General features: G+C 61.1%; 42 protein-coding genes, 2 tRNA genes and 1 pseudogene (2 of these 45 cut by a window edge). 35 read left to right on the top strand and 10 right to left on the bottom strand.

The annotated features are described in order from the left end of the window. The 9 genes and pseudogenes from AAAX36_RS03980 to AAAX36_RS03940 all read left to right on the top strand — a co-directional run. Positions 1–1,836: the 3' portion of an RNB domain-containing ribonuclease gene (locus AAAX36_RS03980; RefSeq protein ID WP_349074092.1), read on the top strand. 300 nt of this gene lie to the left of the window's left edge; 1,836 of the gene's 2,136 nt are visible here — the last part of the coding sequence; its start codon lies beyond the left edge, outside the window; its stop codon occupies positions 1,834–1,836. A 177-nt stretch (positions 1,837–2,013) separates the two neighbouring features. Then, complete coding sequence (locus AAAX36_RS03975; RefSeq protein WP_138340470.1) at positions 2,014–2,619, top strand: recombinase family protein; 606 nt, start codon at positions 2,014–2,016, stop codon at positions 2,617–2,619. A 115-nt stretch (positions 2,620–2,734) separates the two neighbouring features. Next, positions 2,735–3,307, top strand: coding sequence for a VanZ family protein (locus tag AAAX36_RS03970; protein WP_349074089.1), 573 nt, complete (start codon positions 2,735–2,737; stop codon positions 3,305–3,307). A gap of 240 nt (positions 3,308–3,547) precedes the next feature. Continuing rightward, positions 3,548–3,730, top strand: a pseudogene (locus tag AAAX36_RS03965) (MurR/RpiR family transcriptional regulator); the annotation flags it as partial. 54 nt (positions 3,731–3,784) lie between these two features. After that, entirely contained in the window at positions 3,785–4,363 is a 579-nt protein-coding gene (locus AAAX36_RS03960; protein ID WP_349074109.1) for an SIS domain-containing protein, read from the top strand. A 10-nt stretch (positions 4,364–4,373) separates the two neighbouring features. Continuing rightward, on the top strand, positions 4,374–5,297 hold the full coding sequence (gene murQ, locus AAAX36_RS03955) for an N-acetylmuramic acid 6-phosphate etherase (protein ID WP_349074088.1): 924 nt from the start codon (positions 4,374–4,376) through the stop codon (positions 5,295–5,297). A gap of 57 nt (positions 5,298–5,354) precedes the next feature. Further along, complete coding sequence (locus AAAX36_RS03950) at positions 5,355–6,785, top strand: PTS transporter subunit EIIC (RefSeq protein ID WP_117757888.1); 1,431 nt, start codon at positions 5,355–5,357, stop codon at positions 6,783–6,785. A 117-nt stretch (positions 6,786–6,902) separates the two neighbouring features. Next, positions 6,903–7,955 carry a MupG family TIM beta-alpha barrel fold protein gene (locus AAAX36_RS03945; RefSeq protein ID WP_161115426.1) on the top strand — a complete coding sequence of 351 codons (1,053 nt, stop codon included), beginning with the start codon at positions 6,903–6,905 and terminating at the stop codon, positions 7,953–7,955. Positions 7,956–8,047: 92 nt separating this feature from the next. Continuing rightward, positions 8,048–8,407 carry an arsenate reductase family protein gene (locus tag AAAX36_RS03940; RefSeq protein ID WP_148332038.1) on the top strand — a complete coding sequence of 120 codons (360 nt, stop codon included), beginning with the start codon at positions 8,048–8,050 and terminating at the stop codon, positions 8,405–8,407. 196 nt (positions 8,408–8,603) lie between these two features. Here the strand turns inward: AAAX36_RS03940 and AAAX36_RS03935 are convergent, their stop codons facing one another. Then, positions 8,604–9,014 carry a hypothetical protein gene (locus tag AAAX36_RS03935; protein ID WP_006235322.1) on the bottom strand — a complete coding sequence of 137 codons (411 nt, stop codon included), beginning with the start codon at positions 9,012–9,014 and terminating at the stop codon, positions 8,604–8,606. Positions 9,015–9,290: 276 nt separating this feature from the next. Between AAAX36_RS03935 and AAAX36_RS03930 the strand changes: the two genes are divergently transcribed. The 6 genes from AAAX36_RS03930 to AAAX36_RS03905 all read left to right on the top strand — a co-directional run bounded on the left by AAAX36_RS03930 (position 9,291) and on the right by AAAX36_RS03905 (position 11,872). Further along, positions 9,291–9,364: transfer RNA gene (locus AAAX36_RS03930), tRNA-Gln, on the top strand. A gap of 17 nt (positions 9,365–9,381) precedes the next feature. Further along, positions 9,382–9,458, top strand: a tRNA-Glu gene (locus AAAX36_RS03925). 94 nt (positions 9,459–9,552) lie between these two features. Next, complete coding sequence (locus AAAX36_RS03920; protein WP_271759129.1) at positions 9,553–10,470, top strand: hypothetical protein; 918 nt, start codon at positions 9,553–9,555, stop codon at positions 10,468–10,470. Next, positions 10,460–10,930: an SsrA-binding protein SmpB gene (gene smpB, locus AAAX36_RS03915; protein WP_006235325.1), complete on the top strand. Its 471-nt coding sequence runs from the start codon at positions 10,460–10,462 to the stop codon at positions 10,928–10,930. The genes AAAX36_RS03920 and smpB overlap by 11 nt, the downstream gene beginning before the upstream one ends. A gap of 206 nt (positions 10,931–11,136) precedes the next feature. Beyond that, on the top strand, positions 11,137–11,640 hold the full coding sequence (locus tag AAAX36_RS03910; protein ID WP_349074083.1) for a flavin reductase family protein: 504 nt from the start codon (positions 11,137–11,139) through the stop codon (positions 11,638–11,640). A gap of 88 nt (positions 11,641–11,728) precedes the next feature. Next, positions 11,729–11,872, top strand: a complete 144-nt coding sequence (locus AAAX36_RS03905) for a rubredoxin-like domain-containing protein (protein WP_349074081.1) — start codon at positions 11,729–11,731, stop codon at positions 11,870–11,872. Between the two features lie 152 nt (positions 11,873–12,024). Here the strand turns inward: AAAX36_RS03905 and AAAX36_RS03900 are convergent, their stop codons facing one another. Next, positions 12,025–13,281, bottom strand: coding sequence for an Nramp family divalent metal transporter (locus AAAX36_RS03900; RefSeq protein WP_349074079.1), 1,257 nt, complete (start codon positions 13,279–13,281; stop codon positions 12,025–12,027). Positions 13,282–13,642: 361 nt separating this feature from the next. Here AAAX36_RS03900 and gltB point away from each other — a divergent pair, with 361 nt between their 5' ends. The 5 genes from gltB to AAAX36_RS03875 all read left to right on the top strand — a co-directional run bounded on the left by gltB (position 13,643) and on the right by AAAX36_RS03875 (position 23,825). After that, complete coding sequence (gltB, locus tag AAAX36_RS03895; RefSeq protein WP_349074077.1) at positions 13,643–18,340, top strand: glutamate synthase large subunit; 4,698 nt, start codon at positions 13,643–13,645, stop codon at positions 18,338–18,340. A 5-nt stretch (positions 18,341–18,345) separates the two neighbouring features. Beyond that, positions 18,346–19,827 (top strand): glutamate synthase subunit beta, encoded by a 1,482-nt coding sequence (locus tag AAAX36_RS03890; protein ID WP_260699769.1) that lies wholly within the window; start codon positions 18,346–18,348, stop codon positions 19,825–19,827. A gap of 353 nt (positions 19,828–20,180) precedes the next feature. Further along, the gene (locus AAAX36_RS03885) at positions 20,181–20,888 is read left to right on the top strand and encodes a hypothetical protein (RefSeq protein WP_349074075.1); all 708 of its coding nucleotides are present in this window, start codon (positions 20,181–20,183) and stop codon (positions 20,886–20,888) included. Between the two features lie 193 nt (positions 20,889–21,081). After that, positions 21,082–22,158, top strand: a complete 1,077-nt coding sequence (locus tag AAAX36_RS03880; RefSeq protein WP_349074073.1) for a hypothetical protein — start codon at positions 21,082–21,084, stop codon at positions 22,156–22,158. 296 nt (positions 22,159–22,454) lie between these two features. After that, a complete protein-coding gene (locus tag AAAX36_RS03875; protein ID WP_349074071.1) occupies positions 22,455–23,825 on the top strand; it encodes an amidohydrolase family protein in 1,371 nt (456 codons plus the stop codon). Positions 23,826–23,932: 107 nt separating this feature from the next. On the opposite strand, the gene AAAX36_RS03870 is transcribed toward AAAX36_RS03875, so the two are convergent. The 7 genes from AAAX36_RS03870 to AAAX36_RS03840 all read right to left on the bottom strand — a co-directional run bounded on the left by AAAX36_RS03870 (position 23,933) and on the right by AAAX36_RS03840 (position 34,964). Then, positions 23,933–24,406: a hypothetical protein gene (locus tag AAAX36_RS03870; RefSeq protein WP_055310332.1), complete on the bottom strand. Its 474-nt coding sequence runs from the start codon at positions 24,404–24,406 to the stop codon at positions 23,933–23,935. A 146-nt stretch (positions 24,407–24,552) separates the two neighbouring features. Beyond that, positions 24,553–24,825: a metal-sensing transcriptional repressor gene (locus tag AAAX36_RS03865; RefSeq protein ID WP_022094020.1), complete on the bottom strand. Its 273-nt coding sequence runs from the start codon at positions 24,823–24,825 to the stop codon at positions 24,553–24,555. Positions 24,826–24,960: 135 nt separating this feature from the next. After that, positions 24,961–25,182 (bottom strand): heavy metal-associated domain-containing protein, encoded by a 222-nt coding sequence (locus AAAX36_RS03860; RefSeq protein WP_260699774.1) that lies wholly within the window; start codon positions 25,180–25,182, stop codon positions 24,961–24,963. A gap of 147 nt (positions 25,183–25,329) precedes the next feature. Continuing rightward, on the bottom strand, positions 25,330–27,669 hold the full coding sequence (locus AAAX36_RS03855; RefSeq protein ID WP_349074069.1) for a heavy metal translocating P-type ATPase: 2,340 nt from the start codon (positions 27,667–27,669) through the stop codon (positions 25,330–25,332). Between the two features lie 500 nt (positions 27,670–28,169). Beyond that, the gene (locus tag AAAX36_RS03850) at positions 28,170–31,505 is read right to left on the bottom strand and encodes a CAP domain-containing protein (RefSeq protein WP_349074067.1); all 3,336 of its coding nucleotides are present in this window, start codon (positions 31,503–31,505) and stop codon (positions 28,170–28,172) included. Positions 31,506–31,745: 240 nt separating this feature from the next. Next, positions 31,746–33,830, bottom strand: a complete 2,085-nt coding sequence (locus AAAX36_RS03845; RefSeq protein WP_349074064.1) for a DUF6273 domain-containing protein — start codon at positions 33,828–33,830, stop codon at positions 31,746–31,748. 171 nt (positions 33,831–34,001) lie between these two features. Continuing rightward, positions 34,002–34,964 carry an FHA domain-containing protein gene (locus AAAX36_RS03840; RefSeq protein ID WP_349074061.1) on the bottom strand — a complete coding sequence of 321 codons (963 nt, stop codon included), beginning with the start codon at positions 34,962–34,964 and terminating at the stop codon, positions 34,002–34,004. A 507-nt stretch (positions 34,965–35,471) separates the two neighbouring features. Here AAAX36_RS03840 and AAAX36_RS03835 point away from each other — a divergent pair. From AAAX36_RS03835 to AAAX36_RS03780, 12 genes are all read left to right on the top strand, one after another. After that, entirely contained in the window at positions 35,472–37,721 is a 2,250-nt protein-coding gene (locus AAAX36_RS03835; RefSeq protein WP_349074058.1) for a DEAD/DEAH box helicase, read from the top strand. A gap of 682 nt (positions 37,722–38,403) precedes the next feature. Then, a complete protein-coding gene (locus AAAX36_RS03830) occupies positions 38,404–39,105 on the top strand; it encodes a 4Fe-4S dicluster domain-containing protein (RefSeq protein ID WP_349074055.1) in 702 nt (233 codons plus the stop codon). 342 nt (positions 39,106–39,447) lie between these two features. Next, positions 39,448–39,960, top strand: a complete 513-nt coding sequence (locus AAAX36_RS03825; protein ID WP_349074053.1) for a PTS glucose transporter subunit IIA — start codon at positions 39,448–39,450, stop codon at positions 39,958–39,960. A gap of 18 nt (positions 39,961–39,978) precedes the next feature. Beyond that, the gene (locus AAAX36_RS03820) at positions 39,979–40,833 is read left to right on the top strand and encodes a PRD domain-containing protein (RefSeq protein WP_271736594.1); all 855 of its coding nucleotides are present in this window, start codon (positions 39,979–39,981) and stop codon (positions 40,831–40,833) included. Between the two features lie 99 nt (positions 40,834–40,932). Next, complete coding sequence (locus AAAX36_RS03815) at positions 40,933–42,546, top strand: PTS transporter subunit EIIC (RefSeq protein ID WP_349074050.1); 1,614 nt, start codon at positions 40,933–40,935, stop codon at positions 42,544–42,546. Between the two features lie 3 nt (positions 42,547–42,549). Beyond that, positions 42,550–43,932, top strand: a complete 1,383-nt coding sequence (locus AAAX36_RS03810) for a 6-phospho-alpha-glucosidase (protein WP_117769499.1) — start codon at positions 42,550–42,552, stop codon at positions 43,930–43,932. Positions 43,933–44,188: 256 nt separating this feature from the next. Next, on the top strand, positions 44,189–46,021 hold the full coding sequence (locus AAAX36_RS03805) for an NAD(P)-binding protein (protein WP_349074048.1): 1,833 nt from the start codon (positions 44,189–44,191) through the stop codon (positions 46,019–46,021). Between the two features lie 50 nt (positions 46,022–46,071). After that, complete coding sequence (locus tag AAAX36_RS03800; RefSeq protein ID WP_349074108.1) at positions 46,072–47,826, top strand: [FeFe] hydrogenase, group A; 1,755 nt, start codon at positions 46,072–46,074, stop codon at positions 47,824–47,826. Positions 47,827–47,828: 2 nt separating this feature from the next. After that, positions 47,829–48,884 carry an ABC transporter substrate-binding protein gene (locus tag AAAX36_RS03795; protein ID WP_349074047.1) on the top strand — a complete coding sequence of 352 codons (1,056 nt, stop codon included), beginning with the start codon at positions 47,829–47,831 and terminating at the stop codon, positions 48,882–48,884. A 3-nt stretch (positions 48,885–48,887) separates the two neighbouring features. Continuing rightward, positions 48,888–50,264, top strand: coding sequence for an ATP-binding cassette domain-containing protein (locus tag AAAX36_RS03790; RefSeq protein ID WP_349074045.1), 1,377 nt, complete (start codon positions 48,888–48,890; stop codon positions 50,262–50,264). 215 nt (positions 50,265–50,479) lie between these two features. Next, positions 50,480–50,701, top strand: a complete 222-nt coding sequence (locus AAAX36_RS03785) for a type II toxin-antitoxin system RelB/DinJ family antitoxin (protein WP_161144799.1) — start codon at positions 50,480–50,482, stop codon at positions 50,699–50,701. Positions 50,702–50,724: 23 nt separating this feature from the next. Further along, positions 50,725–51,636 (top strand): type II CAAX endopeptidase family protein, encoded by a 912-nt coding sequence (locus AAAX36_RS03780; RefSeq protein ID WP_349074043.1) that lies wholly within the window; start codon positions 50,725–50,727, stop codon positions 51,634–51,636. Here AAAX36_RS03780 and AAAX36_RS03775 read toward each other — a convergent pair. Then, complete coding sequence (locus tag AAAX36_RS03775; protein ID WP_271755786.1) at positions 51,633–53,768, bottom strand: YgiQ family radical SAM protein; 2,136 nt, start codon at positions 53,766–53,768, stop codon at positions 51,633–51,635. The two genes, AAAX36_RS03780 and AAAX36_RS03775, sit on opposite strands and share 4 nt — an antisense overlap. Before the next feature lie 253 nt (positions 53,769–54,021). Between AAAX36_RS03775 and AAAX36_RS03770 the strand changes: the two genes are divergently transcribed. The 3 genes from AAAX36_RS03770 to AAAX36_RS03760 all read left to right on the top strand — a co-directional run. Beyond that, entirely contained in the window at positions 54,022–54,738 is a 717-nt protein-coding gene (locus AAAX36_RS03770) for a YoaK family protein (RefSeq protein WP_118377270.1), read from the top strand. 165 nt (positions 54,739–54,903) lie between these two features. Continuing rightward, the gene (gene fucO / locus AAAX36_RS03765; protein ID WP_022094861.1) at positions 54,904–56,070 is read left to right on the top strand and encodes a lactaldehyde reductase; all 1,167 of its coding nucleotides are present in this window, start codon (positions 54,904–54,906) and stop codon (positions 56,068–56,070) included. A 607-nt stretch (positions 56,071–56,677) separates the two neighbouring features. Then, a protein-coding gene (locus AAAX36_RS03760) for a M42 family metallopeptidase (RefSeq protein WP_349074039.1) crosses the window boundary here: on the top strand, positions 56,678–57,671 show its 5' portion. 50 nt of this gene lie beyond the right edge of the window; the window shows 994 of its 1,044 coding nt (coding positions 1–994); it begins with the start codon at positions 56,678–56,680; its stop codon lies off the right edge, out of view.

Below are 57,671 nucleotides of genomic sequence, written 5' to 3'. Positions count from 1 at the left end.
GTGATTGAGCCGCTCGATTCGCGCCTGAAGGCCGACTTCTTCATTTTGCCCGAGGATACCTCGGCGGATCGTCTGGGTGTCCACCCGGGTGATGCCGTTGTCGCGCGCATTTTGACCTACCCGACGCGCCTGGAATCGGGCACCGTGACGATCGAACGCCGCATTGGCGGAGATGACGCGCCCGATTTGGGCGTTCAATATGTGATGGCGCGTTACGGCTATACCGATAGCTATCCCGAGGCCGCGCTAGACGAGGCCGAGGGGCTTTCGCTCGATGTGTCCGCGGCGCTTAGGGACCCGCTCCGCCGCGATCTGCGCGACCGCTTTGTCATCACGATCGACCCGGTCGACGCGCGCGACTTTGACGATGCCATTTCGCTGGAGCGCACGCCCGTGGGTGGCTACAAGCTGGGTGTGCATATCGCCGACGTTTCACACTATGTGGCTTGGGACGGGCATATCGATCTTGAGGCTCGCCATCGTACGACATCGGTGTATCTGGCCGATCGTGTGCTTCCCATGCTGCCCGAACGCCTGTCCTGTGACCTGTGCTCGCTTCGCCCTGACGAGGACCGTCTTGCGTTTACCGTCGATATCGAGCTCGATGCACAGGGTCGCGTGCGGCATTACGATCCATACCCCAGTGTGATTCGCTCGCGTGTGCGTATGGACTATGACGGCGCCGAGGCGCTGCTGGTGCGTGCCGGCGCGGTTGAGTATTCGGTGCTGGAGGGTGCAGCCGAGGATGTTGCGGCTGCCGAGACCTCGCGCGAGGAAGCGCTTGAGCGCGGCCTTGCGTGCGAGGAGGCCGCCCGCGGCTACAACATCGACCTCGGCGATTTTCTTGTCGCCGCTAACGAACTCGCCGAACTTCGCCGTCGTATTCGTCGCGCCCGCGGCTCAGTCGATTTTGACACGGCCGAGATTCGCGCTCTATTGGATGAGGACGGAGTGCCCGTGCAGATTGTGGCGCGTGAGCGTTCGTGTACCACGTCGCTTATCGAGGAAGCCATGCTGCTCGCCAACGAGTGCGTTGCAGAGTGGCTGGCAGACCGTGATATCGAGGCCTGCTATCGCGTGCATGAGGATCCGAGCCCCGATAGCCTGCACGGTGCTGCCGTTGCGCTGGCGCAGCTAGGCATCATCGACGATCGCCGTGCTGCCGGTATTGCCCTGGGGAGCCCCGATGAGCTGCAGGCTGCAGTTGATGCTGCCGCCGGTACGGCCAACGCACCGCTCGTTAACACGCTGCTTCTGCGCAGCATGCAGCGCGCGCTGTACAAGCCGCGCAACGAGGGCCACTTTGCGCTCGCCGCGCCGTGCTACTGCCACTTTACGAGTCCCATCCGTCGCTACCCCGATCTGGTGGTGCACCGCGTGCTCAAACTGCAGTTGGCCTATGAGCAGCTCGGCGGCAAGGACGCCTTGGTCCGTACGCCGTGGCTGATCGGCAAGGGGCGCGAGTCGCTGCCGCGCATTCTGCCGCAGATCTGCCGCGCATGTAGCGATGCCGAGCGCGCGGCAGATGCCGCCAGCCATGCGACGCAAAAGATCAAGATTGCCCAGTACTATGAGGATCGCCTGGGCGAGCGCTATGCCGGAACCGTCTCGTGGGTTAGCAGCATGGGCCTCTTTGTGCGCTTGGACCTGACGCAGGTCGAAGGCTTGGTTTCGATTAAGAGCCTGGGCAACGAGTGGTTCGAGTTCGACGAGGACGCGCTTACTCTGACGGGCGCCGACACAGGCACCCGTTACGAGCTGGGGCAGCGCGTGATTATCGAGGTCTCACGTGTCAATACCACGCGTGGGCACTTGGACTTCAAGCTTATCCATTAGCCAAATCCCGACCGATGGTGGGGGAGCGGAGGGCGGCCTTTCGGGACCGCCCTCCGCATTTGAATCGTGGCTACCTTGCCGTCTGCTCGGCCGCCCGCTTACCTGCTATTTGAGAGGTAGAACCTACCAAAATAAACCTGTCCCTTTTTGGCAGGTTTACAAGAAAGCGGGGATGAGATGGCGACGGTGTACGGTTATGCGCGGGTGAGTTCGCGCGATCAGAACCTTAATCGGCAGCTGGATGCGCTGGGCGCCTATGGCGTGGGCTCGGCGAATATTTATGCCGACCATGCGAGCGGCAAGGACTTCGATCGGCCGCATTATCGCGAGCTGTTGCACGTCCTGGGAGACGGGGACGTGCTGGTGGTGCTTTCTATCGACCGACTTGGTCGTAATTACTCCGAGATTCTTGAGGAATGGCGACGCATTACCAAGGAGCTCGGGGTTGCCATTGTGGTGTTGGACATGCCATTGCTTGACACGCGCGCCAGGGCCAGCGGCGCGCCGGATGTGACCAACACCCTGATTGCCGATATTGTGCTGCAACTGCTGAGCTACGTGGCGCAGGTGGAGCGCGAGAATATCCATCGGCGCCAGGCGGAGGGAATTGCAGCGGCGCGGGCGCGAGGGGTCCGTTTCGGTCGACCTCGCAAGCCATGCCCTCCTCAGTTTGAGCTGGTGCGCGATAGCTATGAGGCGGGCGATATTACCCGCAGCCAGGCAGCAAAGTGCCTGGGCGTGTGCGTGGGGACGTTCGATCGCTGGATGCGCGAGGCGGGGTAGGGGTTTGCGTCGCTTCGTCGCTTCCTGTTGCGATTCAAATTTTGATACGGTGACGATGTCATTTGGGGCTACACTCGCTCATATTTAAAAAGACGGAGGTTGGCCTTTGGCGCACATGAAGAAAATAATCGGGTGGACCGCGATCGCTCTGTTCGCCGCAACGCTGGCGGGCATCTGGGTGCTGACGGAGCAAAACGCAGTGCAGACGTCGTTGCTGAGCGAGTCCACCGCGCGCGTGGTGGAGGGTCAGGCTGCGAGCGTTCAGGCTACCGGCATCACGGGTGAAACTCAGGCGGGGGACGGCATGACTGAGAGTACCAATCCGGCTGCCTCGACGGTCCAGCCTGGTCGACTTGCTTCCATTCGCATGTGGGTAGGCGCAAACGTCCGTCGCGTCGCCCATACCGTAGAGTTTTTCTTCGTCGGATTGTTCGCCTCGGTGATCGTGGTCTGCTTTTCCAGGCGTCCATGGAGTGTGTGTTCCCGTTGCGTGCCTGTGTTTCTCTTTTGCGCTGCCTGCTCCGTTGGCGACCAGGTGCATAAGATCTTTGTTCCCGGCAGGCATTTCGACGTTATCGATTTAGGATTCGATGCTGCGGGCTATGTCACCGCCATGCTGTTGGTATTGCTGGCAGCGGCGTTGGTGCGCCATGCGACTCGGCCGATCGGCGCCCATGCGAGGCGCTAGCCGGTAACAAACCCGTTTCTGATAATGCGACCTCGTTGAATTATTTTGTGTCGCGCGTATTTCCGAGCGGTCGGATTTGAGGGGCGAGCGGTAGAACGCTCGCCCTTTGTGCGCCACGATGCGGCACAATGTACCGCAAAAGCTGTTTGTATCCGGTACGAATCGTTCGTTGGTCTTTAATTCTACTCAACGGAGGTGTTTGAGATGGCAAACGGATTGCTTTAGCGGCTTCGCGAGCGTGAGCTCAGCGCGAGCCCGGCGGAACGCAACGTCATCGCATATGTAAGCGCTCATCCGCACGAGGTGGTCGGGCTGTCCGTCCGCGGTCTTGCCGATGTCACGTTCTCCTCGCCCTCGAGCATTTTGCGCTTTTGCAAGCGTTTGGGTTTTGCGGGCTACAAGGAGTTCCAGCGCGAACTGATTGCCGAGCTGGCGCTCTTAGGTGACAAGAAAGACGTAGCTCTCGAGGACATCTCCATGGATGACAGCGTCGAACGTATCGTGGGGAAGGTGATGAAAAGCAACGTGCGCACGATCGAGGCGACGGCACGAACGCTCGATTACACCGTCTTGGAGCGATGCGCGGCCCGTCTTAAGCGGGCACGCGCGGTCAATCTGTTCGGTATTGGTGCTTCTCGTTTGGTCGCGCATGACCTGGCGCAAAAGCTCATGCGTGTCGACAAAGAGTGCCATCTGTACGACGACTGGCATGATCAGCTCTTATGTGCCAAGAACATGCATGAGGGCGATATGGCAATCGCCTTTAGTTACTCGGGCTTGACGCAAGAGGTGCTGGACTGCACCGCCGAGGCTCAACGCCACAACTGTCCCGTTGTGGCCGTTACCAAAGTAGATGGATCATCCAAGCTTGCCACCATGGCCGATGCCGTGCTCGGCGTCGCTGCGAGTGAACCCTTGGTCCGCAGCGGTGCCATGGCTTCGCGTATGGCCCAGCTTATGGTTGTCGATGCCCTGTACGCTGCTTACGTTGCCAGCGACTACGAACGGGCGACGCATGTCATTAAACAAAACTACATCGAGAAACAGGAAAGATGAGGTGAATGAAATGCTCGATTTAACAAAATTCACGACCGAACAGTGTAATCAAAGGTCAATGGACCTCGATACGATGACATCGCTGCAAATCGTCACGACGATGAACGATGAGGATCTTCGTGCCGTCCAGTCGGTCACGAAAGTGTTGCCCCAGGTTGCCATGGCAATCGACTGGGCTGCTGAGGCACTCGAGCGCGGCGGGCGCGTCTTTTACATGGGCGCAGGCACCAGCGGTCGTCTGGGCGTACTCGACGCTTCGGAGTGTCCGCCTACGTTTGGCGTGTCACCCGATCTGATTGTCGGGCTCATTGCCGGAGGCGAGACGGCGTTTATCAAGGCTGTCGAAGGTGCCGAAGACAGCGAGGCGCTTGGCGCGAACGACCTGCGGGAGCGTGGACTCTCGGACAAGGATCTTGTCGTTGGCCTGGCGGCAAGCGGCCGTACTCCTTATGTGGTGGGCGGCCTTGCGTACGCCAAGGCAACTGGGTGCAAGACCATTGCAATTGCCTGCAACCAAGGGTCGAAGATCGGGGAGAGCGCAGATCTTGCCATTGAGCCCGTGCCCGGTCCCGAGGTGCTGACCGGCTCAACGAGGCTCAAGGCGGGAACGGTTCAAAAGCTCATTCTCAACATGATTTCGACCGGTGCCATGGTCAAGATCGGCAAGGTATACCAAAACCTGATGGTCGATGTGCAGCAGACGAACGAGAAGTTGGTGGTGCGCGGCCAGAACATCGTGATGGAGGCGACCGGCTGCACGCGCGAGCGCGCTGTTCAGGCGCTTGCAGATGCCGGCGGCCACGTAAAAACCGCTATTGTCTCGGTACTGCTGGACTGCGATGCCGAGCAGGCTGTGGTAGCTCTTGAGCGGGCGCGAGGCCATGTTCGTGCTGCGGTGAGTGGCCATGAGAAGAGCAATGCCGATGCCCAATAGGTGCGCGGCGTGAGCTGATATGACATCCAGACGAGATACCCAATACAAGGAGGAGTTATGACGAACAAAGAGCTGGCTCAAAAGCTGCTGGACCTTTTGGGCGGTAAAGACAACGTGCTCGCAAACGCGGCGTGCATGACGCGCCTGCGCGTGACCGTCAAAGACACGGGCAACGTCGACACGGAGGGTATTAAGGCACTCGACGGCGTGATGGGCCTGGTCGAGGACGACACGATGCAGATTGTGCTGGGTCCGGGCAAGGTGAATAAGGTGCTCGAGGAGTTCTCCAAGCTCACCGGCCTTGCGAAAGGCGTTGCTGACGAGAGCGTGGTTGACGCTGCGGCCACAAACAAGGCCGCGCAGAAGGCCAAGTACGAGTCCAAGCCGGTTCAGGCCTTCCTCAAGAAGATTTCCAATGTCTTCGTCGCCCTGCTTCCCGGCATCATTGCGGCTGGCCTCATCAACGGTATCTGCAACGTCATTAACGTCTCGACGGCAGGCGCGCTTGCAGGCGAGTGGTGGTACCAGGGCATTCGTTCCATGGGCTGGGCCCTGTTTGCCTATCTGCCCATCTTGGTGGGCTATAACGCGGCACGTGAGTTTGGTGGCTCCGCTGCGCTGGGTGGCATCGCCGGCATGATGTGTATCGCCAACAGCGCCATGCCCCTGCTTGCGCCTGGCGCGGCTGATCCTGCCACTGCCATTCTGCTGCCGCTCACCAGTGCGCAGTACAACCCTGCAGCGGGCGGCATGATCGCGGCTCTCATCGCTGGCGCATTTTTTGCCTGGATGGAGCGTCAGATTCGCAAGGTTATGCCCAACGCACTCGACACGTTCTTGTCCCCGCTGCTGGTGCTCATCATCGGCGCCTTTGCTCTGATGCTCGTCATCCAGCCGGTTGGCGCATGGCTGACGACTGCCATCTTTAGCGTTTTGACCTTTATCTTCGAGAAGCTGGGCGTCCTGGGCGGCTATATCCTGTCGGCAGGCTTCTTGCCGCTGGTTTCCGTCGGCCTGCATCAGGCGCTCACGCCGATCCACGCTATGCTCAACGATCCCGACGGCGCTACCAAGGGTATCAATTACCTGCTTCCCATCCTTATGATGGCTGGTGGCGGCCAGGTCGGTGCCGGTTTGGCGCTGTACTTTAAGACCAAGAACGCCAAGCTCAAGAAGTACGTCGCAGAGTCCATTCCCGTTGGAATCCTGGGTGTGGGCGAGCCTCTGATGTATGCTGTTACGCTGCCGCTCGTTCGTCCGTTTGTGACGGCCTGCCTGGGTGCCGGATTTGGCGGCGCGCTCGCGGCGCTGCTTCACATCGGCACGGTTTCTCAGGGCGTTTCCGGTCTGTTTGGCCTGCTGATCGTCGTTCCTGGCCAGCAACTCGGCTACGTTGCCGCTATGCTGCTTGCCTATGCCGCCGGCTTTGTCCTGACGTGGTTCTTTGGCGTCGACGAGCAGAAGATCAACGAGTTCTTTGGCGAGTAGTTTGATATCGCGAGCCGTGTTGCTCGGGGTTCGCGGCGCGCAGCAGATTTCTTGATGTTATGGTTGTGCCGGCGGGGCCAGCTGCTCCGCCGGCCTTTTTTAAAGGAGCGTTGAAGCGTGAAGACGGGTATTTCGATTTATCTTTCCAGCCCTCTGCAGGATATTGAGCGGACGATTGAGCGCGGTGCCGCGGCGGGTGCGCGCTATGCGTTCACCTCGCTGCATATTCCCGAGGATGGGGGAGCGGCGTATGCAGATAAAGTCCGTCATGTTCTGTCGCTGCTTTCCGCCCGCGGCATTGCGCTCATTGCCGATGTGGGGCCTCGCACGTGCGATTTGCTCGGGCTTGAGCGCATCGAGGACCTGCGCGATTTGGGGTTGGAATACCTTCGTTTGGACTATGGTTTTAGCGCCCAGCGGGTCGCGGAGCTGTCCGGTGTATTTCGCATTGTGGTCAATGCATCGACGGTGAGTTCTGATGAAATCGCATCGTGGCGTGAAGCCGGCGCCGATGTGACTCGTTTTGCCGCCTGCCACAATTTTTACCCCAAGCCTTATACCGGTTTAGCTCTTGAAGATGTTGCTCGGACGAATCTTCGTCTTGCGGCGCTTGGATTCGAAATCATGGCTTTTGTGCCGGGTGATGCTAACGTTCGCGGGCCGGTATTCGAGGGACTGCCGACGGTCGAGGCGCAGCGCGGTCGCGCGTCAAAGGTTGCTCTCAATATGCTTGAGCTTGCACATGGCGCCGATTGCGACATTGTGTTGGTCGGCGACCCCGATCTTTCCGATGCGGGCTGGGCGCAGTTTGCTCAAGTTTCCGCCGGATACGTGGACCTGCAATGCGAGCTTGAGCCCGGTTATGCCTATGTGCGCGGGCAGATTCATCACGATCGGCCCGACTCGAGTGTCCTCATCTTTAGGTCTCAGGAGTCACGTACGAAGCTTAAGCCGGATTCCGTGCCGACGGATGCCGGAGCCGGCCTGCCGCGAAAGGCGGGGTCGATCGCTGTGAGCAATAGCGGATATGGGCGCTACGAAGGCGAGCTTGAGATTGCGCGGGTCGATCTTCCCGGTGACGAGCGCATGAACGTTGCGGGCCATATCACGCCCGAGGCAATGGAACTGCTGCCGTTTATCAAGCGCGGATTCGGGGTACGGTTCGTTTAAAGTGTGACCCGCGGGCTACTATTGGCCCATCATACGAAGGCGCCTCGTGTGGCGTGTGCCTGCGTTGGCCGATCTATATTCGGAGGATTCCCATGACTGTACTGTTTGTTGGATATCCCAAGTGCTCGACCTGTAAGAAGGCCAAGGCATGGCTGGACGAACATGGGGTAGAGTATATCGATCGCGATATCGTTTTGGACAATCCCACGGCTGATGAGCTTGCGACCTGGATTGCTCGTTCGGGGCTGCCGGTGCGGCGCTTCTTTAATTCGTCGGGCATGAAATATCGAGAGCTGGGCCTGAAGGCGCGTCTGGATGCGGGCATGACGGATCGGGAGTGCTACGAGCTGCTGGCGACCGACGGCATGCTGGTCAAGCGTCCGCTGCTGGTGGGTGACGACTTTGCGATTCCCGGCTTTAGGGAAGCGGCTTGGGCCGAGGCGTTGCTGTAGCGGCTGCGGAAAGTGCATCCCGGAATTCGCTTCCAGAATGGGATGCACTTTCCCAAAGTGGCCGGTTGCGGAAAGCACGTCCCATTCTGAGCTTCGATTGCGGGACACGGTTTCCGGTTGAGGGCTCAACGGGAAAGTGGGGACCAGTTTGAGCTTGAAATCTGGGACGCACTTTCCGCCGGCGGGCCTGCCCCAGTCAGTCCGCCAGCTGTGCCCATTCGTGCGGATCGTAGACCTTTACGTGCTTGTTGGGCTTGCCGCTCCAGTACTCCTCGTCCATAAAGGGCAGATATGCCTGAACGCCAGGGCAGATAAAGGGAATCCGCTGCTGTTGCAGTCGCTCGCGCTGACGCTGCTCCAGGTGCGCCTCGGATATGACGGTCGGCATGCCGGACAGCTCGACGAGGCTTGCCTGGATTCGCTTAAGGTCGGGGAGTCCCGCGTGCCATGACATCCGCATGATCAAAAAGGATGCACGGCGGTATTTTGCCTGCACCACAGTAATGGCGGGGCGCAGTGTGGGATGGATTTTGTCCCGTTCGGGCCAAAGGTCAGCAGTGATCTCGAGGCCCAGGGTCTCCCATAGGTAATCAAGCTCTTCGTCCATGGCGCCTCGATATCTACGCGATCATTGATACTTCGATTGTGTTGCCTGGTGCTATCGTTTTCGCGGTAGAATCTGCCAACGGTTGACGGCTACCGCTCGCGGCGTTTTGCCCCTCGTGTACAGCGGTCGGCTTCACAGGTCCTTCACGGGTTGGACTAAATAAGGCCAATTTGACTGAATTTCAAAAAAGTCAAAATTGGGGCTTGCGTCACGGCGAGACTTCCCGTATATTTCTTTCTTGCGCAAAGGCACAGCCGAGCGCAGCGATGCAGTCATTGGGATGTCGTCTAATGGCAGGACAGCGGATTCTGGTTCCGTCAATGGGGGTTCGACTCCCTCCATCCCAGCCATTGCATTTGCTACATATGGCCCGTTCGTCTAGCGGTTTAGGACGCCGCCCTCTCAAGGCGGAGATCACCAGTTCGAATCTGGTACGGGCTACCAAAATTGAACGCCCGGGCCTCGTAAGAGACCCGGGTTTTGTGTATTGACCGTATATACGGCGCCTGCCGTATTTCGCTCAGATCGAGGAGTAGCCATGGATCTGCCCATCAGCTTGCAAGACATCACGTATGCCGAGAACTATCTGGCGCAGGGCGACCTGGCTACGGCGACGCCGCTGCTGGAGCGTCTGGTGGAGCTCGCCGAGGAGTATATCGACGCCGAGTGCAAGACGGAGGAGAAGCGCCAATACTTTAGCTTCGATAGCAAGTTTGAGCGCTTGGCCTATCGCCGCGTGGAGAAGGATCCGCGCGAGCTCGTGCAGGTCGAGGTGCCTTTTGACCGCCTGTACTCTGACATGGCGTTTGCCTACATTCGCCAGCAGGATTATGTGAGCGCTCGCAATGCCCTGATGCAGGCCGTGCGTTGGGACCCCATGAACTGCAACTATCGCTTGGATTTGGCCGAGCTGTTCCGCGCACTCGAAGACAAGCAGGAATGGGCATCGCTCTCGTTCTCGGTGCTGGAGCGTGCAAGCGATGGCAAGTGCGCCGCCCGCGCTTACGCCAATCTAGGTCAGTACTTCTTGGAGCCCGAGACCGAGAACGTTTCGGCTGCCGTGGGCTGCGCGCGTCTGGCGCTGCGCCTGGCGCCCAACGATGCGCATACGACGCGCCTGCTCAACAAGATCCATACCACCTATCCGGATGCCGCCGATGAGAGCGACGACCACGTGATGGGTGAGCTCGCCCTGCAGGGCGTGCCGACCTCACCTTCGGCCGAGATCGCCATCTGCCTGATCATGTGTGCGACCGATGCTGCAAGCGACGGCGACAAGCAGGAGGCGACGCGCCTGACGGTGCGTGCTCGCGACTTGGTGGGCGAGGAGGCCTGCGCGGCGATTATCAAACTGGTGCGCGAGAGCGATGCCGAGCTCAATGCCGAGCGCAAGGCAAAGCGCGCAGGTGCCGACAAGGGAACCGATGGCGCCAAGGAGGCCGGCGATGCCCAGTAAGCGTGAACGCAAGCTCATTTCTAAGAATCGCTCGGCGCATCACGAGTACTTTATCGATGAGACGTTCGAATGCGGTATTGAACTGAGTGGCACCGAGGTCAAGTCGATTCGCGAGCGCGCCTGTCAGATCACTGACACTTTTGCGTTGATCCGTGGCGGCGAGTGCTGGCTCGTCGGACTGCATATCCACCCTTATAGCCATGGTGGTGTGTGGAATCGCGATCCCGACCGTCGGCGTCGTCTGCTGCTGCACCGCAAGGAGATCGACTTTCTTGACGGCAAACTTCGCAACCGTGGTTATGCGCTGGTTCCGTTGGAGCTCTACTTTAATACCGACGGCCGCGTAAAGCTGCTGCTGGGTCTGGGTCGCGGCAAGAAGCTCTACGACAAGCGCGAGGACATGGCCAAGCGTGATGTCCAACGCGAGATCGACCGCGCCCTTAAGGAACGCAACCGCTAGGCACTCTGTATAAGTCGCGGTGGAATACGGACTGTTTTGCCTGTTTGAGGGGCTATTCAGTCCCTATTTCACCGCAACTGCGGGCGTCTCATCTTTCTTACTGTTCTGACACATATGTCTCAAAGGCGGCGTCCGTTATGGGTGCCGCCTTTTTTGTGGGTACATACATTCATGAGGTTCCAACCCGAGCTAGGGGAGTGATCGTTATGGACAAAACTGCGTTCTTTACCATGCCGAGCGGTCTGTACGTGGTGAGTGCCGCGGCCGACGGGCTGCGTGCCGGCTGCGTTATCAACACAGCGGTGCAGGTGACGTCCGCCCCGCCGCGCATCTCGATTGCCGTGAACAAGGACAATGTCACCTCGGGCGTCATCGCATCGGCCAAAGCGTTCGCGCTGACCGTGATCGATCAGACCGCCGACATGCTCTACATCGGTAACTTTGGGTTCCGCACCAGCAGCGATTATGACAAGTTTGCCAAATACGAGACCCGCGAGACGGCTCTGGGCATGCCCTATGTGCCCGAGCATGCGGCGGCCCTGTTTAGCTGCCGTTTGATCGACACTGTGGATGTGGGCACGCATCTGCTGTTTATTGGCGAGGTCGAGGATGCCGAGCGCCTGAGCGACGAGACGCCGCTGACGTACGACTACTATCACAAGGTGCTAAAGGGCAAGACGCCGCCCAAAGCCTCGTCGTATCAAGGCTAGAAATGTTCTAAAAATACTTGCATTATACTATTGAGAATATATACTAATAAGTAAGTACACCAGCAGTCACGTTCGAGAGGAGAACATCATGGCTGAGGAGAAGAAGACGTATAAGTTTGTGTGCACCGTTTGCGGTTACGAGGTTGAGGTCGACATGCCCGAGCTGCCCGAGGACTACGTGTGCCCGGTCTGCGGCGTCGGCCCCGATGAGTTTGAGCTTGTCGAGGAGTAGCTCGTAGACACACGACTTGCAACAACATATAGCTCTGTCCAAGGGTCCCGGTCGAATTCTCGGCCGGGACCCTTTTGATTTATCTGACGGTTTAAAACGGTCTCACGTGTTACAGATTGAGACGTTATATCTGGACAGTCACGCCATCCCAATTACATCCCCGTTAGCAGCACGATGTCGAGAATCGTCACGATGACGCCGATCCCTACGAGCAGCGCGTTGAGCGGGCGCGAGTTGGCGTATTTGCCCATAACGCGGGGCGAACTGGTGAGTCGTATGAGCACAAAGACCGTAATCGGCAACTGAAGCGACAGCAGCGCCTGACTCCAGATGAGACCCTCAAAAGGATTCGGGACGACCAAGCACGCCGCCGCTGCGCCGACGAAACAAGCCGCCACCCCGATCGAGGAATGTCGGTCGTGGATGTCGTATTCCTCGTCGAACATGCCTGCGGTGATGGTGCCCGCCGCCATGCCCGCCGTCACACTACTCGATATACCCGCAAACAGCAGTGCCACCGCAAAGATGGCCGAGCTTGCCGGGCCCAGAATGGGGGAGAGCATGGCCGCTGCGACGGCGAGGTCGTCTACGACCATGCCGTGCGCAAAGAAGGTCGTTGCGGCCAGGATGACCATGGCCGAGTTGATCGCCCAGCCCACGCCCATCGAAAAGAGCGTGTCGAAGAGCTCGTAGCGCAGACGTTCCTCGATAACCTGCTTGCCTTGGCCTTCGAAGTGCATGGATTGGATGACCTCGGAGTGCAGGAAGAGGTTGTGGGGCATAACGACCGCTCCTAGGACGCTTACGATAATCGCGGCCGAGCCGGTGGGCATACTGGGCGTGATCCAGCTTGCGGCGGCCATCGGCCAGTCGACCTTGAGCAGCGTAAGCTCAGCCAAAAGCGAGAGTCCTACCACGCCTACGAAGGCGATGATCCATCGCTCGGCGCGCTTGTAGGAGCTCGTCATGAGCATCGCCATCGATACTGCCGCCACGATGACGCAGCCCGCGCGCACGGGCAGCCCAAAGAGCATTTGAAGGGCAATCGCGCCACCCAGGACTTCGGCCATGGCGGTGGCGATGGTCGCGAGATAGGCGCTGGCGAGTACTGCGCGTCCCACGATGCGGGGGAGGTAGCGTGTCGTGGCCTCGGCAAGACAGGTGCCCGTGGCGATGCCCAAGTGCGCCGCGTTGTGCTGCAGCACGATGAGCATGATCGTGGACAGCGTGACGATCCACAGCAGCGCGTAGCCAAACTGCGAGCCGGCGGCCATGTTGGAGGCCCAGTTGCCCGGGTCGATAAAGCCGACGGTCACGAGCAACCCGGGGCCGATATGCCGCGCAATGTCTAGGCCTCCGTGACCACCGGTGCGCCGGGAACCAAAGTGTTGTTTGAGATGGTTGAGCATGGTGCACTCCTGCGTGCCGTTTGTTTGACGCCGTAAAGGGTACCCGTTTTAGGCTTAAAGGTTAACCGAGACTAACAAAATTGTTGTATTTGAATAGGATGGGGAAAGGAGTTGCCGAAATGTCTTGATCTGTAACAACTAGGGATGGAAATTGGGTCTTACTGTTACAGATTGAGATGTTTGAAGCGGTGAGCTTACAGGTCGAACTTGGGGCCCTTGTTGCCGTCCTTGAGGTCGGCGGTGTCCACTCGTAGGGTGTGCGTTACGCGATTGTTTCGAAACGGGCGGGAAACACAACGGGCCGGCGATGCACCTAGTATGCCTAGTCAACTGACTGTCTAACACCTAGGGGAGGATCGCGATGCAGGCAGATTCCGCTCAGCAGCAGGGCCTTTATCGCCCCGAATTCGACCGCGATGCATGCGGCATCGGCGCGCTTGCCGATGTCAACGGTGAGCGCCATCACCAGATTCTGGACGACGCGCTGTCCATTCTGGTCAACTTGGAGCACCGCGGCGGTACGGGACTCGAGAAGAACACCGGCGACGGCGCCGGCATCCTGTTCCAGGTTCCGCATCATTTTTTCCGCAAAGAGGCTCAAAAGTGCGGCCAGATTCTGCCGGCAGAGGGCGACTATGGCGTGGCCATGCTGTTCTTCCCGCAGGACGACAAGGGCGTAGAGGATGCCCACCGCGTGTTTGAGGAGGGCTGCGCCGAGGCCGGCGTGCCGCTGCTTTTTTGGCGCGAGGTGCCGGTCGACCCGCACGATTTGGGCGAGACGGTCCGCGCCTGCATGCCCACCATCTTGCAGGCCTTCCTGGGCCGTCCGGACGACACGCCCGCCGGCGATGCCTTCGAGCGTCGTCTGTACGTGTGCCGCCGCACCATCGAGAAGAAGGCCGACGTCGAGTTTGCCCTGCGCGACAAGATCTTCTATGTGTGCTCCATGAGCTCGCGCACCATCGTGTACAAGGGTATGCTGGTCGCCACGCAGATGCGCCGCTTCTTCATCGATCTCAACGACGCCGCCGTCAAGACGGCCGTGGCGCTCGTCCACTCGCGCTACTCCACCAACACCACGCCCAGCTGGGAACGCGCGCACCCCAACCGTTTTATCATCCATAACGGCGAGATCAACACCCTCAAGGGCAACGTCAACTGGATCCGCGCCCGCGAGCCCAACCTGTACAGTCCCGTGCTGCAGCATGATCTTGAGCGCGTGATGCCCATCATCAACCGCGAGGGCTCCGATTCCGCGATTCTGGACAACGTGCTTGAGTTTTTGGTCATGAACGGTCGCCCGCTTACGCGTGCCGCGTCCATGCTGCTGCCTGAGCCGTGGGACCACAACGACAGCCTGAGTGAGGAGCGCCGCGCCTACGACGCTTACCAGTCCATGCTCATGGAGCCGTGGGATGGCCCGGCGGCCATCGCCTTTACCGACGGTCGCACGCTGGGTGCCGCCCTCGACCGTAACGGCCTGCGTCCCGCCCGCTACCATGTGACGCGCGACGGTCGCTTTATGCTGGCAAGCGAGGTGGGCACCATCGAGGTGAGCCCCGAGAACATCCTGACGAGCGGCTGCCTGGGACCGGGCCAGATGCTCGAGGTCGATTTTGCCCGCGGCCGCGTCATCTACAACGACGAGCTGCGCGCCCGTTACGCCAAGGAAAAGCCCTATCGCGACTGGATCGCCGAGGAGACGCTGACCGTCGACGCGCTCGACAAGCCCGTCGCGCCCACGCCCGCCGAGGATACCGAGGTGCCCGCCGCCGTGCGCATGGCCAAGCTCGGGTATCACTGGGATGATGTTGACGAAGTCGTGCGTCCCATGGCCCAGCAGGGCAAGGCGCCGCTCGCCTCGATGGGTATCGATGCGCCGCTGGCCTGCCTGTCCAAGAAGACGCGCTCGTTCTTCGACTACTTCTATCAGCTGTTCGCCCAGGTCACGAACCCGCCGATCGATGCCCTGCGCGAGCATATGGTCACCTCGACCACGCTCTACCTGGGCAACCACGGCAACCTGCTCGAGGATTCCCGCACGGCCTGCCAGCTGGTGCGCTTGGAGCGTCCGCTGCTGAGCGAGGAGGAGTTCGAGCGTATCTGCGCCATCGACCGCGTGGGCTTTAAGACCCGCCGTTTCCGTGCCGTGTACCGCCGCGACGCCGGCGAGGGCGCGCTGCAGGCTGCGCTCAAGCAGCTTGCAGAGGATGTTGAGGCTGCGGTCCGCGACGGCGTGAACATCGTGGTGTTGAGCGATCGCGCCGCTGCGGGTGAGGTGCCCGTGCCGTCGCTGCTCGCCGTGGGCTGCGTGCACAACCACCTGATCCGCGCCGGCGTGCGTACCTTTGCCGACATCGTGGTGGAGTGCGGCGACGCCGTGTCTCCGCACGACTTTGCGGCACTGGTGGGCTACTCCGCGAGCGGCATCTATCCGTACAACGCACATGCGTGCATCCGCGATCTGGCGGCACGCGGCGACCTGGACGTGACGGCCGAGCAGGGCATCGCCAACTACAACAAGGCTGCGACCGCCGGCATCGTTTCCATCATGTCCAAGATGGGCATCTCCACGGTGCAGAGCTACCATTCGGCGCAGATCTTCGAGGCCGTGGGCTTCACTCCGGAGTTTGTCAACGCGTACTTCGCCGGCACGGTGAGCCGTGTGGGCGGTATGGGTGTCGAGGACGTCGAGCGCGAGCAGAATGAGCGCTACGACGCCGCGCTCGCTATCCTTAAGAGCCCGGCTCCCGATCAGCTGCCCACGCTGGGTCTGACCAAGTGGCGCCCGCTCGGCGGCGAGGATCACCTTATCGACCCGCAGACCGTCTATTTGCTGCAGACCGCCTGCCGCGAGGACAGCTACGATACCTTTAAGGAGTACAGCGCCCGCTTGCACCGCACGGGCCGTGCCGTGCGCCTGCGCGACTTGCTCGACTTTGATGCCAGCGGCCGCACTCCGGTGGCGCTCGACGAGGTGGAGCCCGCGCTCAACATCGTCCGCCGCTTTAACACCGGCGCCATGTCATACGGCTCCATCAGCAAAGAGGCACACGAGTGCATGGCCATCGCCATGAACCGCCTGCATGGACGCTCCAACTCGGGCGAGGGCGGCGAGGATCCGCGTCGCGAGACCCCGCTGGCCAACGGCGACTCCAAGAACTCCGCCATCAAGCAGGTGGCAAGCGCGCGCTTTGGCGTGACGAGCCGCTACCTGTGCAGCGCCTTCGAGATTCAGATCAAGATGGCCCAGGGCGCCAAGCCCGGCGAGGGCGGCCACCTGCCCGGCAAGAAGGTCTACCCCTGGATCGCCGAGGTCCGTCAGTCCACGCCCGGCATCGGTCTGATCTCGCCCCCGCCGCACCACGATATTTACTCTATCGAGGACCTGGCAGAGCTGATCTTTGACCTTAAGAACGCCAACCCCGGCGCACGCGTGTCGGTCAAGCTGGTCAGCGAGGCCGGCGTCGGCACCATCGCCACCGGTGTGGCCAAGGGTGCCGCCGACAAGATCTTGATCAGCGGCCACAATGGCGGCTCGGGTGCCGCTGCGCGCGACTCTATCTGGCACGCGGGTCTGCCGCTGGAGCTTGGCCTTGCCGAGGCCCAGCAGACGCTGCTGCAAAACGGCCTGCGCTCACGCGTGGTGCTCGAAGCCGACGGCAAGCTCATGGACGGCACCGATGTCGCCGTCGCCTGCCTGCTGGGTGCCGAGGAGTTTGGCTTTGCGACCATGCCGCTCATCTCCATGGGCTGCCTTATGCAGCGCGACTGCCAGCAGGATACCTGCCCGGCCGGCATCGCCACGCAAAACTGTCGCCTGCGTCGCGGCTTCCGCGGCAAGCCCGAGCACGTCGAGCACTTTATGCTCTTTGTTGCCGAGCAGCTGCGCGAGGTCATGGCGAGCCTGGGCTTCCGCACCGTCGACGAGATGGTCGGCCATCCCGAGTGCTTGCGCCAGATTGAGGTCCCGGGCAACCGCAAGGCCAACCTGCTCGATCTGTCGCCCGTGCTGGCGAGCGCGACCTGCGAGTTCGGTGCCCACATCCCGGGTGCCGACGGTCGTCACTTCCTGCCGCAGATGGCTGCGGACAGCGAGCTCGAAAAGACGCTCGACTCCACGTTGTTTGTGCCCTATACGGCCGATGCCCGTGCGCACCTGCGTCCGATTCGCTTCCGCGCCGATATCGCCAACGTCAACCGCTGCGTGGGCACCATCTTGGGCAACGCGGTGACCAAGGCGCATCCCGAGGGCCTGCCCGCCGGCTCCATCACCATCGATTGCGATGGTTCGGCCGGTCAGAGCTTTGGCGCCTTCCTGCCGCGCGGCATTACGCTCAACGTGTGCGGCGACGCCAACGACTACTTTGGCAAGGGCCTTTCGGGCGGCGAGGTGTCGGTGCGCCCCAACCCGCATGCGACCTACAAGTTCGACGAGAACATCATCGTGGGCAACGTTGCGTTCTTTGGCGCTACGAGTGGCCGCGGCTTCATTAACGGCCTGGCCGGCCAGCGCTTTGGCGTACGCAACTCCGGTGCCACGGTGGTGGTCGAGGGCTGCGGCAACCATGGCTGCGAGTACATGACGGGAGGTCTGGCGCTCATCCTGGGCGAGGTCGGGCAGAACTTCGCCGCCGGCATGACGGGCGGCGTGGCTTACGTCTTTGACCAGTACGGCACGCTCGATGCCCGTGTGAACCACGAGAGCGTTGAGCTTAAAGCCCCGACGGCCGGTGAGCTGGCGCAGATTCGTGCGCTCGTCCAGGAGCACGTGGACGCGACGCAGAGCCCGCGCGGCATTAAGTTGCTCTACAGCTTTGAGACGATGAGCAAGCACTTTGTGAAGGTCATTCCGACCGAGTACGAGCACGTGCTGGCGATTGTCGCCGCCGCCGAGGCCGTCGGCAAGACGCATGAGCAGGCCGAGGAGCTGGCGTTTGACATTGTGACCGGTCGCGCCGACGCCGCCGATGTCGCTCGCTTTGATGTGGCGGGTGGTGTCGCTGGCGCTGTGCCCGCCGCCGCCAGCTCTGTTGCTTCGACCAAGAAGGAGGCGTAAGTGCCATGGGTAAGCCCGGTGCTTTTCTTGATATCGATCGCGTGACCCACGAGCTGCGCCCCGTGGAGGAGCGCAGCCGCGATTTCGATCCGCTGTACGTGGAGCTCGACGACGATGCGCGCCGTGCCCAGGCGAGCCGCTGCATGATGTGCGGTGTGGCGTTTTGTCAGATGGGCGCGAGCTTTGGCAAGGCACGTCCGAGCGGCTGTCCGCTGCACAACCTGATTCCCGAGTGGAACGAGCTGGTGTACCGCGGCCGTTGGGACGAGGCTGCCGAGCGCCTGTCACTCACCTCGCCCATGCCCGAGTTCACGAGTCGCGTGTGCCCGGCGCTGTGCGAGGCCGCATGCAACCTGGGCTCGGTCGATGGCCAGCCCACGACGATTCATGACAACGAGCGCGCGATCAGCGACCATGAGTGGGCCAACGGCGGTCCGCACCGCTTTGAGCCGGCAGGGGAGGGTGCACCCACGGTTGCCGTGGTGGGTTCCGGTCCCGCTGGTCTGGTGGCAGCATGGGAGCTTGCGCGTCGTGGCGCCCGCGTGACGGTGTTTGAGCGCGACGACCGCCCGGGCGGTCTGCTCATGTACGGCATTCCCAACATGAAGCTCGAGAAGTCCGTGGTCGAGCGTCGCGTGGCGCTCATGCGCGAGCTGGGCATTGTGTTCGAGCTGAGTGCCGACGTGAGCGATTCCAAGGTTACCGCCAAGCTCGACGACTTTGACGCCGTCGTGGTGGCTGCCGGCGCCCGTGCTCCGCGTGGGCTTTCGGCTGCGAACATTGATGCCCCGGGCGTGGTGTATGCCGTGGACTACCTGGCGGCTTCGATCGTCTCGGTGCTCGATGGCGGCGAGCCCGCGGTGAACGCGCGCGGCCTGGACGTTGTGGTCATTGGCGGCGGCGATACCGGTAACGACTGCGTGGGCACCGCGGTACGTCAGGGTGCGCGCAGCGTGCGCCAGTTTGAGTTCTTGCCGGCGGCGCCTGATGCGCGCGCGGCGAGCAACCCCTGGCCGCAGTGGCCCAACGTGAAGAAGACCGATTATGGCCAGCAGGAGGCCATCGCTGCCATGGGCGGCGAGATGCGCGCTTGGGGTGTGGATACGCTCGAGGTACTGTTGGACAAGAAGGGCGCGGCCGCGGGCCTGCGTGTGGTCGATCTGGATTGGTCGGCTGGCAAGCCCGAGCGCATCGCGGGCTCCGAGCACGAGGTGCCGGCCCAGCTGGTGCTCATCGCCTGCGGCTTTACGGGTCCCGAGCATGGCGTGTTCGACGCCGTTGGCGTGCCTGTTGCCACCGCTGGTCGTCCGCTGCCGGTGATGGCTGCCGAGGGCTCGCACCTTGCGGCCCGTGTCGACGGCGTCGCCGCGGGCGCCACACCGGTATACGTGGCCGGCGATGCTCGCAATGGCAGTTCGCTCGTGGTAAGCGCCATGGCCGACGCCCTGGCCTGCGCTGCCGAAGTCGCCGAGGCGCTGGAGCTGTAAAGTAGTCATTTAAGAACGTCCCCAATGACTAGTCATTTTTTGTCTAGTCGTTGGGGACACTCTTTGCGAGCGATTTGCTCGTTTGTCGACGTACGGGTGTTTATTTGTCGACTTCTTGGGCTGTGGTCACCTGTTGTTTCTGTGGTGGCTGTGGGTATCTGGCTCAAAAGGGCGGGTTGGCCGTCTATGTTTACCTGCGGTTTTGTTGCAGTGCGCATTTTCGGTCAAGCTTTTCGTCAAGTGTTTGGTCAGCATCTGGTTTGCAGCCGGAGGCCTATTTTGCCCGCGCTGGTCGTGGCCGACCACCCTCCTCGTAAGCTCAAATTGAGGTCTATCAGTTTGAGGAGGATGCCATGACTGACCACGCTTTAGACCGAGCGCAGCTAGCCGAAGCCGTCGGCAACGATATTGCCGACATAGCCCATTTTTGGATGCTGCGGAAGTTCCAGTTTTTGGAGCCGGCGCGCGAACAGTTCGAGATCATTGTCGACCCGTGGCTCAGCTATTGCACCGAGCCTTCGCAAAACGAAATCATGGCCTACAACATGGCGTTTACCGATTGGCTGCTCTTCGAGCGCTCCTATCGCCATGGCAAGACGCTGCTCGAGCTGTATGTTGACGAGCCGCCGGCATCGCTTTCGCCTGCCTCGCTCAAGCGGCTCGAGCAGGTACGCGACACGCAGTATTTCTCGCGCTTTGGCATTTTGGACAAGGATCCTGCGAACGGCATAGTTGCGCTGAAGGATACGCGCACCGACCGTCGCTTTGATGTCTACGACCCGCATATCGTGCAAAAGGAGCATTGGAGCGACGGCGCGATTGCGGTGCGCCTCGCTTGCGTCGACGATGTCTGGCTGACGGCGGGACAGCTCTATCTGTACGACATCGCGCGCCTGAGTGACACGGCAGTCGATGGGCCGGGTGCGGTGCATCCGGAGGACCTGCAGGATGGCTTTGACACCTCGTACATCAGCTTCTTTTTGCGCCTGGTCCGCGACATCATGGGCGCCCAGGGGCGCTACGTAAAGTCCCTCAACATCTACGAACAAGAATGGGAGTAGGGGATGTGACTGGTGTCGCCCTACAGCCCTGGCTTTGTCTCAATCTGTAACGTTTAGCGGCTGTTTGAGCCCGTAACTGTTACAGATTGAGACGGAAGGTTGGCGGCTGTCGAAAGATCTTGTTCTGTAACAACTAGAGGCTCAAAGACTGTCTTCCTGTTACAGATCAAGACATTTGTCAGCGGAGGCAACGGTGACGATGGTCCATTTGTCTGACGTGGTGGTGACGAAAGTGTCTAATACCGTTCTCAAACACAAACATGCGACTCGCAACACGTTGGCGCGGAATAGAATGCTCGCGCGGCTCACGGAGACGGCCAAGCAAGGTGCGCTGCTCGCAACGCATGACAATACCGAGCTCATGTGGCTGCGACGCCATGTTGGAACCGACGATATCGCGGAGCCCGAGCCGTACCTGTTCTGTTTTCAGCATGATTGGGATGCATTGACGCCGGCGGAGCGAGCGCTGAGGACTATCAAAGGGCTTGCGGAATTTCATCCCGATTGGGCGTTTTGGGGCTATGACGCGGCGCTTTTGTGGGGTCTGGAGGTGCCGAATGATCTGCTCGGGCCGCGCTTTCTTGTTAAGACGGGTTGTTCGGTGACGTTGAGCGGCGGGTGCAGGTTGTTGCGTCCGCAGATGGCGGGCGCGCTCGAGCGTGTTGATGGCGTGCGGGTGACGTCGTTTTGGCGCACGGTGGAGGATTGCTTACTGCGTGCGCCGTTCTCCTACGGGTTGGCGATTGCCGATTCTGCACTGCGGGCGAAAGGCGTATCACGTTGGGATTTGTGCGAGCGCCTCCGCGCCGATTGCGAGGGCAGGCGAGGGTATCGCAGGGCACAGGTGATTGCGTCGTATGCGGACGGGCTGTCCGAAAACGGCGGCGAGTCTCGGTTCCGAGCGTTCTTTATTGCGTACGGCTTTCCAGTTCCGGAGCTGCAGGTGGAGTTTCGCGACCCGCTCGATTCGAGCCAGGTGTTTCGCGTCGACTATTTTTGGCGGCTCGAGAACGGGACGTGTGTCATCGGCGAGCTCGACGGGAAGGGAAAGTATACCCTGCAGGATGGTGGGGATCGGGGGTCGGTCGACCCATTCGTGGCAGAACGTCAGCGAGAGTCTCATCTGACGATGCTCGGGCACAAGGTGCTTCGGTTTACGTTTGATGAACTCAAGAACCCGGGGAAGCTGGCTGAAAAGATGAGACTGGCGGGAATTCAACAGCGGGCCGATCTGGCTGAGGAATGGAGACGCCAGTGGTATGGGCGCTGAGAGGTTTTGTCTCGATCTGTAACGTTTAGAAGTTGTTTGAGTTCGTAATTGTTACAGATCGAGACAAACCGGTGAAACGTCGACCGAATGTCTTGATCTGTAACATCAAGGGGCCCAATAACCCTGTACCTGTTACAGATCGAGACATTCCCCTGATGTTGCTGGGGTGGGGCTGCAACGTATTCCGTCCCCCCACATCCCCTCTTCCCTCCGTTAACCGATATGTCCGCAGCAATCCTGCCGCGCTGGATAATAATGGACAGATGTTCAAGTTTTCTGAGGGGGAGGAGCTCGATATGGCGTCTGCCGATCGTTCCACGTTGTTTATCAATGCGACCGTCCTGGATGGCTCGAAACATATGGAGCCGCAGCCCGATATGGCCGTGGCCGTTGAGCGCGGTGTCATCACGTGGATGGGGCCGAGTGCTGTGGCGCAGGCGCCTGCGGGTGCCGAGGTTATCGACCTGGCAGGTGCGTATCTCATGCCAGGCCTCATCAATATGCATGTGCATCTGTGCGGTTCGGGCAAGCCGGTTTCGGCGGGCGATGCGGGCGCGCTGATGAAGAAGCTCGATAATCCCGTGGGGCGCGCCATCGTGCGCCATATTCTTAAGGGCAGCGCCCAACAACAACTGGCAAGTGGCGTGACCACGGTGCGCGGCGCGGGCGACCCGCTGTTTGCCGATCTTGCCGTGCGCGATGCTATCGATGCCGGCAAGTATCAAGGTCCTCGCCTGGTGGCGCCGGGAACGGGTGTCACGGTGCCGGGCGGCCATGGTGCGGGTTTGTTCGCCCAGGTGGCCAACAGTCCCGCCGAGGCAGCCGAACAGGTGCGCGACCTGTATGCGCGCGGTGCCGACGTCATCAAGCTGTTCGTGACGGGCGGCGTGTTCGACGCTACCGAGGTGGGCGAGCCGGGTGTGCTGCGTATGCCGGTCGAGGTTGCCGCGGCGGCGTGCAAGGCGGCGCACGAGGTGGGCCTGCCGGTTATGGCTCATGTCGAGAGCACCGAAGGCGTGAAGGCCGCGCTTGAGGCCGGCGTCGATACGATCGAGCACGGTGCCCCGATGACTCCCGAGATCTTGGAACTGTACCGCGGCGCCGCGGGCACGCAGCTCGAGGGGCGTGCGCCCAGCGTTACCTGCACTATCAGCCCGGCGCTGCCGTTTGTATTGCTCGACCCGGAAAAGACCCATTCGACCGATACACAAAAGAAGAACGGTGACATCGTGTGCTCGGGCATCATCGAGAGCGCCCGTGCCGCACTGGAAGCTGGCGTTAAGGTGGGCCTTGGCACGGACTCGAGCTGCCCGTTCGTGACGCAGTACGACATGTGGCGTGAGGTGGCCTATTTTGCCAAGTATGTCGGCGTGGGCAACGCTTTCGCGCTGCATACGGCCACGCAGGTCAATGCCGAGCTGCTGGGGCTGGGCGGCGAGACCGGCACAATCGAGTGCGGCAAGGCCGCCGATATTCTGGTGACGCGCGAGAACCCGCTCGATGACCTGTGCGCACTGCGTGATCCGACGCACGTGATGTGTCGCGGTGATCTGGTGCGCAAGCTCAAGGTGAAGCGTATTCCCGAGGTGGACGCCGAGCTCGACGCGATTATGGCCATGCCTGCCGAGGCGTTGGCCGAGGAGCTTGCCCGCGATGGCGTGGCGTAAGCGCGCGATATGGCGATGCGACAAAGGGACAATCCTTTTGTCATAATCAGAAAAAGCCGAGGTCCCAGTGCGAGGCCTCGGCTTTTATTTGTCCCATAGTATGGCAGCTATGAGCGCGTCTCCATCTTGGCATGGCACTTGGGGCAGGTGACGCGGATCTTGCCTTTGCCCTTGGGAACGGAGAGCATCTGGCCGCAGTTGGGGCACTTAAGATAGGCCGTGGTCTTGCGGCCCTTCCACATCTTCTTGGCTGTGCGCTTGGCACGTTCAAAGTCTTCCTTGCTAGTACCGGCTGCGCGCGAGGCGTTGGCCGCTGCAGCTCCGCCGCCCAAGCTAGCTACAAACTTGCCCAAGCCGGGTACGTTTGCAGTCGCGGCGACAAAGGCCTCGTTCTCCTTGTGACGTGCGTCGATATTTTTGGACAGGCCGCGCAGCACGCCAATCACGATTACGGCGATGGCAATCCAGCTGAGCCACTGGATGCGGGCTATCGATCCGATCATCGCGATGACGATGCCGGCAAAACCCATCACGATGGTGAGTTCATCGGCACCATTGCGACCCTTCATAAAGTCATTCATGCAAATTGCCTTTCGTTCGATATGCTGCACGCCTTTATACCCGATTTAGAGCAAGGGGGACAGGTTAATCTGCACCAATGTGGTGCAAACATACCTGTCCCCGGAATACCAAGACGGTGCAAAGAAATCTGTCCCCAATGCCCCTATTACTTGGAGAGCTTGTCGACGACGCGTTCGATTTCGGCGAGCTTGGCGGCTTTGAGGTCTTCGTCGCCCGATTCGATTGCCGAAGTCACGCAGCCCTCGATATGCGCCTTGAGCACGTCGGCGTTAATGCGCGCGAGGAGCGCCTGCGTTGCCATGAGCTGCGTGGAAATATCGACGCAGTAACGGTCCTCCTCGACCATCCGCAAGATGCCGTCGATCTGGCCGCGTGCCGTCTTGAGCATGCGGGTCACCGATTTATGGTCTGCCATCATGTCGGGTCCTCGTTTCTGGTCGATCTTCCGGATGTCCCCGTCAGTTGCGGTGAAATACGGACCGTTTAAAGGCCTAGGGCGGCACAACAGTCCGTATTTCACCGCAACTTCTGAGGATTCAGTAGGCAGCGACTGCTATGCGGCGGTCACCGAAAGGGCGTGGAACTTCTCGCCGGCGCCCTCGACAGCGGCGGTGAGCTGCTCGACGGTCACGGTGTCGGCGCACTCCACCTGGACGGTCTGGGTCTCGTGATCGGCGTCGGCGTCGGTCACGCCGGCCACGTTGAGCAACGCCGTCTCGACGGTGGCGTCGCAATGGCCGCACATGAGGCCGGAAGTCTTGATTGTGTAACGCATGGGTATTCCTCCCTGTTGTGTCGGCTTTCCCAGGCACCCGACCTTGACCTTCAAGCCGTCGCTCGCGTACCAAAGTGCGCGTCGCTCCTCTTTCGGGTCAATCTCGGGCGTCTGGAAAACCCGTTCTAGATGGACTTAATGGTGAGCCTATTTTGCCACTTTTGGCTTAAAGGATTTTAAGCGCAGCGCATTGCTTACGACGCAGACACTCGACAGGCTCATGGCCGCGGCGCCAAACATCGGCGAGAGCTGCCAACCGGTGAGGGGGAAGAACACGCCCGCCGCCAGCGGAATGCCGATGCCGTTGTAGAACAGCGCCCAGAACAGGTCCTGCTTGATGTTGCGAATTGTGGCGCGCGACAGCTCGATGGCACGGGCGACGTCCATGAGGTCGCTGCGCATGAGTACCACGTCGGCGCCCTCCTTGGCGATGTCTGCGCCGGTGCCGATAGCAAGGCCCACGTCGGCGCGCGCCAGGGCGGGGGAGTCATTGATACCGTCGCCCACCATGGCGACCTTGCTGCCCGCATCCTGCAGCTCGCGTACGTGGTGCTCCTTGTCGGCGGGGAGGACGTCGGCGATGACCTGTTCGCTGCTCAGCCCCACGCGGCGGGCGATTGCTTCGGCGGTGACTCGGTTGTCGCCGGTGAGCATGCGCACGTCGACGCCAAGCGAGCGCAGTGCGGCGATGGCTCCGGCACTCGTTTCCTTGACCTCGTCAGCCACGGCAATGGTGCCGGCGAGCTCGCCGTTCTTGGCAAAGAACAGCGGCGTCTTGCCCTCGGCGGCGAACTGTTCGGCAAGACCCGCGGGCACCTTCGCGCCCAGCTCGTTCATCAGGCGCATATTGCCGGCGGCAATGGCGTTTTGCCCCTCGCGCGCCGTAACGCCTCGCCCGGGCACGGCGGCAAAGTCCTCGACGGCGCGCGCGACAATCCCTCGCGTCTCGCACTCGGCCATAATCGCCTCGGCCAGCGGGTGTTCGCTTGAGCGCTCCAGCGCGGCGGCCAGCTTGAGTAGCGCCTTTTCGCTCATGGCGGGCGATCCGTCGGCGCGCGTGGCTACCACGATATCGGTCACGGCAGGCTTGCCGCGAGTGACCGTTCCCGTCTTATCGAGCACCACGGTGCCCACGCTGCGCAGATTCTCCAGCGCCTCGGCGCTCTTGAACAGAATGCCCATCTCGGCGCCCTTGCCGGTGCCGACCATAATAGCGACGGGCGTGGCCAGACCCAATGCGCACGGACAGCTGATCACCAGCACAGCGACGGCGGAGGTGAGCGCTTCGTTCACGCTACCGGTCAGTGCCATCCACGCCACGAAGGTCATGGCCGAGATCACGAATACCACGGGCACGAACACGCCGGCGACCTTGTCGGCCATGCGGGCGATGGGCGCCTTGGTGGCGTTGGCGTCCTCGACGAGCTGGATAATCTTGGCGAGCGACGTGTCGGCGCCCACGCGTGTGGCACGGAAGGCAAACGAGCCGGTGCGGTTGACAGTGGCGGCGTTGACGGTGTCGCCGGCGGTCTTTTCCACGGGGATGGACTCGCCGGTGAGCGCGCTCTCGTCCACGGCCGAGCTGCCCTCGAGCACCACGCCATCGACGGGGATGGACTCGCCGGGGCGCACACGCAGCACCTGGCCGGGCAGAATGGCATCGACGTCGACGGTGGCCTCGCTGCCGTCCTCTGCCACGACGGTCGCGGTCTTGGGTGCTAAGTCGATGAGCGCCTCGATAGCGCCGCCGGTCTTGGACTTGCTGCGCGTCTCGAGGTATTTGCCCACGGTGACGAGCGACAGGATGGTGCCAGCGCTCTCAAAATACAGGTTGTCCATGCTCGTCATCATGGCCTCGTGCACCTGACCTGCGGCTAGCTGGTCGGCCATGATGAACATGGCGTAGAGCGACCAGGCGATGGAGGCGGTGGCGCCCACGGCAATAAGGGCGTCCATGGTGGGCGCGCCGTGCGCGAGCGATTTAAACCCGTTGATAAAGTACGCGTCGTTGACGTAGACGATGGGAATGAGCAGGACGAGCTCGGTGAGCGCGAGCGTCATGCTGTGGGTGTGGTCGGTGAAGATGCCGGGCAGCGGCCAGCCTAGCATGTGCCCCATGCCTATGTAGAACAGTGGGATGAGGAATACGATCGAGACGATGAGGCGGGTGCGCATGGCAGAGGCGGCGGCCTCCAACTTTTTGGTCGGTGACTCCATATGGGCGGCGCCGGACCTGGCTTGCGCACTTCCGCTTTGGACAGCGTCGGTGCCCGTGCTGATGGGTGAGGCCGAGTAGCCCGCGCGGTCGACAGCGGTGCAGATGTCGTCGGGGGAGACCTGCGCAGGGTCGTAGTCCACCAGCATAGAGCCGGCGAGCAGATTGACCGCGACGCTTTGGACGCCGTCGAGCTTGCTCACGGCACGGTCCACGTGCGCTTGGCACGCGGCGCACGTCATACCGCCCACGTCAAACTTATCCTGAGCCATGGCTTCTCCTTTCTGTAATTTGGTGTTGGAATTGTTAACCTGCTGATACTATACACCCATACCCCCTGGGGGTATACAGTGGAGATTGAAATGTATGCCATTCTGTTATTGGCCGAGGTGATAGCCAGGTCGGCGGACCGTAGCCGGTCTAATGTCTCAATCTGTAACAACTAGACCCGTTTTTGTCGAGTAACTGTTACAGATCTAGATATTACATCGAGCCACAACTTAACGTCTCAATCTGTAACATCTGGGGACTGTTTTGCCTGCTAGATGTTACAGATCGAGACAAACCATTCGAGGGTAACCCGAACATCTCAATCTGTAACAGTAAGACCGATATTTGGGTCCTAGTTGTTACAGATCGAGACAATCTCGGAGCAGATGCCCCGGCTATACAACGTAAAACGCCGGGGCGCCCGCGAGATGGGCACCCCGGCGCATGCTGAGCAGGGTTTGCGAAGCAGTGGGAGGGAGGAGAAGCCGTCCTCCCGAAATCCCTACTCCTGACGACGTTTCTTGTCGGTTAGGAAGACGCCGGCGGCTACAAGCACGACGCCTCCGATGACAAACGTCTCACCGGCGAGCGCAGCTTTGTCGCCCGTGGTGGGAAGTGCCGAGTTGGCGGCCGTCTTGGCGTTGCCGGTAGACGGCTTTCCAGCAACCGGCTTAGCGGCAGCCTGCGTGATCTTGGCCTGCTCGGCCTTCGCTGCCTCTTGCTCCTGGCGGGCGATCTCGTCCTTCAGGGCTTGCTCGGCGGCTACGCGTTTTGCCTTCGCCTCGTTGTAGGCATTGAGCGCCGCGGTGTAGGCGGGCGTCGCAGCATCAAGGTCTGCCTGAGCGGCATCAAGTGCGGCCTTTGCGTTATGTTCTGCCTGCTTGGCGGCGACGCACTTGGCAAAGAGGGCATTGAGTGTATCGTTCGCGTTTGCATCGGAGCCGGTTGCGATGCCGTTTTCGACATTGACGGACTTGAGCTTTCCGAGAGCGGCGGCAGCGGCGTCCGGTGCGGCCTGAGAATTCTCGACCGCCTGCTCGGCGTTCGCTACGGCATCATTCGTCGCACTAAGAGCAGTTTCGGCCGCAGTCACTGCTGCGTCGGCGTCCTTCTTGGCTGCCTCGGCCGTGGCGAGATTATCGGCCGCGTTGTTCAACGCATCGGCATGTGCCTGCTTTGAAGCAAAGTCGTTTTCCGCCGTGGTCAGATCGCTCGCGGCGTGCTCCGCGGTCGCTGCCTTGGCCTCGACGCCGTCCTTGGCGATAGTGAGGGCCTGCTTCTTGGCAGCCGCGTCGCGCTCCGCCTTTTCAAGAGCGCTCTGGGCAGACGTCTGAGCCGCCGTGGCTTCATCGAGCGTTTGATGGGCCTTGTCAGCCTTCTCCTGGGCCGCAGCAACATCGGCAGAATACTTGGCAAGTTCCTTCCTTGCATCTTGCAGAGCCTGCTGCTTTAAGAGAGCCTCTGCCTTGGCGTCATCAACCTTCTTCTGACTCTGAGCGGCTTGCTCTTGCGATGCCTTAAGCTCGGCGCGCTTCTGGTTGACGACCTGCTCTGCGGGCGCCACGTTGCTTTGGGCGGCTTTAACCTGGTCTTCGGCTTCGACAACTTTTCCGTTTGCCTTGGCGAGATTCTGCCCTGCTTGAGCGACCTCGGCAGCGGCACCTGCCACGTTGCCATTTTCGGTGGCAAGGTTGCTGTTCGCGGTATCAACGCCTTCTCGCTTTTGAGCGACGAGGGTCTCTGCTGCCTTTACGGCATCGTCTTTCGATGCCGCTGTGCTGCGCTTTTGCTCAAGGTTCGCTTTTGCAGCGGCAAGGTTTTCGCTGGCCTTGGAGAGACTCAGCTGATACTGATCAAAGAGACTCTCGAGTTCATCGATTGAATATTCTTTCTCGTACGAACCGTAGTTGTCGTCAACCTCCAAGATGTAGGTATATGAGAGATGAGTTCCTCGAGAATTAATGCCGTATCCCATGGTTTTGGCGTCGGGCTGTACGATATTCAAATAGTGGCCGACGGTGCCAAAGCCTACCTTTTGCTCTCCGAATTCGGTGCCGTGGCTCCAGAAAGTATCCCAAGCATCTTTGGGGGCAATTTCGCCAAGGCCGGCTTTCGCTGCGGCCTGGTCAAATATAATCTTTTCCTCATCAACCCACTGGTGTGCGACATTTCTTTTCAAGTCATAGTTCCATGCGGCATTTTCGAATCGCGCATAGTCTGAATGGTCTAACATGGCGTCTGAGTAATTGGAGTTCGACTGAGCAATTGCCATCTGCTCGGCCGTCACCTTAAGCTCGCTAAGGCCGACGCTTTTGCGATATTCATTAATCTCGCGCAGCTTGCCAAACGAAAGCTTGGCGTTGTCGAGTGACGTGCCGTCCTTTTTATCGCCGATGGTCGTTGGGTTTAAGTCGCTCTGCTTATAGATGATGTCTGCAGCATCGTTGGCACCGATGAATTGGTAAAAGCCGATGACGCTCTGCGCCTCCGCCGTCGTAGCCTTATCGGCTGCCGCCTTGCACGTATCGTATGCTTTCTGTGCATCGACAACGGCTTGATCGGCGGCCGCCTGGTTTGTCTTGGCAGTTTCGAGCGCCTTGTCTGCTTGCTCCTTCTCGGCTTTTGCCTGGTCGACTTGTTTCTGAGCGGCCTTTGCCTTCTCCAGCTCGGCAGCATGCACCTGCTTTGCCGAGGTCAACTCCGATTGCGCCGCATCGGCTTTCGCCTGGGCTGCCGTTACATCATTTTCGGCTGCTGCGACTGTCTGCTTCTTGGCTTCGAGCTCGCTTTCGGCACCGGTGAGGGCGTCCCGCTTGGATGCAACGTCACTATTTGCCTGAGAAAGACCTGCTTCGGCAGTCGCCTGCTGCTGCTTCGCCTGATCGAGTGCGCTTCGGGCGGTATCGACCTTTGCCTGAGCGGCGTCATACTCCGGGCCCTCGGCGCCTGCCTTTGCGGCTGCCAAATCGGCTTGCGCGCTGTCATACGCTGCCTGTGCCGCGACTACTTTACCATCCGCGGCGGTCTTTGCCTGCTGAGCGGAAGCCAGCGTGCCTGACGCCTCGTTGTAAGCGCTTTGCGCGGCGCTCCGAGCCTGCTGGGCATCGGCGAGTGCGGAGTCGGCAGCGGTTTTTGCGGCCTTTGCCTGGTCAAGAACCTTCTGGGCATCTGCGGCAGACTGCTCGGCGGCCTTGATTTCCTCCGGCGTTGCGTTGGCGGCTGCCTTCTGGGCTTCCTCAAGCTTGGCCCGTGCGTCGGCTGCCGCCTGCTTTGCGGAGTCGAGTGCCTTCGTCTTGCTTTCGGCATCGGCCTTGGCCGTGTCGAGCTTGCTCTGGGCATCCTTTAACGTGGCGCTGGCGCTGTTGGCCGCCTTGACGCTTTCATCGAGTTGACGGGCGTATTCGGCACGCGCGGCGGCTTCTGCCTGCGAATTGTCGGAGACGGAAGCGTCGTAGGCAGTCTGGGCGTTGTCGCGGACCGTCTGCTTTTCGGTATAGGGGGCAACCGCCGTGTCGTAGTCGGACTTGGCTTCTGCCTCGGCAGCCTTTGCGGCGTCGATTGCGGCCTGCAAGTCGGCAATTTTCTGGGCGTTCGTCTTTACTGCGGAGCCTGCCGCCTCGCCGGCGTGGGCGGCGAGCGGGGACATGATTGCGGCCTGTGCCGTGGTGTCGCTCAGATCGTTGGCAAATGCCGAGAACGGGGCGAGCAACGACGAGCCGGTCATTGCGATGGTGGTGGCTGCGGTGACGGCGAGTCGCGCGGTCTTGTGACCCGCGAATGCGCGATAGGGCTCGGCGCCGACTGAGACTTCCAAGTGTTTAGGTGCGTACTTTGCCATTTCTTCTCCCAATCGTTGAAGGGGTACCTATGACAATTCGTACGTTACGACCGCCGAAAGGGTTTCTGTTGCGCAACATTGGCAAGAAAATATCGACACACTTGAGTCACATTTATGAGTCGAAGTTCTCGGCAAGCTAATGTCTCGTTCTGTAACATCTAGCAGCAAATATGACCTCTAACCGTTACAGATCGAGACAATTGCCGGGGAGGGGTCCCGTCACGGCAAGACGTCCGCTCTCTAGATACAGAATCCGGGGATCACGCAGGTTCGTTTGTTTGGCTTGTCCGCAGGCGTTGCGTACGTAAAGGCGTCGCCGTCGTGGCCCACACGGTTTATGTAGAGCGTGCCTTCGGTCTCCGATGAGTCGGGGCTCACCGTGCGCTCCCACCAGCAGGTGTCCTTGCCCTTCCACTGGCGAACCAGCATCTCGTTCGTGGTATACGGACTTACCTTGAGCTCGCGGAAGAGCTGATACTCCTTGCCCTCGCCGTTGTAGATGTCTGCCAGGTAGTGATAGTCCTCGGCAAACGAATCGGACGGTTGCGTACCGCACAGCTCGACCATGGCGGGCAGCCAAAGGGTTGCGGGCAACTCGCTCAGGCACGATGCGCTGTTGGCGGCGCCCACATTGTTCGAGACCTTCTTGACCCCTTTAATGAGTGCGCGCAACTCGTTGGGCAGCAGCTTAAGGCCGTCGCCGTTGAGCCATTTCCGCAGCTCGCAATCTGCCCAGCCGGCGCTCGGCGGTTCAGCTGCAGCGTTGCGCTCGGCAATACCCGCGTCGAACATAAACGTCAGCCCGGCCTTGCCCGTACCGTCCAGAAGCTCATCGTGACGGATGCCCACAAGCTGCGCGCCGACCTCCAGCCCGTTGGTGAGCGTGACACGCTTGGTGCACGGATAGGGGATATGCCCATCAGCGTCGAGCAGGTGGTAACGCTTGGCAATCTCGCGTGCCTCGCTACGGGTCTCGGCGGCCTTAATCTTGAGCGAAATCTCCTGCAGCTGATCCCAGGTGTAGTCGTCAAGTGAACCGCGGATGCCGTCAAGGTAGTCGGGGATGCCAAAGCCATGGGTTGCCGCCCCGATAACGCTGAGCCCCGCAACGGCTGCGATAGCGCCGCCGATAATAAAGCGGCGGCGGGTCATGGCATCGTGGCGGGCCTGATTCAGGATCTCTCGTGCGCGCTCGCCGGCGACGTCGACCTTAAGGTGCGTGCCAGAATCGATATCAATTGCGGCCTCGTCTCCTGCACCTTCGCGGCCTTCGGATTCGGCGTCGGTGAGGTATGCCGAGAGCACCTCGAGCATCTGCTGCTCGGTGGGACGATCGCACTGCTCGACTGAGAGACCCTTCATGATGATCTGGACGAGCGCCTCATCGCCCTCGCAGCGCGGCTCGAGCGGTGCCGGCTTGGTCTTGGTCTTTACGAGATAGAACGAGCCGGTTGCAGCGGCGTCCGTCGACTCAAAGTCAAACGGTTTGCGACCGCTGTAGAGCTGGTACAGAATGCTCGAAAGCGCATAGACGTCGATTGCCGGCGAACGGCGAAGGGCCGCGATGCCTTCGATATCCTGCGTGAGCATCTCGGGCGCGGCGTATGCGGGCGTGGCAAAACGCCAGATGTCGGCGCGCCGGGTGATCGTGTCGTCGCCGAGAGCCATGGTCGCGGAGCCCATGTCGATGAGGCAGGGGTCAAAGGAACAATCAGCAATCTGCTGCTCGAGCGTTCGGCTAGTGGTGCGGAACATGATATTGGCAGGCGACAGGTCGCGATGGATGACCGGATTCACGAGGCCTTGGGTCATCAAGAGCGCACGAAGCACGGCGTTTCCGACGGCGGCGACCATCTGGGTGGCCAGCCCGCCCGAGGCGTCGTGCGGAAGCAGGGGCAGCGCCTGCTTGAGCGAGGTGCCCTCGACCCACTCCATGAGGATGAGAGGGTCATCCTCGCACGATCCGTAGCCATAGACGCGCGGAAATCCGCGCAGGTGCGAGACGGTACACAGATGACGGTACTCCTCGAACAGCGCGGCGGTGCTGGCCAGGTGCGCTGCCGATTGCTCGGCGGAGCGGTCGGGGGCTTGGCCGGAAAGGATGGCGTTGTCCTTGAGTAGCTTGACGGCAAAGACCTCGCCGCTCGTGTTGGTCGCGCGCAGCACGTGTCCGATGTTGCCGTTGTTGCGGTGGGCCGTCTGGAGAATAAGCGTCATAAACCGACGCTTGGCGTCGTCCTCGGCGCTGGGGTCGACCGCCACGGCGGTGTCGAACGTGTCAAGACGGATGAGTTTGTCGCCATAGGCGCTATCGGTAGTATCCATGGCGTTCCTTTGTCTGGCATGGGTTGCCGCGCGTATACGTGAGCAGTGCGGATATCGGTAAAGCACCATGATAGCCGCACTGCCCACGTATACCGCTGAGTATTGTCGTTTACGACGCAGAAGGTAGAAGACGAAAGACGGACGGCGACCGTCTTCCGATCGCCGTCCGTGCTAGTCCACAATGACAAGGAATGTCGTGTAGAGACCCAGATGGAGCCTGTCGCTGTTGGCGATTTCCACGGGGGGATAGATCTTGCCGGGCTCGCGTTGGTCGCGCGGCGGCTCAATCACAATATCGCCGTCGCCTGCACCCGATTCGAGTACCGTGCCGTTGGTCGATCCAAGGCCCTGGGCGTACCAGTGCTCACCCTCAAGCCAAATGCGAAGATGCTCGCGCGATGCGTCGGCGCCCACATCGGTGATGCTGGGCGAGGTTTTGGGCAAAGAACCAATTACGGTGCCGCGCGGATCGCGTGTGAGGGGATGGATTTGCATGTCGGCGCAGTTGTCGGCATGGGTTCTGAGCAGACCGAGGTTGGGGGCGACGGTGCGCGGCTGCTCCAGGCTGCTCATAAAGCCACGTCCGACGGTAGTTTCGGTGGTGCCAAAGTGCCCGCCCGTCTTGCTGTCGCAAAAGCGCTCGACGGTGGCCACGCCCTGAACGGGATCGGCGAGCGCCCCCGTTGCCACAAAGAGCATAAGGTAAAGCGTGCTTTTCTCGCGCACGGTATTGCCGTCAAAGTTGTCGATGCGATTGAGGGCATTTGCATATAGGCGGCTGTCCAGCTTGTAGCTGGTGAGAGCCGACATCATTTCGTTGGCGGCCGGACCGCGATAGTGCTCGGCGATTGCCCGATAGGCGGACTCGCCGCCGCCGAGCTTGCTGCAGATTGCCGCGGAAAGGTTGAGCGTGGTGACGGTAAAGTCGCTGTAGATGGCGGGCGCGCACTGGTCAGGCTTGCGATGGACGATGTAACGGGTGAGATACGAGCGGTTGGAAGAGCATTTCTCGAGCAGGGTACTGCCGAGATAAGAGTTTCCATTGATAAGCATTCGGGCGATCTCGAGATGTTTAAGACCGCCGAACGAGCGAATATCGTTATAGAGGACCGAGCAAGGCGTCTCTGCTGCCACGGATACCTCCTTTGATTGCTTCCTAGCCAATATGGCGATAGGAATTAATGGCCCCCGGTGGGCGACGTATTAAATGGCTGCGCAATATATAGCGTAACCAAAGCAACATTATAGGCCACATGTTCGAAATTGCAGGAAGCCTGAGAGATTTGGTTTGGACTGGACGGAAATCCCCCTCTGTCTTGTTCTGTAACATTTGGACCCGGTTTTGCCCTGCATCTGTTACAGATTGAGACAATCGGCCAGGCCCGCCCCGTCCGCCTCGTCATCTGTGGTTTACGTGGGGGCATACGGAGTGCGGGTATACTAACCGGCGGCGAATCTGCTCCATCGCTTAGAGCTGCTGCGTCTGGACGGCGCGTGATAGGGCTGCCAAAGCGATCGCCAGCGTGCTGAGCAACGTCCCCTCTGTGCGCACCTGTTTTTGTATGTATTAGCGCACTACCAAGCACGCCCGCGCGGCCGCACGCCGTGCCCATTGCGCGTGCAGATAAGGAACAACAACATATGCGTAATTCTGTATCTGACGTCACCGACGCCGAGATTCTGGACGAGACCCGCGAGGCCATGACCCAGGCTGCCTTCGATGCCGCCGATGAGGCCAATGCCGCCCAGGCCGTCGAGTCCGCTACCGAGAGCCTGCCCGCCTTTGACGAGCTGGGCCTCTCCGACGAGATACTTCGTGCTATCGAGAACCTGGGCTACACGGCGCCCACGCCCGTGCAGGCCGGCTCGATCCCCGTAGTGCTCGAGGGCCGTGACCTGCTTGCCGCCGCTCAGACCGGCACCGGCAAGACGGCTGCCTTTTTGCTGCCGACCATGAACAATCTGGAGCACATCGCTCCTCCCAAACCCGTGCGCGAGCGCGGCGGCCGCAACCGCCGTCGCGGTGTTAAAAAGCCCGAGGGCAACGGCCGCGGCCCCGTGATGCTCGTCATCACCCCCACGCGCGAGCTCGCCCAGCAGATCGACGAGGTCGCGAGCAAGATCGCCGACGTCACCGGCCATGTCGCCGTGACCGTCGTGGGTGGCGTGAGCTACAAGCCGCAGACCGCGGCACTCAAGTACGGCTGCGATATCCTGGTCGCCACGCCGGGCCGTCTGGTCGACCTGATCGAGCAGGGCGCCTGCCACCTGAACGAGGTCAAGGTGCTGGTACTCGACGAGGCCGACCGCATGCTCGACATGGGCTTTTTGCCCGCCGTCCGCCGCATTGTGCGCGAGACGCCGGCCGAGCGCCAGACGCTGCTGTTCTCGGCGACGCTCGACGAGGAGGCCGTGGGCGAGATCGCCGACCTGGTGAGCGATCCGGCTCGCGTGGAGATCGCGCCCGCCACGTCGACCGCCGACACCGTCGACCAGTTTGTGTTCCCGGTGTCCATCGAGGCCAAAAACAACCTGTTGCCCGAGTTCCTCAAGAAGGAGGGCCCGGAGCGCACCATCGTCTTTATGCGCACCAAGCATCGCGCCGACAGCTGCTGCCGTCGTCTGGAGCGTAAGGGCATCAAGGCCGCCGCGATTCATGGCAACCGCAGCCAGGCCCAGCGCGAGCGCGCGCTTTCTGCCTTCCGCGACGGCACCGTCGACGTGTTGGTGGCAACCGATGTTCTCGCCCGCGGCATCGACATTAGCGACGTGCGCTACGTCGTGAACTTTGACGTGCCGGCCGAGCCGACCGACTATATCCACCGCATTGGCCGTACGGGCCGCGCCGGCGAGCTGGGCTGGGCCATTACGTTTGTGACCGAGCAGGACGTCGATGAGTTCTACGAGATCGAGAAGCTCATGGACAAGACGGCCGATATTTACGAAGCCGGCGACCTGCATGTGGGTCCCAACCCGCCTGCGGTTGATCCCGAGCGCGACCCTGCGGCCTTTAAGGTGAAGAAGAAGACTAAGCGCGGCAAGTCCAAGAGCAAGAAGAAGCTTGAGCAGGCGCGTCGCGACGGCAAGCGCAACGGCGACGATTACGGCGATGTTGCCGGTCGTTCCAACCGCGGTCGCGACGAGCGCCGCGGCGACGGCGAGCGTCCGAGCCGTCCCAAGCGCGGCGGCAAGACCCGCGTGCGCGAGGGCGTTCAGGCTCGCGTGGACGAGGCTGTTGAGAGCGTGGCTCGCGAGGTAGCTGCCGAGGAGCGCGGCGGTGCTGGTGCCGCTGAGCAGGCCCCGCGCGGCAACCGTGCCGAGCGTCGTGCCAAGCAGTTCCAGGGCGAGGCACACCGCCGTCGTCGTGAGGACGAGGACCGCGGCGGTCGTCGTCGTGTCGAGCGCGAGGACGAGGGCCGCGGTTCGCGCGGTGGCAAGCGCGGTGCGGGCGACCGCCGGCGTTCCGGTCGTGATGACGAGCGCGGCGGCCGTGATGAGCGTCGCGGCGGCGAGGGTCGCGGTGAGCGTACTGCCCGTGGCGGTGAGTCCCGTGGCGGCAAGCGCTTTGAAGAGCGCGGTAGCCGCGGCGGCGAGCGTCGCGAGGGTGCTCGCGGCAATGGCGGCCGCGGCGGCGCTGGTCGTTCTAACGAGTCGCGTGATCGTCGTGACCCGCGTGCCAGCCGCGATCGTCGCGATGACTGGCGCAACTACGACGATACCCGCGAAGAGCGTCGCGGTGGCTATCGTGGTGGTCGTGGCGGCAACCAGGCCGGCTCCCGTGGCGGCCGTGCCGGCGGTCGCGATAACCGTGGCAGCTACGGCAACAGCCGTGGCGGCAAGCGCGGTGGCAGCTCCCGTCGCCCCGGCGACGGCGGCGGCAAGCGCAAGTAAGATGCGCATCGCGCGCTAGCGTGAGACAAGCTAAGGGCCCGAGCAAACAACGCTCGGGCCCTTTTGTTTGCCGTGTCCATCGCTAATTCAAACGTGATGTTCTCGGGAATGCATCTGGGGGATGCCGAGGACCTATTTTTCGCCATGCAGCAATGGGTCCTATGGGGTGCGCCGTGCATTTTTTGGAGTATTCTGCAGTTCGAGTTGTCTGCATATGATTCGACGTCGCCAACGGTGGCCTTCGGATATCCCTAGCGAGCGTTCCGAGTCAGATTTCGCCGTTTTCCGGAGCAGGGGCGCGTCATTCTCGCCATGTCGGGACTTAAAATGATACGGCGCCCTACAGTTTTGCCCACCCGCGGCGGTGCTGGCGCGGTCACGTTGCAGAATACTCCGTTTTTTGCACGGGCCAGGATGGGGTACCTCAGGAGAACGCGGCGGTATCCAGTAAATATATGCAATCTGTACCGGGAATTATGCAAACCGAAAAGGCGGGCAGTATGGGTTGGTGTATCGGGCTGCCTAGCGCACCAAAACGGGGAGCTCCCCCCCATGCGCCGTATACTCTGTCTGAATGTGAAAGCGGCTTGACGCGTTGCCAGGCGTAGGGGAGGGTGTCTCGATGAGCGTATTCGAAATTGTGTTTAGTCCGACGGGTGGAACGCGGAAGGTGTCTGGCCTTGTGGCCGGGGCACTGGGCAAGAATACCGTTACCGTCGATCTGACCGATAGCGGGCTAGATTTCAGCGCTGTCTCGATGACTGAGGACGACGTGGCCGTAATCTCTGTGCCGGCGTATGCCGGTAGAATCCCGGCTGTGGTGGCTGACCGGTTGGGCATGGTGCGCGGCAACGGGGCTCGGGCTGTTTTGGTTTGTGTATACGGAAACCGCGCGTTTGAGGACACGCTCGTAGAGCTGGAGGACGTTGCGAAGCATGCGGGATTCCGGGTGATCGCGGCAGTTGCGGCCATTGCAGAACATTCCATTGCGCGACAGTTTGCTGCCGGTCGTCCGGATGCGCAGGATGAGGCGCAGCTCGCAGAGTTTGCGCAGCAAATTCAGCAAAAGCTGTTGGCTGAGGATACGTCCGAGCCCTCTATTCCCGGCAACCGTCCTTATAAACAAGCCGGAGGTCACCGCATGGCACCCGAGGCAACAGAGGATTGCGTCTCCTGCGGTGCATGCGCCGCGGCGTGCCCCGTTTGTGCTATCGACAAGGGTGACCCCAAACGAGCAGCTGGCGAGGCGTGCATCTCCTGCATGCGCTGCATTGCCGTATGTCCGCGAGGCGCTCGCAAGCTTGATCCCAACAAGCTATCCGCTGTTTCCCAGATGCTGAGCAAGGTTTGCGTCGTGCGGAAGGAATGCGAGCTCTTCATCTAGCGCATACGAAATTGGCGCAATGGGGCCAGGTTAATCTGCACCGACCTGGTGCAAACAAACCTGTCCCCAATGCACCAGAGCAAGGAGTGTCCCCGGGTGCCGGCAGAAAAGGAACGTCCCTAAGTACCGCATAAATACCGTTTATCGGAGAAAAATACCGTTCGCCGGTCATAATGATTGTTCCGGCTTTGGGCTTGTCTACAATAACCCCCGTAAAAGAAATGCGGAAGGTTACCGAGTCCCCTCGGACGTGGGCCTAACCAAAGTCTTTGATCGCGAGCGTCTCAATGGGCGCATTCGATTGATTTTGGTTGGGCTATATTTATGAAGGGACATGTCACCATGGGTTTCTTTTCTCGCCTAATGGGTGGCTCGGATAAGCAGACGACTGCGACTTCCGAGTTCGAAATCCTCGCTCCCGTTTCCGGCGAGCTTGTTCATCTAGAAAATACCAATGACCCCGCTTTTAGCAGCCGTGCAGTGGGCGATGGCGTTGCCGTGGTTCCCCAAGAGGGAACGGTGTGCGCTCCTGTTTCCGGCACCGTCGCGGCGCTGTTTCCGACTGAGCACGCGCTGGGCATCATGTCCGACGACAGCTCTGCTCAGGTGATGCTGCATATCGGAATCGACACTGTTAAACTTGAGGGCAAGGGCTTCCATGCGCTTGTTGCCCAGGGTGATCACGTTGACGCGGGCCAGCCCCTCGTCGAGGTCGATTTCGACGTGGTCCGCGCCGCCGGCTTCGATCCCACGGTCTTCGTTATCGTGTGCGAGCGCTCGGAGAACTCGACTCTTCGTGAGCATGCTTCCGGCCCTGTTGCTGTTAAAGAGCCTGTCGTCTGGCTTTCCGAGTAAATTCTTGTGGTGGGTACCGTGGTTATCAAGCGAGTTTTTAACAACAACGTCGCAATGGTCACTTCGGACGATGGCTCCGAGCTCATCGTCATCGGTCGAGGCCTCTGCTTTGGCCGTCATGCCGGCGATGCCATCGACGAGGCGTCGATCGAAAAGACCTACGCGTTGCAGGAGGGAACTTCTCAGGATTCGCGTACGATTGACCGCTTGGCACATCTTTTGGAGTCCATCCCCACCGTCAACCTCGTGATTGCCGAGGACATTGTTCAGATGCTCCGTCGAGAGCTCAATGTTGATATCAACGACAAGATTCTCATTGCTCTCGCAGACCATATCAGCCTTGCTTTGGAGCGCGAGCGCAAGGGCGTCTCCTGTGAGAATCCGTTGCTGCTCGAGATCCAGCAGTTCTATCGCAAGGAGTATGCACTTGCGGGCCGTGCGCTGCAGATTATCAAGGAGTATATGGGCATTCAGATGAGCGAAGAAGAGCAGGGTTTCATTACGCTGCATATCGTCAACGCCACCATGCCGCAACGCTCCGATCGTTTGATTGTTTCGGTCCAGCTTGTTCGCGACGTGCTCGCGATTGTTTCCAAGCGCTATGCTACGACCCTCGATGACACCTCGCTGCCTTACGAACGTTTCGTTCGTCACCTGCAGTTTTTCGCACAGCGAGCGCTCGATCCTACGGCAGGGCAAATCAACGGAGACGCGCTGTTCCGAATCGATGAAACGGCGTATCCGTGCGCATTCTCGTGCGCGGACGCCATAGCCGCCCACTTGTCGTCTACCTATAACGTTGTCGTTACCGATGCTGAGAAGAGTTATCTCGCATATCACATTGTTAACCTGCTTGGAGAACCTGGTCTCTAGGCATAACGTGCCCACACATCGATTGATATAAGGCAAGGCTCGCGGTCTTGTCCAGGGCACATCTGTCTTAATTTGCGGAAAAGGAAGGGGAGTACCGCTATGACCGCAAAAAAGAAGTTCAATTTCAAAGCGCCGTTGGAGGTGTTCGCGAAGTCGATCGTTCAGCCGATGATGTATCTCTCGGTTGCCGGCATCCTGCTCATCGTGGGCATCATTCTGACCAACAAGACCATCTGCGCTTTGGTCCCCGTACTGGGCTCCGGTCCGTTCCAGCTTGTGGGCGCCGTTGTCTATCAGTCGCTGATGTTTATCATCAACAACCTCTCGATTCTGTTCTGCGTGGGCATCGCCGGCGCCATGGCAAAGAAGAACAAGGGCCATGCTTCGCTGATTGCCCTGATGTCGTTCTTCCTGTTCCTGCAGGCTAACAACATCGTGCTCAACGCCACCGGCTCTCTTGCCGATGCGAGCGGCATGCTCGGTCTTACCGGAACCGGCCAGGCCACCGTTATGGGCATTCAGGTGCTCGATACCGGCGTGTTCGGCGGCATCATCCTTGGTTGCATCACCGGTGCCGTGTTCAACAAGTACTCGAACAAGCAGTTCCCCATTGCCCTTTCGATGTTCTCGGGCGTCCGCTTCCCGTTCCTGATTATGATCATCATTTCCTGGATCATGGGCGCTGGCTTCTGCATCGTTTGGCCTCCGGTTCAGGGTGCCATCTCCTCCGTTGCCGGCATCATTAAGGAGTCGGGCAACATCGGTCTGTTTATCTACGGCATGCTCAACAAGCTGCTCGTTCCCACCGGTCTGCACCACCTCATCTACACCCCGTTCCAGTTCTCCGATGTGGGTGGCACCCTGACGCTGGGTGATCAGGTTATTGCCGGCGCCTATCCCATCCGTGTTGCCGAGATGGCAATGACGGGTCAGCCCTTCTCCGATAGTACGTATTTCAACAGCTACACCTTCAACAACCTGTGGCCCTACATCGGTATCGGTCTCGCCTTTATCGTCACCGCTTACAAGGGGAACAAGGATAAGACCAAGGCCGTTATTATCCCGCTGATCATCACCGCCGTGCTCTCCTGCGTGACCGAGCCCATGGACTTCCTCTTTGTCTTTGCCGCTCCCGTGCTCTTTGTCGTTCACTCGGTTCTTTCCGGCCTCCTGGTCCTGCTCAAGGTCCTCTCCGTGCCCGCTTCGACTGCAGGCGGCATCATCAACATCGTGGTTTCCAACCTGGTCCTCGGTGTCGATAAGACCAACTGGCCGGTTATGCTGGTGCTTGGAGTCGTCAACGCCGCTCTGTACTTCTTCCTCTTCACCTTCCTTATCAAGAAGCTCAACCTCCACACGCCTGGTCGCGAGGAAGAGTCCGAGCTTGCCGAGTCCGTTGCCGAGGGCGAGGCCGCCGCGTCTGTCGCGGTGAAGCAGGGCGCTGTTGCCGCGGCTCCCGCAGAGGGCGTCGATGCAGGTATTGCCGACCTGGTCGCAGGTCTTGGTGGCAAGGACAACATCGAGGAGCTCGAGAACTGCTTTACGCGTCTCCGCGTGAACGTTAAGAACCCGGACCTCATCAATGAGGACCTCATCAACCACGTGCCCAACAGCGGCATCAACCGCAACGGCAATAATATCCAGATCATCTTTGGCATGAAGGTCGCCGAGATGCGCGACAAGGTCGAAAACGCAATTGAGAAGGAGCAGTAAACAATGATCATTACTCTGTGTGGTGGCGGATCCACCTTTACCCCCGGCATCGTCAAGTCCATCGCCCTGCGCAAGGACGAGCTCGACGTTGACGAGATTCGTCTGTACGACATCAACGAGGAGCGCCAGCGCAAGATCGGCGTGCTCGTGGACTGGATTTTGCACGAGGACCTCGGCCTGGACATCAAGCTCACGGTGACCACCGACAAAAAGACGGCTTTTACCGACGCGAGCTTCGTGTTTGCCCAGATGCGCGTGGGCGGCTACGCCATGCGCGAGCAGGACGAGAAGATTCCGCTGCGTCACGGCTGCGTGGGTCAGGAGACTTGCGGTTGCGGCGGCCTTGCCTACGGCATGCGCACCATCTTCCCCATGGTCGAGCTGATCGATGACGTTGAGAAGTACGCCAAGAAGGACTACTGGATTCTCAACTACTCCAACCCTGCCGCCATCGTCTCCGAGGGCTGCCGCGTGCTGCGTCCCAACGCTCGTATCATCAACATCTGCGACATGCCGATCGCGATCATCGACGTGGTTTGCGCCGCGCTCGATATCGACAAGAAGGATGTCGAGTACGATTACTTTGGCCTCAACCACTTTGGTTGGTTCACCTCGATCCGCCACAAGGGCGAGGAGGTGCTCCCGCAGCTGCGCGAGTACATCAAGGAGCATGAGATTCTGCTGCCCGACTCTTACCTCAAGGGTATGGGCTCGCTCATGGCAAAGAAGCCCGAGGAGGCCGTCGACGAGCACCCCGAGCAGAACCGCCACACCAAGGGCAGCTGGTACTACGTCTGGAAGGGCGAGTACGAGATCATGGAGTGCTTCCCGGAGTACCTGCCCAACACGTATCTGAACTACTACCTGCAGCAGAAGGAGTTCGTCGAGCACTCCAACCCCGAGCGCACCCGTGCTAACGAGGTTGAGGAGACGCGTGAGAAGAACCTCTTTGATGGTATCGACCATTACGAGAAGACGGGCGAGATCGACGAGAGCACGTTCTATGCGGGCAGCCACGGCGACTGGATTGCCGATCTGGCTATCGCTCTGAAGAACGACACCAAGCAGCGCTTCCTGGTCATTTGCGAGAACAAGGGCGCCATCCCCAACATGCCCTACGACGCTATGGTCGAGCTGCCTGCCTACATTGGCAAGAACGGCCCCGAGGTCATCAGCCGCGACAACATTCCGCTGTTCCAGCAGGGCCTCATGATGCAGCAGCTGAACTCCGAGAAGCTCATTGTCGAGGCTACGATCGAGGGTTCGTACGAGAAGGCGCTTAAGGCCTTTACGCTGAACAAGACCGTGCCGTCGATGAAGGTCGCCAAGGAGGTTCTCGACGACATGATCGAGGCCAACAAGGGTTACTGGCCCGAGCTTAAGTAAAAGCAACAGGGTCGCTGGCCGCATGCCTGAAGCAATGCCCCGCCCACGTGATTGCGTGGGCGGGGCATTGTCGTTTGGTAACGCGTTTTATCAAATATGGCATTTATCTGCGATAATGTTCATTTTCACCGCTGATGGTGACATTTCATACCGCCTGCCGAACTGCGTGGAGGCCTAACAACTTTATAGGTCAGTGTTGTGCGTGTAGCAACTTCGCCCGGCCTCGCCTCCGGGCTGCCGCATGAGAGGGGATCTTATGGCACGACTGCACGTAATGGAACGCAGCCACGCTCAGGCTGTCATGGACGACCTGCACGATGCGCTCGGACGTCGTCTGGCGGTGAGTTCGCTCGCCCCGTGTCCCGTTGAGTTTACGGCAGCGCTCGTCAACCTGTGCTCCACCCAGAGCTGCGGCAAGTGCACGCCCTGCCGTGTGGGCCTGAGCGCGCTGAGCGACCTGCTCGCCGATGTGCTCGAAGGCCGCGCCGACGAGTCCACGCTCAATCTGATTGAGCGCACCGCCCGCACCATCTATCTTTCGAGCGACTGCGCCATCGGTTACGAGGCCGGCGCCATGGCGCTTACGGCTATCCGCGGTTTCCGCGACGACTTTGAGCACCACATCCGCGAGCACTCCTGTGGCTTTGACCGCGAGGCCCGCGTCCCGTGCGTCTCGGGCTGCCCGGCGCACGTCGACATTCCCGGTTACATTTCGCTGGTCGAGGCCGGCCGCTATGCCGATGCCGTCAAGGTCATCCGCAAGAACAACCCGCTGCCGCTCGTCTGCGGTTTGGTGTGCGAGCATCCCTGCGAGATGCACTGCCGTCGCGGCATGGTCGACGATCCCATGAACATCCTCGCCCTCAAGCGTTTTGCCGTTGAGCACAGCGACCTCAACGATTACAAGCCCAGCGTGGCCGACAACACCGGCAAGCGCATCGCCGTGATCGGCGGCGGCCCGGCCGGCCTTTCCTGTGCCTACTACCTGGCCGTGATGGGCCATAAGGTGACCATCTTTGAGCAGCGCCACCACCTGGGCGGCATGCTGCGCTACGGCATCCCCAGCTATCGTCTGCCGCGCGAGCGCCTGCAGGCCGAGGTCGACTGGATCTTGAGCGCCGGTATCGACGTGGAACTCGACCACTCCGTGAACGGCGAGGAGCTCGCTCGCCTGCGCGACGAGTTCGATGCCGTCTACCTGGCCATTGGCGCCCACAGCGATAAGAAGCTCGGCCTTCCGGGCGAAGAAGCGCCCGGCGTGGAATCGGCCGTCAAGATGCTGCGCGCCATCGGCGACGACGAGCTGCCCGACCTGAGCGGCCAGCGCGTGTGCGTCATCGGCGGCGGCAACGTGGCCATGGACGTGGCACGCTCTGCCGTGCGCTGCGGTGCCGAAAAGGTAAGCATCGTCTACCGCCGTCGTATCTGCGATATGACGGCCCAGGACGCCGAGATCGCCGGTGCCCAGGCCGAGGGCTGCGAGGTGCTGGAGTTGACGGCTCCACTCGCCATCGAGACGGGCGAGGACGGCCGCGTGAACGGTCTGCGCGTGCAGCCGCAGATTATCGGCGAGCCTCGCCGCGGTCGTCCGGCTCCGCGTGCCGCCGCCACGCCCGAGCGCGTCATTCCCTGCGAGCGCGTGTTTGTGGCCATTGGCCAGGACATCGATTCCAAGCCGTTTGAGGACATGGGCATCGCCTGCAAGTGGGGTCGCGTCATCACCGATTCGGACGGCGCCGTGCCCAACTTCGATGGCCTCTTTAGCGGCGGCGACTGCCAGACCGGCCCCGCCACCGTCATCCGAGCCATCAATGCCGGCCGCGTGGCTTCGGCAAACATCGACCGCTACCTGGGTTTCGACCACAAGATCAAGCTCGAGGTTGAGCTGCCGACCGTGCAGTTTAAGGGCAAGCATGAGTGCGGCCGCTGCGAGCTGAGCGAGCGCGAGGCCGGCGAGCGTATTCACGATTGGAATCTAGTCGAGCAGGGTCTCACCGAGCAGGAGGCGCGCCAGGAGGCGAGCCGCTGCCTGCGTTGCGACCACTTTGGCTTTGGTGCGTTCCGCGGAGGGAGGAACCTGGAATGGTAGAGCTCAACAAAACCACCGTCGGCGACAACAGCGAAAACGGAGCGCACAACATGGTCAAGCTCACTATCGATAATTGCGAGGTCGTGGTTCCCGAGCATACCACGATCCTGGATGCGGCCAAGTCCGTCGGCATCCAGATTCCCACCCTGTGCTATCTGCGCGATCTAAACGAGATCGGCGGCTGCCGCGTGTGCGTGGTCGAGGTTGAGGGCTGCGACCAGCTGGTTGCCGCCTGCAACAACTACGTGCTCGACGGCATGGTGGTCCACACCAACAGCCCCAAGGCCCGCGAGGCCCGTCGCACCAACGTGCAGCTGCTGCTGTCCCAGCACGATTCGCAGTGCACGAGCTGCGTGCGCAGCGGCAACTGCAACCTGCAGACCATCGCCAACGACCTGGGCATTTTCTATCTGCCGTATCAAAGGCATTTGGCGGGCGAGGGTTGGGATTTCGATTTCCCCATCATCCGCGAAAACGACAAGTGCATTAAATGCATGCGCTGCATCAAGGTGTGCGAGAGCGTGCAGGGCCTAGGGATTTGGGACCTGACCAACCGCGCCACGCATACCGCTGTGGGTACTCGCGGGCGCGCACCGATCGGCAAGACCGATTGCGTCGCGTGCGGCCAGTGCATCACGCATTGCCCGACGGGCGCGCTGCGCGAGCGCGACGATACCGAGACCGTGTTTGACGCGCTCGCTAATCCCGACAAGATCGTGCTGGTGCAGATCGCGCCTGCCGTGCGCAGCGCCTGGGGCGAGGAGCTCGGCATATCTCGCGAGGAGGCAACCGTCGAGCGTCTGGCCTGCGCACTGCGCCGCGTTGGCTTTGAGTACGTGTTCGACACCGATTTCTCGGCCGACCTCACCATTATGGAGGAGGGTTCCGAGCTGCTCGAGCGCCTAGGCGCCGCCGCTAAGGGCGAAGGCGACAGCCGCGGCTGGCCCATGTTTACGAGCTGCTGCCCGGGTTGGGTGCGCTTTGTGAAGGCGCGCTATCCGGAGTTTGTCGACAGCCTGTCCACGTCCAAGTCGCCGCAGCAGATGTTCGGCGCCATCGCCAAGACATACTACGCCAAGGTGCTGGGCGTTGAGCCCGAGCGCTTGTTCGTGGTGTCCGTGATGCCGTGCACGGCCAAGAAGGCCGAGTGTGCGCTGCCGAGCATGGTGGGCGAGGACGGTACGCCCGACGTGGACGTTGCGCTGACGGTGCGCGAGATGGTGCGCATGGTCCGCGCGAGCCACGTGAGCGTGGATACGCTGGTTGAGGAGCCGCTCGACACGCCGCTGGGCTTTGGCACGGGCGCAGGTGTGATCTTTGGCGCCACGGGCGGCGTGATGGAGGCCGCCGTGCGCTCGGCCTATTACCTGGTGACGGGCAAGAACCCCGACGCCGACTTCTTTACCGATGTGCGCGGCCTGGACGGCTGGAAGGAGGCCGTGGCCGATATCGATGGCACCAAGGTACGCGTCGCCGTGGCGCACGGGCTGGGCAACGCCGCCCGCCTGCTCGACGCGATTCGCGACGGCCGCGTGAGCTATGACTTCGTTGAGGTCATGGCGTGCCCGGGCGGCTGTGTCGGTGGCGGCGGTCAGCCCATCCATGACGGCTGTGAGCTGGCAGCCGAGCGCGGCCAGGTGCTGTGGGGCTTGGATGCTGCTGCGGATATTCGCTTCTCGCACGAGAATCCCGATGTCCAGGCATGCTACCGCGAGTTCTTGGGCGAGCCGCTCTCGCCGCTGGCCGAGGAGCTGCTGCATACCGACCATCACGCATGGACGATGCCTAACGAGGGGACGTGCTAGCGATGCGCGCGTTTAATGTTGAGATGTCGCGCCGGGGGTTTGCCTCGGCGCTCGCTGCGGGCGCCCTGTCGCTTGCGCTCGCGGGCTGTGGCGGCGGGGCTGCCGGTGCCGGGTCCGCCGCGGGCTCGGCTGCCACAGACGGCGCCGGTGCTGCTGCAGAGCCGGTCGAGGTGCACGTCGCCTCGCTCAAGGGGCCGACCTCGATTGGTCTGGTGCAGTTTATGGACCGGGCGGCCGATGGCGAGACGGACAATGAGTTCGACTTTGCGATCAACACCGCCGCCGACGAGATTGTGCCCAAGGTCATTCAGGGCGATATCGACATTGCCCTGGTGCCGGCCAACGTGGCGAGCGTGCTCTACAACAAGACCGAGGGCGCGGTGCAGGTCATCGACATCAACACGCTGGGCGTGCTGAACGTGGTGACGGGCGACGCGAGTGTGACCTCGTTTGGCGATCTGGCGGGTCGCACCGTCTACATGACGGGCAAGGGCACCACGCCAGAGTACGTCATGAACTACCTGCTGGAGCGCGCGGGCCTGACCGGCCAGGTGGCGCTCGAGTTTAAGAGCGAGCCCACCGAGGTGCTGTCGGCCCTGCTTGCCGACCCGTCCGCCGTGGGCGTGCTGCCGGAGCCGTTCAAGACCGCTGCCATCGCCAAGAGCGAGGGCAAGCTGTCGGCACCGGTGAGCCTGACTGATGTGTGGGACGAGCTGGCGGGTGACACGGGCTCCCGTTTGCTGACGGGCGTGACCGTGGTGCGCCGTGCCTTTGCCGAGGAGCATCCCGAGGCCGTGACGGAATTCTTGAGCTGCCATGCGGCGAGCGTGAAGGCCGTGAACGCGGCGCCGGCGGACTGGGCGCAGGCCGTGGTCGATGCAGGCATCGTGGATAACGCCACGATTGCCGAAAAGGCGATTCCCGGGTGCATGCTCGTGCGCCAGACGGGCAAGGATATGAAGGCGGCGCTCGGTGGGTACCTGCAGGTGCTGGCCGATGCGGACGCGAGCGCCGTGGGTGGCAAGCTCCCGGCTGACGATTTCTACTACATGGAGTAGCCCGTGCGTGCGTTTGCTCGACAAATGACGGAGCGTATGAAGGCGGTGGCGGCAGCAGGTGCCGTCGCCGCCTTTTGGCTTGCCGCGTGGATGCTGGTGGCGGCGCTGGTGGCGCAGCCGTTGATCTTGCCTGGGCCGGGTGTTGTTGCCCTGGCGCTGCTGCGCCTGGTGCGCGATGGCGGTACCTGGGCGATTTTGGCGGGCTCGGGCGCGCGAATACTGGGCGGGCTGGCGCTTGCCGCGGCGTGTGGTGGCGTGCTTGCCGGGATTTCGTCACGTTCGCGGGCGTTTGCGCACCTGGTGGCTCCGGCACTGTCGTTTGTAAAGGCGACGCCGGTCGCCTGCGTGGTGGTCCTGCTGCTCATTTGGCTGGGGTCGGCGCGCGTGAGCATCGCGGCGGTCTTTTTGATGGCGCTGCCGGGCGTGTATTTTTCGCTGGCCGAGGGCTTGGCACAAGTGGATAAACCGCTGGAGCAGATGCTCCGTCTGCATGGCGTGCGCGGCTGGCGCCTGTTTTGCGTCCATACCTGGCGCGAGGTGCTGCCGTTTGTGCTTTCGTGCGCCCGCGCCGTGATCGGCATGAGCTGGAAGGCCGGCGTGGCAGCCGAGCTGATCGGCATGGCGGTGGGCACCGTGGGTGAGCGCATCTATCAGGCAAAGCTTTTGATTGAGACGGCTGATCTGCTGGCGTGGACCGTGTTGGTCGTAGCCGCCTCGTGGGCGTGTGAGCGCGTGCTGGTGTGGCTTCTGCGGGTTTCGGGGCCCGTGGCGTGGCGCGCGGCCGTGCGGGCGCATGGGCATGGACTGCGCGGGCGTGCGGGGGCTGCGAGCGATGGCGCTGCGGCGGAGCTTGCGCTTGCCGTGGGCGATCGCGCGCCGTGGGCTCCGGCACTGGACGGTCTGGCGCTCAACGTGCCCGCGGGCGGGCGTATCTGTGTGATGGGTGCTTCGGGTGCGGGCAAGTCGACGCTGCTTGCGCTAGCGGCGGGGGAGTCCGCGCCGTGCTCGATGGTGTTTCAGGATGCACGCTTGGTCGAATCCGCCTCGGCGCTGGATAACGTGTTGGTGTGCGCCGATGCGCGCGTGGATGCTTCGAGCGCCGCGGCATTGCTGCGCCTGCTGGTGCCAGGGATCGACGTGCATGCTCGCGTGGCCGAGCTTTCGGGCGGGCAGCGCCGTCGCGTCGAGATCGCTCGAGTCCTGCTGTGCCCGGGCGGCGCCGTTATTCTGGACGAGCCCTTTACCGGTCTAGATACCGCCGCACGCGACGCATGCGCCGAGGTCGTGCTCGACCTGCTCGACGGCCGCATGCTCCTGCTCGCCACGCACGATGTCGCCGACGCTCAGGCCCTCGATATCTCGGACATCATCACGCTCTAAATACTAACTCAGCTACAAAATGATTCGTTTTCCTCCGTTCCCATGGGGTCGGGTGTGGTATTCTATCTGCGGGGTAATACTTAGGAATACCAAGTAATACCAACGCCGCAGAAACAAACTCCGGATGCGGGCCAATCGGGTTGCCTTCACAGCCCGTCGCCCAGCCGCGTGGCCCGCATCTATCCGCACTACCGTCGTTTCAAAAAGGAAGCGCCATGGCAGAACACATGACCCCCGTAGTCGCGAAGGTCTTGCCCGAGGAGAAGGCAGCCTTCGCGGCGGCAACTCAGCTCGTGGGCACCACGCCGTCCAACGCCATCCGCATGTTTATCGCCGCGTTCAATCGCTGCGGCACCTTTCCGTTTGACATCTCGCCCAACGGGGCCTTTGGCAAAGAGTGTCCTCAACAGCTAGTCGTTGAAGAACGTCCCCAATGACTAGTCGTCGGGAGGAGGTCGGCATGCTCAATGCGATGATTTGGGCGCTTGCCTGTTTTGGCGTCGTCGCTGCCGATATTGCCCTGAGCGTGGTTTTGTTTTCCGCTCTGGGCGTCGCGTCAGTGTTCATGGGTTTTTCGATCGATGACCTCGACATTCAATTGCTTCAGGCTGCCGCGCAGATGGCGTCGTTTTTGATGGCGCTGCTGTGGTGGCGTTATCTGTGGCCGCGTTCGTTTATGGCACGCCGGCAAAGCGAGCACCCGCTCGGCGGGGGAGCGCGTGGGGCGTGGAAACGCATCGCCTGCGTTATCGTGATTGGCCTTGCCCTGCAGGTGGTCGTTGGTTACGTGACCGACGCCGCGCTGTCGCTGTTGCCCGAGGCCGCGGCCGACTACAGCGAGCTTGTCGAGGAAACAGGCATGGGCGACACCAGCTATCTCGCCGTCCTGACTACGGTGCTCGGCGCCCCATTTTGTGAAGAGCTGCTGGTGCGCGGCATTATTTTTGAGTTTTCGCTCCGAGCGTTTAATCCGCAGTGCCGCCCACTTTGGAAGCGCCGGCGTCGTGCGAGCGCGCAGGACGGCGCCATGGTGCCCTGGGCGGCCCCAAGTACGTGGGGTATTGCCGCGGCGATTGTGCTGCAGGCGGCAATCTTCGGTTTTATGCACATGAATTGGGTGCAGGGTTGCTACGCGGGTGCCGCCGGCCTCATCTTTGGTTGGGTGCTCGTGACGACCGGAAAGCTCCGCTACACGATCCTGCTGCACTTTGCCTTTAATGCCGGGTCGTATCTCATGACGTTGCTCTGGTTTGTGAACACGCCGCTCGATGTGGCAATTACGGTCGCTATCGCCGGCGTCATCCTCGTTGAGGCAATGCGTTCGCTGCGCCACGCGTGTGGGGTGGATGCAGCGAACGCACCGCTGCCCTAGTTGCGGCGACCGCCTCCGTTGGCACCCTGACGCCCCTGGGCCGCGCGGTTGCGGCCTGCGGTGTTCTGCGCACGCGACATGCCGCTGTGGCCCTTGCTGCCCTTGGGTCCCTTGCCGGCGGCGCCACCGTGGGCCTTGCCGCCCTTCTTGCCGGTGCCATGCCCGCCGCTGGCCGATGTCTCGCCCGGGCGTGGTGGCACGGGGCGAATCAGACAATGCTTGGTGTAGCCGATCAGGTCACGACGCCCGGCCTTTTCCAGTGCCTCGCGCACGAGCTTGTAGTTCTCGGGTTTGCGATACTGGATGAGCGCGCGTTGCATGGCCTTCTCGTGCGGGTCGCGCGCCACATAGATCGGCTCCATGGTGCGCGGATCCACGCCGGTGTAGTACATGCACGTCGACATGGTGGACGGTGTGGGGTAGAAGTCCTGCACCTGCTCGGGCATGTAGCCCATGTCGCGCACGGCTTCGGCAAGGTCCACGGCTTCCTTCATGGTCGAGCCGGGGTGGCTCGAGATCAGATACGGCACCACGTACTGCTTGAGTCCGTATTCGCGGTTCAGGCGTTCAAATTTACGGCAGAACGCGTCGTAGACGGCTCGGCTCGGCTTGCCCATCACACTCAGCACCGCGTCGCTCACGTGCTCGGGTGCCACGCGGAGCTGGCCCGAGACATGGTGCTCCAGCAGCTCGCGCAAAAACTCGTCCGAGGCGTCGGCCATGGTGTAGTCAAAGCGGATGCCGCTGCGGACGAAGACCTTCTTGACGCCCGGCAGCTGGCGCAGGTCGCGCAGCAACTGCGTGTAGCCGCTCTCGTCGACCACCATGTTCTTGCACACGCTCGGCCACAGGCAGCGCTTGTTCTTGCACACGCCGTGCTTGAGCTGCTTGTCGCAGGCAGGGCGGCTAAAGTTTGCCGTCGGTCCGCCCACGTCGTTGATGTAGCCCTTAAACTCGGGATCGCGCGTGAGCAGCTCGGCCTCGCGCATGATCGAATCGTGGCTGCGCATCTGCAGCACGCGCCCCTGGTGGAAGGTGAGGGCGCAAAATGAGCACTCACCAAAACAGCCACGGTTGGAGCTAATGGAAAACTTGATCTCGGCAAAGGCCGGCACGCCGCCTGCCACGTCGTAGTCGGGATGCCAATCGCGTGCGTAGGGGAGCTCGGCTACCTCGTCCATCTCATCGGTGGTGAGCGTCGCCGATGGCGGGTTCTGCACCACATAGACGCTGTTAGGGTAGGGCTCTACCAGGCGGTGTCCGGTGATGGGGTCCATATTCTGCTGCTGCACATTGAAGCTGCGTGCGTAGTTGAGCTTGTCGGCGGTAAGGTCGTCCCAGCTGGGCAGCAGGTCGTAGTCGTAGACCTCGTCGAGCGAACCCGTGCGGTAAACGGTGCCATTGATATAGGTAATCTGGTCGACGGGCAGTCCCGCGTCGAGCGCGTCGGCGATCTCGACGATTGCGTGCTCGCCCATGCCGTAGATGAGGATGTCGGCGCCCGAGTCGAGTAGTACCGAGCGCTTGAGCTTGTCCTGCCAGTAGTCGTAGTGGGCCAGGCGGCGCAGGCTTGCCTCGATGCCGCCGATAATGATGGGAGCGTCCTTAAACGTCTGGCGGATGAGGTTGCCGTAGACCGTGACGGCACGATTGGGGCGGTGACCTTCCTCGCCGCCGGGCGTGTAGGCATCGGTGTGGCGGCGGTGCTTGGTCACCGAATAGTGGTTGACCATGGAGTCCATGTTACCGGCGCTGACCAAAAAGCCCAGGCGCGGCTCGCCGAGCACGCTGATGCTGGCGGGGTCGGTCCAGTCGGGCTGGCAGATGATGCCCACCTTGTAGCCGTGCGCGTCGAGGACGCGGCTGATAATGGCCATGCCAAAGCTGGGGTGGTCCACGTAGGCGTCGCCGCAGATGTAGACAAAGTCGCACTGGTCCCAACCGCGCGCATCCATGTCGGCGCGGCTGACAGGGAGGAACTTATCGCGGCCCGGGCGCCAGGGGCGGACAGGCGCTGCCGGGGCATGAGTGGTGTGGCCGCTCTGGGCCTTACCGCCGCGCTTTTGCTGCTGGCCCTGTTTGCCCTGCTGACTGCGCTGGTTGTTCTGAGCGTGCTGAGGCTTTTTTGCCACGATCCCTCCCGGTGTTTGTATGCTGCACGTAATTGTAACCAGTCTTTTTGGGACGGGGCTAAAAAGACTGGTGGAGTACACGAGCTGGCGGATCGGCGTGTCGATGCGGGTGTTGTTTGTTTCCAGACTGTGTATCCCTGTGTCGAAGGGGTCGTCTCGCGCGCACGCCATGTTGTCAATGGGTTACAGTATGAACGGCGGCTATGTTTCCGCCAACGCACGAGAGAGTCGTCAACAAGGAGGATGCACGACGATGCAGCGTGCCAAACAGATATCGGAGTCTATTGAGCTGGGCATCATCTTGGCGCTCGCCGGTGGCTTTATGGACGTGTATTCGTACATTGGGCGCGACCATGTTTTCGCCAACGCGCAAACAGGCAACATCCTGCTCGTGGGAGTGAGCATCTCGGAGGGCAACTGGGCACTTGCGGGGCGCTACTTCTTCCCTGTGGTGTCGTTTGCCGTGGGTATTATGCTTGCCGATCTGGTACACGAGCGGTTTGGCAGCGTGATCCACTGGCGTCAGGTGACGGTGTTCTTTGAAGCCGTCATCTTGCTGGGCGTGAGCTTTATCCCCGGTGGCGGTTACAACCTGCTCGCCAACTGCCTCACCTCTTTTGCCTGCGGCATGCAAGTCGAGAGCTTCCGCAAGATCCACGGTCACGGCATCGCTACGACCATGTGCATCGGCAACTTGCGCAACGCGCTGCAAAACGTGGACGATTACATCATCACCCACAGGCGCGGCTTTTTGGAAAACGGCCTGCTGTACTTTGGCGTGATCTTTACCTTTGTGTTTGGCGCCGTGTTGGGCAACTGGTGTATTGAACGCATGGGCCTGCATGCCATCGTCGTGGCGAGCTTGCTGCTGTTTGTCGCGTTTGCCATCATGTTCATCGACCGCGAGCGCGACTTGCGCTTACGCTGGAAGGTTGCGGCCGAGGCTTGGAAAGAGGGCTGCCGAAAGTAACCGATTGCGGCAAAGGGGCTGTTCCTTTGCCGCAATATTTTTCATCATCTGTTGAAACGCTTTAACACTTTTGACGTTCTCACGCGTTTTTTGTTTCAAAAGCGTTAGGATGGGACTTATAGCGCGGGGCGTAATGGGTGCCCCGCACACGATGGGAGGCTATCAATGGCTAATCGTTTCGTTCTCAATACCATCTCTTATCATGGTTCCGGCGCCATCAAGGAGATCCCCGGCGAGCTCCAGCGTCGCGGCTACAAGAAGATCTTCGTCTGCTCCGACCCCGATCTGGTCAAGTTTGGCGTTACCGCTAAGGTGACCGATGAGCTCGATGCCGCCGGCATCGCTTGGAGCCTCTACTCCGAGATCAAGCCCAACCCCACCATCCAGAACGTCAAGGACGGCGTCGAGGCCTTCAAGGCCGCCGAGGCTGACGCTATCGTGACCATTGGTGGCGGCTCCTCCATGGACACCGCTAAGGCCATCGGCATTATTATCAACAACCCCGAGTTCGCCGATGTCCGCAGCCTCGAGGGCGTTGCTCCCACTAAGAACCACGCCGTGTTCACCATCGCCGTGCCGACGACCGCCGGTACCGCTGCCGAGGTGACCATCAACTACGTCATCACAGACCCCGAGAAGGTCCGCAAGTTCGTGTGCGTCGACACCAACGACGCCCCCGAGGTCGCCGTCGTCGATCCCGACATGATGGCTTCCATGCCTGCCGGCCTGACCGCTTCCACTGGCATGGACGCTCTGACCCACGCCATCGAGGGCTACACCACCAAGGGCGCTTGGGAGCTCTCCGACATGTTCCACTTTGAGGCTATTAAGCTGATCAGCGAGAACCTGCGCGACTCTGTCGCCGAGGCCAAGTCCGGTCAGCCCGGCTCCGGCCGCGAGGGCATGGCTCTTGGCCAGTATGTCGCCGGCATGGGCTTCTCCAATGTTGGCCTGGGCATCGACCACGCCATGGCTCACACCCTGTCCGCTCACTACGACACCCCGCACGGCGTCGCCTGCGCCATGCTGCTGCCGATTGCCATGGAGTTCAACAAGCCGGTTTGCGCCGAGCGCCTGGCCAAGGTTGCCGTTGCCATGGGCGTTGACACCACGGGCATGAGCACCGACGAGGCCGCCGACGCCGCCATCGCCGCCGTCAAGCAGCTCTCCGCCGACGTGAACATCCCGCACGTCTGCGAGGCCATGAAGGCTGACGAGATCGAGGTCCTGGCCAAGGACGCCATGGCCGACGCCTGCTTCCCGGGTAACCCGCGCGAGGCGACGCTCGACGACGTCATCGAGCTCTTCAAGAAGATCTGCCCGGCTGCCTAGCCTCGTTTGGTGTTCTTTCGCCTGTAGGTGTGCGGTCGCTTTTTGACTTGCCGCTGGCCCCGCCGTGCTACGCACGGCGGGGCTTTTTGTGCTGCGTCGATGCCCTGAGGCGGACAAAACCAAGGCGTACTGCCCGCTGCGGATAGGTGGTGCACTTCCCTGCGTGCATTTTTGGGAGTATTCAACAAGCTCTTAAAAATGCATAACGTTGTGAATGGGCGGTAGTGATCCGCAGGCGCCCATCGACAGCCATTGTGGGCGGGCTATCGATGAGTGGAGGGGGTTGTTACTGAGTTTCTGCTTTGCGACGACCTGCAACACTGCTGTAACCGCGTCGTTTTGTCGTTCGTGATGGGGCCGTTGGGGCCCACGGTGCTGAATACTCCGTTTTTTGCACGGTCCAAGGTGGGGCACCCTGAGACGAAGCAAAAAGATGCCTCATTTCTATGCAAATACCAATAGGATTTATGCAAGATTGAGATTGTAAACCGTGCACGTGCACAAAACCGGTGCGGGGACGTCTGGAGGCGGCTCGGCTCCTGGGGCATTGCACGTGCAGAACGGTTAAAATCGGGACTCGGTCTTAGTTTTACTTGGAAGGATGCATATGACTTCTAATATTGATGCTTCTCTAGAGGAGACGCTCTCCTATATCGCAGGACAGCTTAAGACGCTGACTTCTATTGCTTCGCCTACCGGCTATACCCGTGCGGCGACTGATTATCTGATGGAGACCCTGCGCGTTATGGGGTTTGGGCCTGAGCGTTCTAATAAGGGTAACGTGCTCGTTGAGCTTGGCGGCGAGGGCGAGCCGCTCGTACTGGCGAGCCATGTCGATACCCTAGGCGCCATGGTGCGTTCCATTAAGGACAATGGCCGCCTGCGCCCCACGACGCTCGGTGGGCATCAGTGGTCTACGGCCGATGGCGAGAACTGTACCGTCTACACGCGCGACGGCAATGTCTACACGGGCGTGGTTCTTAACACCGAGCCTTCGGCGCACGTGGCCGACGAGCCGGTCAAGACCATCGAGAAGAACATGGAGATCTTGCTCGACGAGAACGTCGACAGCAAGGACGATGTGCTCGAGCTGGGTATTCAGACCGGCGACATCATCGCTATGGATCCTCGCACGACGGTGACGGAGAGCGGCTACATTAAGAGCCGCTTCCTGGATGACAAGCTATCGGCCGCCATTTTGTTGGGCTTGGCGCGTGCCGTCGCCGCTGGCGAGGTGACGCTTTCGCGTAAGGTTTCGCTGCTCTTTACCGTGTACGAGGAGGTGGGCCACGGCGGCGCCTTCGTGCCGGCCGACACGCGCGAGATGATCAGCGTTGACATGGGCTGCGTGGGCGACGACCTAGGCTGCACCGAGCACATGGTGTCGATCTGCGCCAAGGATTCGGGCGGTCCGTACAACTACGACCTGGTGACGGCGCTGTCCAATATCGCGCGCGAGCTTGAGCTCGATTACGCTATCGACGTGTATCCGCATTACGGTTCGGACGTCGAAGCCACGCTCTCTGCCGGCTACGACATTCGCCATGGTCTGATCGGCCCCGGCGTGTATGCGAGCCACAACTACGAGCGTAGCCACATGG

The organism is Collinsella sp. CLA-ER-H10, assembly GCF_040092475.1.
GTDB lineage: Bacteria > Actinomycetota > Coriobacteriia > Coriobacteriales > Coriobacteriaceae > Collinsella.
This window is presented reverse-complemented; position numbering and strand designations above follow the sequence as displayed.

What these genes read in the sequence shown, in the direction of transcription:
- AAAX36_RS03975 (WP_138340470.1), top strand. Translation starts at nt 2,014, where the DNA reads ATGGCGACGGTGTACGGTTATGCGCGGGTGAGTTCGCGCGATCAGAAC.
- AAAX36_RS03970 (WP_349074089.1), top strand. Translation starts at nt 2,735, where the DNA reads ATGAAGAAAATAATCGGGTGGACCGCGATCGCTCTGTTCGCCGCAACG.
- AAAX36_RS03960 (WP_349074109.1), top strand. Translation starts at nt 3,785, where the DNA reads ATGGATGACAGCGTCGAACGTATCGTGGGGAAGGTGATGAAAAGCAAC.
- murQ (WP_349074088.1), top strand. Translation starts at nt 4,374, where the DNA reads ATGCTCGATTTAACAAAATTCACGACCGAACAGTGTAATCAAAGGTCA.
- AAAX36_RS03950 (WP_117757888.1), top strand. Translation starts at nt 5,355, where the DNA reads ATGACGAACAAAGAGCTGGCTCAAAAGCTGCTGGACCTTTTGGGCGGT.
- AAAX36_RS03940 (WP_148332038.1), top strand. Translation starts at nt 8,048, where the DNA reads ATGACTGTACTGTTTGTTGGATATCCCAAGTGCTCGACCTGTAAGAAG.
- AAAX36_RS03935 (WP_006235322.1), bottom strand. Translation starts at nt 9,014, where the DNA reads ATGGACGAAGAGCTTGATTACCTATGGGAGACCCTGGGCCTCGAGATC.
- AAAX36_RS03920 (WP_271759129.1), top strand. Translation starts at nt 9,553, where the DNA reads ATGGATCTGCCCATCAGCTTGCAAGACATCACGTATGCCGAGAACTAT.
- smpB (WP_006235325.1), top strand. Translation starts at nt 10,460, where the DNA reads ATGCCCAGTAAGCGTGAACGCAAGCTCATTTCTAAGAATCGCTCGGCG.
- AAAX36_RS03910 (WP_349074083.1), top strand. Translation starts at nt 11,137, where the DNA reads ATGGACAAAACTGCGTTCTTTACCATGCCGAGCGGTCTGTACGTGGTG.
- AAAX36_RS03905 (WP_349074081.1), top strand. Translation starts at nt 11,729, where the DNA reads ATGGCTGAGGAGAAGAAGACGTATAAGTTTGTGTGCACCGTTTGCGGT.
- AAAX36_RS03900 (WP_349074079.1), bottom strand. Translation starts at nt 13,281, where the DNA reads ATGCTCAACCATCTCAAACAACACTTTGGTTCCCGGCGCACCGGTGGT.
- gltB (WP_349074077.1), top strand. Translation starts at nt 13,643, where the DNA reads ATGCAGGCAGATTCCGCTCAGCAGCAGGGCCTTTATCGCCCCGAATTC.
- AAAX36_RS03890 (WP_260699769.1), top strand. Translation starts at nt 18,346, where the DNA reads ATGGGTAAGCCCGGTGCTTTTCTTGATATCGATCGCGTGACCCACGAG.
- AAAX36_RS03885 (WP_349074075.1), top strand. Translation starts at nt 20,181, where the DNA reads ATGACTGACCACGCTTTAGACCGAGCGCAGCTAGCCGAAGCCGTCGGC.
- AAAX36_RS03875 (WP_349074071.1), top strand. Translation starts at nt 22,455, where the DNA reads ATGGCGTCTGCCGATCGTTCCACGTTGTTTATCAATGCGACCGTCCTG.
- AAAX36_RS03870 (WP_055310332.1), bottom strand. Translation starts at nt 24,406, where the DNA reads ATGAATGACTTTATGAAGGGTCGCAATGGTGCCGATGAACTCACCATC.
- AAAX36_RS03865 (WP_022094020.1), bottom strand. Translation starts at nt 24,825, where the DNA reads ATGATGGCAGACCATAAATCGGTGACCCGCATGCTCAAGACGGCACGC.
- AAAX36_RS03860 (WP_260699774.1), bottom strand. Translation starts at nt 25,182, where the DNA reads ATGCGTTACACAATCAAGACTTCCGGCCTCATGTGCGGCCATTGCGAC.
- AAAX36_RS03855 (WP_349074069.1), bottom strand. Translation starts at nt 27,669, where the DNA reads ATGGCTCAGGATAAGTTTGACGTGGGCGGTATGACGTGCGCCGCGTGC.
- AAAX36_RS03850 (WP_349074067.1), bottom strand. Translation starts at nt 31,505, where the DNA reads ATGGCAAAGTACGCACCTAAACACTTGGAAGTCTCAGTCGGCGCCGAG.
- AAAX36_RS03845 (WP_349074064.1), bottom strand. Translation starts at nt 33,830, where the DNA reads ATGGATACTACCGATAGCGCCTATGGCGACAAACTCATCCGTCTTGAC.
- AAAX36_RS03835 (WP_349074058.1), top strand. Translation starts at nt 35,472, where the DNA reads ATGCGTAATTCTGTATCTGACGTCACCGACGCCGAGATTCTGGACGAG.
- AAAX36_RS03825 (WP_349074053.1), top strand. Translation starts at nt 39,448, where the DNA reads ATGGGTTTCTTTTCTCGCCTAATGGGTGGCTCGGATAAGCAGACGACT.
- AAAX36_RS03815 (WP_349074050.1), top strand. Translation starts at nt 40,933, where the DNA reads ATGACCGCAAAAAAGAAGTTCAATTTCAAAGCGCCGTTGGAGGTGTTC.
- AAAX36_RS03810 (WP_117769499.1), top strand. Translation starts at nt 42,550, where the DNA reads ATGATCATTACTCTGTGTGGTGGCGGATCCACCTTTACCCCCGGCATC.
- AAAX36_RS03805 (WP_349074048.1), top strand. Translation starts at nt 44,189, where the DNA reads ATGGCACGACTGCACGTAATGGAACGCAGCCACGCTCAGGCTGTCATG.
- AAAX36_RS03800 (WP_349074108.1), top strand. Translation starts at nt 46,072, where the DNA reads ATGGTCAAGCTCACTATCGATAATTGCGAGGTCGTGGTTCCCGAGCAT.
- AAAX36_RS03795 (WP_349074047.1), top strand. Translation starts at nt 47,829, where the DNA reads ATGCGCGCGTTTAATGTTGAGATGTCGCGCCGGGGGTTTGCCTCGGCG.
- AAAX36_RS03785 (WP_161144799.1), top strand. Translation starts at nt 50,480, where the DNA reads ATGGCAGAACACATGACCCCCGTAGTCGCGAAGGTCTTGCCCGAGGAG.
- AAAX36_RS03780 (WP_349074043.1), top strand. Translation starts at nt 50,725, where the DNA reads ATGCTCAATGCGATGATTTGGGCGCTTGCCTGTTTTGGCGTCGTCGCT.
- AAAX36_RS03770 (WP_118377270.1), top strand. Translation starts at nt 54,022, where the DNA reads ATGCAGCGTGCCAAACAGATATCGGAGTCTATTGAGCTGGGCATCATC.
- fucO (WP_022094861.1), top strand. Translation starts at nt 54,904, where the DNA reads ATGGCTAATCGTTTCGTTCTCAATACCATCTCTTATCATGGTTCCGGC.